Origin of the sequence: Paenibacillus sp. FSL R7-0210 (assembly GCF_038009085.1) — a bacterium.
Lineage (GTDB): Bacteria > Bacillota > Bacilli > Paenibacillales > Paenibacillaceae > Paenibacillus_AQ > Paenibacillus_AQ silagei.
In genome coordinates, this window is the sequence record NZ_JBBPAR010000001.1 from 6,629,519 (window position 1) to 6,687,189 (window position 57,671).

General features: G+C 53.3%; 57 protein-coding genes (2 of these 57 running past the window's edge). 46 read left to right on the forward strand and 11 right to left on the reverse strand.

From position 1 onward, the window contains the following. The 11 genes from MKY64_RS28155 to MKY64_RS28205 all read left to right on the forward strand — a co-directional run. A protein-coding gene (locus tag MKY64_RS28155; RefSeq protein ID WP_340957071.1) for a glycerol dehydrogenase crosses the window boundary here: on the forward strand, nt 1-223 show its end. 920 nt of this gene lie to the left of the window's left edge; only the last 223 of its 1,143 coding nucleotides appear in the window; the start codon falls outside the window, past its left edge; it ends in the stop codon at nt 221-223. Further along, a complete protein-coding gene (gene dhaK / locus MKY64_RS28160) occupies nt 220-1,980 on the forward strand; it encodes a dihydroxyacetone kinase subunit DhaK (protein WP_340957073.1) in 1,761 nt (586 codons plus the stop codon). Before MKY64_RS28155 ends, dhaK begins: the two co-directional genes overlap by 4 nt. 162 nt (nt 1,981-2,142) lie before the next feature. After that, nucleotides 2,143-3,474 carry an SMI1/KNR4 family protein gene (locus MKY64_RS28165; protein ID WP_339312150.1) on the forward strand — a complete coding sequence of 444 codons (1,332 nt, stop codon included), beginning with the start codon at nt 2,143-2,145 and terminating at the stop codon, nt 3,472-3,474. Nucleotides 3,475-3,528: 54 nt separating this feature from the next. Beyond that, nucleotides 3,529-5,073: a class I adenylate-forming enzyme family protein gene (locus tag MKY64_RS28170; protein WP_340957076.1), complete on the forward strand. Its 1,545-nt coding sequence runs from the start codon at nt 3,529-3,531 to the stop codon at nt 5,071-5,073. 12 nt (nt 5,074-5,085) lie between these two features. Further along, the gene (locus MKY64_RS28175; RefSeq protein ID WP_340957079.1) at nt 5,086-5,982 is read left to right on the forward strand and encodes an NAD-dependent epimerase/dehydratase family protein; all 897 of its coding nucleotides are present in this window, start codon (nt 5,086-5,088) and stop codon (nt 5,980-5,982) included. Next, a complete protein-coding gene (locus MKY64_RS28180; protein WP_340957081.1) occupies nt 5,975-6,952 on the forward strand; it encodes a phosphotransferase in 978 nt (325 codons plus the stop codon). Before MKY64_RS28175 ends, MKY64_RS28180 begins: the two co-directional genes overlap by 8 nt. 27 nt (nt 6,953-6,979) lie before the next feature. Beyond that, a complete protein-coding gene (locus MKY64_RS28185; protein ID WP_340957083.1) occupies nt 6,980-7,531 on the forward strand; it encodes a GNAT family N-acetyltransferase in 552 nt (183 codons plus the stop codon). A gap of 126 nt (nt 7,532-7,657) precedes the next feature. Then, nucleotides 7,658-8,059: a collagen-like protein gene (locus MKY64_RS28190; RefSeq protein ID WP_339312143.1), complete on the forward strand. Its 402-nt coding sequence runs from the start codon at nt 7,658-7,660 to the stop codon at nt 8,057-8,059. Between the two features lie 441 nt (nt 8,060-8,500). Next, a complete protein-coding gene (locus MKY64_RS28195; protein ID WP_036722938.1) occupies nt 8,501-8,770 on the forward strand; it encodes a hypothetical protein in 270 nt (89 codons plus the stop codon). Between the two features lie 139 nt (nt 8,771-8,909). Next, on the forward strand, nt 8,910-9,500 hold the full coding sequence (locus MKY64_RS28200; RefSeq protein ID WP_339315016.1) for a TetR/AcrR family transcriptional regulator: 591 nt from the start codon (nt 8,910-8,912) through the stop codon (nt 9,498-9,500). Between the two features lie 76 nt (nt 9,501-9,576). After that, on the forward strand, nt 9,577-10,974 hold the full coding sequence (locus MKY64_RS28205; protein WP_340957087.1) for an MFS transporter: 1,398 nt from the start codon (nt 9,577-9,579) through the stop codon (nt 10,972-10,974). Here MKY64_RS28205 and pdxR read toward each other — a convergent pair. Then, the gene (pdxR, locus tag MKY64_RS28210) at nt 10,969-12,396 is read right to left on the reverse strand and encodes a MocR-like pyridoxine biosynthesis transcription factor PdxR (protein ID WP_340957089.1); all 1,428 of its coding nucleotides are present in this window, start codon (nt 12,394-12,396) and stop codon (nt 10,969-10,971) included. The genes MKY64_RS28205 and pdxR overlap by 6 nt on opposite strands. Nucleotides 12,397-12,549: 153 nt before the next feature. Between pdxR and MKY64_RS28215 the strand changes: the two genes are divergently transcribed. From MKY64_RS28215 to MKY64_RS28230, 4 genes are all read left to right on the forward strand, one after another. Then, a complete protein-coding gene (locus tag MKY64_RS28215) occupies nt 12,550-13,098 on the forward strand; it encodes a pyridoxamine 5'-phosphate oxidase family protein (protein WP_209868961.1) in 549 nt (182 codons plus the stop codon). A 277-nt stretch (nt 13,099-13,375) separates the two neighbouring features. Next, nucleotides 13,376-13,570: a hypothetical protein gene (locus tag MKY64_RS28220; protein ID WP_340957091.1), complete on the forward strand. Its 195-nt coding sequence runs from the start codon at nt 13,376-13,378 to the stop codon at nt 13,568-13,570. A gap of 160 nt (nt 13,571-13,730) precedes the next feature. Beyond that, on the forward strand, nt 13,731-14,939 hold the full coding sequence (locus tag MKY64_RS28225) for a hypothetical protein (RefSeq protein WP_340957093.1): 1,209 nt from the start codon (nt 13,731-13,733) through the stop codon (nt 14,937-14,939). 174 nt (nt 14,940-15,113) lie between these two features. Then, the gene (locus MKY64_RS28230; protein ID WP_036722930.1) at nt 15,114-16,637 is read left to right on the forward strand and encodes a malate:quinone oxidoreductase; all 1,524 of its coding nucleotides are present in this window, start codon (nt 15,114-15,116) and stop codon (nt 16,635-16,637) included. Nucleotides 16,638-16,756: 119 nt separating this feature from the next. On the opposite strand, the gene MKY64_RS28235 is transcribed toward MKY64_RS28230, so the two are convergent. Continuing rightward, nucleotides 16,757-17,905: an MFS transporter gene (locus MKY64_RS28235; protein WP_339312136.1), complete on the reverse strand. Its 1,149-nt coding sequence runs from the start codon at nt 17,903-17,905 to the stop codon at nt 16,757-16,759. Nucleotides 17,906-18,057: 152 nt separating this feature from the next. On the opposite strand from MKY64_RS28235, the gene MKY64_RS28240 reads away from it, so the two are divergent. The 4 genes from MKY64_RS28240 to MKY64_RS28255 all read left to right on the forward strand — a co-directional run bounded on the left by MKY64_RS28240 (nt 18,058) and on the right by MKY64_RS28255 (nt 21,481). After that, nucleotides 18,058-18,948, forward strand: a complete 891-nt coding sequence (locus MKY64_RS28240; protein WP_036722928.1) for a LysR family transcriptional regulator — start codon at nt 18,058-18,060, stop codon at nt 18,946-18,948. 64 nt (nt 18,949-19,012) lie between these two features. Beyond that, nucleotides 19,013-19,798, forward strand: a complete 786-nt coding sequence (locus MKY64_RS28245; RefSeq protein WP_340957098.1) for a MerR family transcriptional regulator — start codon at nt 19,013-19,015, stop codon at nt 19,796-19,798. Next, nucleotides 19,795-20,457, forward strand: coding sequence for a GNAT family N-acetyltransferase (locus MKY64_RS28250; protein ID WP_340957101.1), 663 nt, complete (start codon nt 19,795-19,797; stop codon nt 20,455-20,457). Before MKY64_RS28245 ends, MKY64_RS28250 begins: the two co-directional genes overlap by 4 nt. Before the next feature lie 4 nt (nt 20,458-20,461). After that, the gene (locus MKY64_RS28255; protein WP_340957102.1) at nt 20,462-21,481 is read left to right on the forward strand and encodes an alpha/beta hydrolase family protein; all 1,020 of its coding nucleotides are present in this window, start codon (nt 20,462-20,464) and stop codon (nt 21,479-21,481) included. 27 nt (nt 21,482-21,508) lie between these two features. On the opposite strand, the gene MKY64_RS28260 is transcribed toward MKY64_RS28255, so the two are convergent. Beyond that, nucleotides 21,509-22,420 carry a helix-turn-helix transcriptional regulator gene (locus MKY64_RS28260; RefSeq protein ID WP_340957105.1) on the reverse strand — a complete coding sequence of 304 codons (912 nt, stop codon included), beginning with the start codon at nt 22,418-22,420 and terminating at the stop codon, nt 21,509-21,511. 99 nt (nt 22,421-22,519) lie between these two features. Here MKY64_RS28260 and MKY64_RS28265 point away from each other — a divergent pair, with 99 nt between their 5' ends. The 5 genes from MKY64_RS28265 (at nt 22,520) to MKY64_RS28285 (ending at nt 26,366) form a co-directional block, all read left to right on the forward strand. Continuing rightward, nucleotides 22,520-22,990: a VOC family protein gene (locus MKY64_RS28265; RefSeq protein ID WP_340957108.1), complete on the forward strand. Its 471-nt coding sequence runs from the start codon at nt 22,520-22,522 to the stop codon at nt 22,988-22,990. A 181-nt stretch (nt 22,991-23,171) separates the two neighbouring features. Next, complete coding sequence (locus MKY64_RS28270) at nt 23,172-24,428, forward strand: acyltransferase family protein (protein WP_340957111.1); 1,257 nt, start codon at nt 23,172-23,174, stop codon at nt 24,426-24,428. A gap of 72 nt (nt 24,429-24,500) precedes the next feature. After that, a complete protein-coding gene (locus MKY64_RS28275) occupies nt 24,501-25,355 on the forward strand; it encodes an ABC transporter ATP-binding protein (protein ID WP_340957113.1) in 855 nt (284 codons plus the stop codon). Then, a complete protein-coding gene (locus MKY64_RS28280; RefSeq protein WP_340957116.1) occupies nt 25,348-26,004 on the forward strand; it encodes an ABC-2 transporter permease in 657 nt (218 codons plus the stop codon). Before MKY64_RS28275 ends, MKY64_RS28280 begins: the two co-directional genes overlap by 8 nt. Beyond that, on the forward strand, nt 26,001-26,366 hold the full coding sequence (locus MKY64_RS28285; RefSeq protein ID WP_036722915.1) for a GntR family transcriptional regulator: 366 nt from the start codon (nt 26,001-26,003) through the stop codon (nt 26,364-26,366). The genes MKY64_RS28280 and MKY64_RS28285 overlap by 4 nt, the downstream gene beginning before the upstream one ends. 181 nt (nt 26,367-26,547) lie before the next feature. Here the strand turns inward: MKY64_RS28285 and MKY64_RS28290 are convergent, their stop codons facing one another. Beyond that, on the reverse strand, nt 26,548-27,174 hold the full coding sequence (locus MKY64_RS28290) for a pentapeptide repeat-containing protein (protein ID WP_036722913.1): 627 nt from the start codon (nt 27,172-27,174) through the stop codon (nt 26,548-26,550). Nucleotides 27,175-27,277: 103 nt separating this feature from the next. Between MKY64_RS28290 and MKY64_RS28295 the strand changes: the two genes are divergently transcribed. The 11 genes from MKY64_RS28295 (at nt 27,278) to MKY64_RS28345 (ending at nt 34,302) form a co-directional block, all read left to right on the forward strand. Continuing rightward, a complete protein-coding gene (locus tag MKY64_RS28295) occupies nt 27,278-27,856 on the forward strand; it encodes a hypothetical protein (RefSeq protein ID WP_340957119.1) in 579 nt (192 codons plus the stop codon). A 6-nt stretch (nt 27,857-27,862) separates the two neighbouring features. Further along, nucleotides 27,863-28,486 carry a hypothetical protein gene (locus MKY64_RS28300; protein ID WP_340957120.1) on the forward strand — a complete coding sequence of 208 codons (624 nt, stop codon included), beginning with the start codon at nt 27,863-27,865 and terminating at the stop codon, nt 28,484-28,486. A gap of 34 nt (nt 28,487-28,520) precedes the next feature. Continuing rightward, the gene (locus MKY64_RS28305) at nt 28,521-28,793 is read left to right on the forward strand and encodes a hypothetical protein (RefSeq protein ID WP_036722908.1); all 273 of its coding nucleotides are present in this window, start codon (nt 28,521-28,523) and stop codon (nt 28,791-28,793) included. 35 nt (nt 28,794-28,828) lie between these two features. Beyond that, complete coding sequence (locus tag MKY64_RS28310; protein WP_340957121.1) at nt 28,829-29,365, forward strand: hypothetical protein; 537 nt, start codon at nt 28,829-28,831, stop codon at nt 29,363-29,365. Nucleotides 29,366-29,397: 32 nt separating this feature from the next. Next, the gene (locus tag MKY64_RS28315; RefSeq protein WP_340957122.1) at nt 29,398-29,856 is read left to right on the forward strand and encodes an SMI1/KNR4 family protein; all 459 of its coding nucleotides are present in this window, start codon (nt 29,398-29,400) and stop codon (nt 29,854-29,856) included. Between the two features lie 2 nt (nt 29,857-29,858). Further along, nucleotides 29,859-30,422, forward strand: coding sequence for a DUF4303 domain-containing protein (locus MKY64_RS28320; protein ID WP_036722905.1), 564 nt, complete (start codon nt 29,859-29,861; stop codon nt 30,420-30,422). A 44-nt stretch (nt 30,423-30,466) separates the two neighbouring features. After that, entirely contained in the window at nt 30,467-31,204 is a 738-nt protein-coding gene (locus MKY64_RS28325) for a hypothetical protein (RefSeq protein WP_340957123.1), read from the forward strand. Nucleotides 31,205-31,229: 25 nt separating this feature from the next. Further along, nucleotides 31,230-32,318, forward strand: coding sequence for an ankyrin repeat domain-containing protein (locus tag MKY64_RS28330; protein WP_340957124.1), 1,089 nt, complete (start codon nt 31,230-31,232; stop codon nt 32,316-32,318). Next, nucleotides 32,315-33,295, forward strand: a complete 981-nt coding sequence (locus tag MKY64_RS28335; RefSeq protein WP_340957126.1) for a sigma-70 family RNA polymerase sigma factor — start codon at nt 32,315-32,317, stop codon at nt 33,293-33,295. Before MKY64_RS28330 ends, MKY64_RS28335 begins: the two co-directional genes overlap by 4 nt. A 76-nt stretch (nt 33,296-33,371) precedes the next feature. Beyond that, nucleotides 33,372-33,791: a VOC family protein gene (locus MKY64_RS28340; RefSeq protein ID WP_036722901.1), complete on the forward strand. Its 420-nt coding sequence runs from the start codon at nt 33,372-33,374 to the stop codon at nt 33,789-33,791. Nucleotides 33,792-33,822: 31 nt separating this feature from the next. Next, complete coding sequence (locus MKY64_RS28345) at nt 33,823-34,302, forward strand: NUDIX hydrolase (RefSeq protein WP_340957130.1); 480 nt, start codon at nt 33,823-33,825, stop codon at nt 34,300-34,302. Between the two features lie 536 nt (nt 34,303-34,838). On the opposite strand, the gene MKY64_RS28350 is transcribed toward MKY64_RS28345, so the two are convergent. Next, nucleotides 34,839-35,600, reverse strand: a complete 762-nt coding sequence (locus tag MKY64_RS28350) for a class I SAM-dependent methyltransferase (protein WP_340957131.1) — start codon at nt 35,598-35,600, stop codon at nt 34,839-34,841. A 94-nt stretch (nt 35,601-35,694) separates the two neighbouring features. Further along, entirely contained in the window at nt 35,695-36,600 is a 906-nt protein-coding gene (locus MKY64_RS28355) for an alpha/beta hydrolase (RefSeq protein ID WP_340957133.1), read from the reverse strand. A gap of 552 nt (nt 36,601-37,152) precedes the next feature. On the opposite strand from MKY64_RS28355, the gene MKY64_RS28360 reads away from it, so the two are divergent. The 10 genes from MKY64_RS28360 to MKY64_RS28405 all read left to right on the forward strand — a co-directional run bounded on the left by MKY64_RS28360 (nt 37,153) and on the right by MKY64_RS28405 (nt 51,210). After that, the gene (locus MKY64_RS28360) at nt 37,153-40,695 is read left to right on the forward strand and encodes a family 16 glycoside hydrolase (protein ID WP_340957135.1); all 3,543 of its coding nucleotides are present in this window, start codon (nt 37,153-37,155) and stop codon (nt 40,693-40,695) included. Between the two features lie 151 nt (nt 40,696-40,846). Next, complete coding sequence (locus MKY64_RS28365; protein WP_340957137.1) at nt 40,847-41,404, forward strand: RNA polymerase sigma factor; 558 nt, start codon at nt 40,847-40,849, stop codon at nt 41,402-41,404. Then, a complete protein-coding gene (locus tag MKY64_RS28370; protein ID WP_340957139.1) occupies nt 41,401-42,351 on the forward strand; it encodes a hypothetical protein in 951 nt (316 codons plus the stop codon). The genes MKY64_RS28365 and MKY64_RS28370 overlap by 4 nt, the downstream gene beginning before the upstream one ends. Before the next feature lie 185 nt (nt 42,352-42,536). Beyond that, nucleotides 42,537-43,403, forward strand: a complete 867-nt coding sequence (locus MKY64_RS28375) for a carbohydrate ABC transporter permease (protein ID WP_340957142.1) — start codon at nt 42,537-42,539, stop codon at nt 43,401-43,403. A gap of 59 nt (nt 43,404-43,462) precedes the next feature. After that, nucleotides 43,463-44,293 (forward strand): carbohydrate ABC transporter permease, encoded by an 831-nt coding sequence (locus MKY64_RS28380; protein WP_155991258.1) that lies wholly within the window; start codon nt 43,463-43,465, stop codon nt 44,291-44,293. A gap of 46 nt (nt 44,294-44,339) precedes the next feature. After that, on the forward strand, nt 44,340-45,500 hold the full coding sequence (locus tag MKY64_RS28385; RefSeq protein ID WP_340957144.1) for an efflux RND transporter periplasmic adaptor subunit: 1,161 nt from the start codon (nt 44,340-44,342) through the stop codon (nt 45,498-45,500). A 48-nt stretch (nt 45,501-45,548) separates the two neighbouring features. Beyond that, nucleotides 45,549-46,874: an ABC transporter substrate-binding protein gene (locus tag MKY64_RS28390; protein WP_340957147.1), complete on the forward strand. Its 1,326-nt coding sequence runs from the start codon at nt 45,549-45,551 to the stop codon at nt 46,872-46,874. A gap of 24 nt (nt 46,875-46,898) precedes the next feature. Next, nucleotides 46,899-47,597: a response regulator transcription factor gene (locus MKY64_RS28395; RefSeq protein WP_340957149.1), complete on the forward strand. Its 699-nt coding sequence runs from the start codon at nt 46,899-46,901 to the stop codon at nt 47,595-47,597. Next, the gene (locus tag MKY64_RS28400) at nt 47,590-48,678 is read left to right on the forward strand and encodes a HAMP domain-containing sensor histidine kinase (protein ID WP_036722888.1); all 1,089 of its coding nucleotides are present in this window, start codon (nt 47,590-47,592) and stop codon (nt 48,676-48,678) included. Before MKY64_RS28395 ends, MKY64_RS28400 begins: the two co-directional genes overlap by 8 nt. A 24-nt stretch (nt 48,679-48,702) precedes the next feature. Further along, nucleotides 48,703-51,210 (forward strand): hypothetical protein, encoded by a 2,508-nt coding sequence (locus MKY64_RS28405; protein ID WP_340957151.1) that lies wholly within the window; start codon nt 48,703-48,705, stop codon nt 51,208-51,210. A gap of 55 nt (nt 51,211-51,265) precedes the next feature. Here the strand turns inward: MKY64_RS28405 and MKY64_RS28410 are convergent, their stop codons facing one another. From MKY64_RS28410 to MKY64_RS28420, 3 genes are all read right to left on the reverse strand, one after another. After that, nucleotides 51,266-52,024, reverse strand: a complete 759-nt coding sequence (locus MKY64_RS28410) for a PD-(D/E)XK nuclease domain-containing protein (protein ID WP_051477822.1) — start codon at nt 52,022-52,024, stop codon at nt 51,266-51,268. A 16-nt stretch (nt 52,025-52,040) separates the two neighbouring features. Further along, nucleotides 52,041-53,246: an ATP-binding protein gene (locus MKY64_RS28415; protein WP_340957154.1), complete on the reverse strand. Its 1,206-nt coding sequence runs from the start codon at nt 53,244-53,246 to the stop codon at nt 52,041-52,043. A gap of 260 nt (nt 53,247-53,506) precedes the next feature. Further along, nucleotides 53,507-53,908: a RidA family protein gene (locus MKY64_RS28420; protein WP_340957157.1), complete on the reverse strand. Its 402-nt coding sequence runs from the start codon at nt 53,906-53,908 to the stop codon at nt 53,507-53,509. A gap of 517 nt (nt 53,909-54,425) precedes the next feature. Here MKY64_RS28420 and MKY64_RS28425 point away from each other — a divergent pair. Next, nucleotides 54,426-56,537 (forward strand): TerD family protein, encoded by a 2,112-nt coding sequence (locus MKY64_RS28425; protein WP_445671710.1) that lies wholly within the window; start codon nt 54,426-54,428, stop codon nt 56,535-56,537. Nucleotides 56,538-56,618: 81 nt separating this feature from the next. On the opposite strand, the gene MKY64_RS28430 is transcribed toward MKY64_RS28425, so the two are convergent. Continuing rightward, complete coding sequence (locus MKY64_RS28430) at nt 56,619-57,131, reverse strand: hypothetical protein (protein WP_340957160.1); 513 nt, start codon at nt 57,129-57,131, stop codon at nt 56,619-56,621. 18 nt (nt 57,132-57,149) lie between these two features. Then, nucleotides 57,150-57,671: the 3' portion of a DUF3289 family protein gene (locus tag MKY64_RS28435; protein WP_340957162.1), read on the reverse strand. The gene runs 3,030 nt beyond the window's last position; only the last 522 of its 3,552 coding nucleotides appear in the window; its start codon lies off the right edge, out of view; it ends in the stop codon at nt 57,150-57,152.

The following is a 57,671-nucleotide window of genomic DNA, read 5'->3' on the forward strand; positions in this document are numbered from 1 at the left end:
GTCCTTCTGCCACGCTGTGGGCCTTCCCGTATGCCTGGCCGATATTGGTGTCGCTTCTATCTCCCATGAGGAGCTGCTGGAAGTGGCCCGCAAGGCGTGTATCCCGGAAGAGTCGATTCATTCCATGCCGTTCCCGGTTACCGCTGAAGCGGTTGCCGCTGCCATTGCTGTCGCTGACAAGCTGGGCGAAGCCTTCAAGAAGAGTAAGGAGCAGCGCGTATGAAAAAGATAATCAACGATCCGGCCAATCTCGTCCGTGAGATGTGCAGTGGACTGGTGATGGCTCATCCGCAGCTGACATTCGACAGCAAATACAAAATTGTCTCCAGGTCTGCGCCGAATCCTGACAAGGTAACGCTGATCAGCGGCGGGGGCAGCGGCCATGAGCCGGCGCATGCCGGGCTGGTCGGACCGGGAATGCTGGATGCCGCAGTCTGCGGGGATGTCTTCGCCTCCCCGTCACAGATTCAGGTCTACCAGGCGATCCGCAACCATACCGGCCATAAGGGCGCTCTGCTGATCATCAAGAATTACAGCGGCGATATGATGAACTTCCAGAATGCGGCTTATCTGGCGGCTGAGGACGGCCTCGCTGTGGACTATGTCAAGGTTGATGATGATATTGCAGTAGAAGACAGCCTGTATACGGTGGGACGCCGAGGGGTTGCTGGCACGATTCTGGTGCATAAGGTTGCAGGGGCGGCTGCTGAGGCCGGACTGCCGCTGGCCGAGGTGAAGCAGGCCGCGCAGCATGCGGCAGAGCATGTGCGCAGTCTTGGTTTTGCTTTTACCTCCTGTACCGTTCCTGCCAAGGGTACACCTACCTTCCAGCTTCAGGAGGATGAGATGGAGTATGGGGTCGGCATTCATGGTGAACCGGGCATCCGCAGAGAAAAGCTGCTGACCGCCGATGAGCTGGCGGAACGTATGATCTCTGCCCTGCTGGCCAGTCTGAACCTGGATCAGCCGGACGGCGGAGAGGTAGTGGTGCTCGTCAACGGCTTCGGCGCAACGCCTCTGCAGGAGCTGTACCTGCTCAATCACTCTGTGATCCGTAGTCTGGGAGAACGGGGTATCATCATCCGCCAATCTCTTGTAGGCAACTATATGACCAGCATAGATATGGCCGGCGCTTCCATCAGCCTGATGAAGCTGGATGATGAACTGCGCAGATGGCTTGCTGAGCCTTGCGATACTCCGGCGCTCCGGTTAACGGGTGAGCTTGCGCCGGTGCAATACGTCAGCCCACTTCCACAGCAGGAGGCTCAGGCTGAGGTGAGCCTGACGGCCGAGACCGATCCGGGCTTCGCTGTCCTCCGTGACGAACGGCTGCGGCTTACGAACATCATCTATCTGGTGGATAAGATGAGCGAGATTATTATCGCGAATGAGGCTCCCTTCTGTGAGCTGGATGCTCATGCGGGTGATGGAGACTTCGGGATGAGTGTCGCCAAGGGCTTCAAGCAATTGAAGCGGGAATGGAAGGAGCTTGTGCAGGATCACGCTACGGATATCGGAAGCTTCCTTCAGGCCTGCTCCCTGATCATTATGGAGCATTGCGGCGGAGCTTCTGGTCCAATCTGGGGCTCGGCCTTCCGCTCAGCAGGCAAATATGCTACAGGCCGGACCTCGCTGAATACGCTGGAGATGGCCGGGATGCTGGACGCGGCGGCTCAGGGCATCCAGGCTACCGGTGAACGCTCCTTCGGACGGGGAGCAGTCGTGGGTGATAAGACGCTGATCGATGCGCTGATTCCTTGTGCCGAAGCCTGGAAGAGCAGCTCGCAGCAGCAGCTGTCCTTGAAGGAGGCCTTCGCCAGGGGGGCTGAAGCCGCTGTCACGGGGGCGGAGCGTACGAAATCCATCGTTGCGCGGATGGGCCGGGCCGGGACAGTAGGTGAGCGCAGCATCGGCCACCCGGATGCGGGCGCATTTGCCCTGGGGGTTATTTTCACAGAGCTGTCTAACGCTGTCCAATAAGTGTTGCCTGGGTATAAGCCCGCCTGTCACTTCATCGTGACGGCGGGCTTATTTGTTGTGGAAGTAAACGAGGAGCCTGGGATATATGCTTGGTGTGATATGATGGAAGACAATCGGCCAGGCCATTATGTGACATTCTTTGAATATGCAGGAGGGATCATCATGGAATTAGAGAAGCAGGCTGATCAGCTTGAGCGGATCAGGACGAAGCTGGAGCAGGCCCTGCGCAAGGATGCGGAGTTCGCGGAATTTGGGGCTTCATCGCATCGATATAAGCTGAAAGAGAAGCTTACAGCAGGCGAGCTGGCGGACTGGGAGGCACAATATGGGATCAGGCTTCCTGAACCGTTCGCCCGGTTCTTGACAGAGATCGGGAACGGCGGGGCCGGACCGTATTACGGGATCTATCCGCTTGCACAGGCCACCTCCTATACCGAGCTTCCGGCACTCCAGGGCCGGGCGGCGCTTCATCCCGGAATGACCGCAGAGGAATGGAATCTATTGACGGAGCCTCTGACGGGGGAGCGGGACATCTCGGATGAAGAGTACGAGGAAGCGAGAAACAAGGCGCTTGGCGGAATGCTGTGTATCGGCACCCAGGGCTGCGAATATGAGATGTATCTCGTGCTGGAAGGGGAGCACCGGGGGAGGATTGTGTATACCTCGGAATTTTTCCCTGACCGCCCGTTCTTCTTCGTCTATGAAGATAACTTCCTGGACTGGTACGAGCGCTGGCTGGATGAGATTATTCTGGATTATGACAACGCATGGTTTGGCAGCCGGCTGCCGGGTGACGAGAATACGCTTATTCAGCTGTATCGGAACACTCCTGACGGGAAGCTGCAGGCCAAGGCGCTGGAGGCCATGTTCAAGTTCAAGCGAATCGCCCCGTCGACCCTGGAATTCCTGAAGCATGTGACGGAGCATAGCCCCCGGGATTCCAAAACAGCCATCTCGCTGCTCTGCAAAACGTCCTTTGCGGCGGGCAGGCCCTATCTGCAGAAGCTGCTACAGTCGGATGACGCTGAGGGAGCGCTCCGCGCCTTAACAATTCTGCATACTTACGGCAAGAATGAGGACCGGACCGAATTCATTCCGCTGATCCGGCAGAGGCTTGAGAGGCTTGAAGGGATTAATGATGCGGAAACTCTGCGTTATGCCGGTTATATTCTAAAAGACTGCGATGCTGTGAACCTCCGCGATTTCGCACCCTTCCTGTGCCATACCAGCCTGGTTATGCAGACGGCTGCGATCTATGCCGTGAGAGACTGCGGGAATAAGCAGGAGAGCTGGCAGATCATTGAGCAGATGTTCCGTACCGGAGGTACAGAGGTACTGCGCAGCTCCATTTCACATTGGGACGTTATTCCACATGAGAAGCTTCTGCCTTACTATAAGGCGATATGGCCCGAATACAAAGGAAATCCTAATTTCAGGGAGAAATTCACCGCTTGCTTGCGGGAGCTGCACCTGCCGGATGATTATTTGGGCTGAGCGGATGGGGCGGATCAGCAAATAGCAGGATAAACACTCTTGGAGGGTATACGTATGCTTCTTTCAGAAATATTGCCTCATGTGGCCCGGTTACAGCCCGATCACTATGCTACAAAGTACAGAAATGAGTATCTGACCTATCAACAATTACTGCATCAGGTGAGCTGTGTGGCGGGAGGTCTGAAGGACTTGGGAATAGGACCCGGTGAACGGGTGGCGCTTGCAGGTGATCCTTGTCCATATCTTGTGATTGCAGAATGTGCCGTAATTGCTATAGGTGCCATTCCAGTTACAATCTTTCCAGGTCTGGCCTCTAGAGAGATGAATCAGATCCTTGATGATGCTGCCCCAACAGCTATCGTGTATGATGCGGAGCATCCGAGAATTGCCTCTTCTCTTTCGGCGTCCAATATAGCTTTTGCCATCACGTTCAAGCCTGTCAACGGCGGCCTGTCCTTAGAAGATTTAATCGCGACTTCCTCTCCATTAACAGCATGGTACACAGCACAGCCGGATGATGTCGCTCTTATTATATATACCGGAGGTACGACGGGACGCTCTAAGGGTGTGATGCACTCTCATCGGGCGATCAGAAAGTGGGCTTTCATGAGCCCTGCAAGAGGCGGAGGGCATAATCCGGCCAAAAAATCGCTTGTTCCCAATCAAGCCCATCTTACCGGACAATTTATCCTTTGGACAACTCTTTTTGAAGGAGGCTGTCTCATTTATCCGGACTCCTATCCGCTGCAGGCTAACGAGGTTATAGATATTATTGAGCGTGAGCAAATCAGATTTCTGGGAACAGTCGGACTCCTATTTAGGGATATCACTGCTTTGGCAGGCGCCCGTTCCAGAGAAGTTGGAACTGTGGCAGGCATATCCTGCGGAGGTGCTCCGATCAGTGAGAAGACCTTGCAGCAAGCTCTGGAAGTATTCCCTAACGCGCAGATATCCGAGGTGTATTCACAGACAGAGAGCGGTCAATTTATCAGCTTTTTATTTGTACAAGAGTGCCTTGCAGAGGGGAAGCTGCATCGGCTGCAGTCGGTCGGGAATCCATCCCATATGGAGCGCTGGGGCCAGAAGCCTTTTGAGGTGCGTATAGTCAATGACTCAGGGCAAGAAGTAGAGCAAGGCGAGATTGGCGAAATCATATGCCGAAGTGAACAGATCATGCTTGGTTACTGGAATAATCCGGAAGAGACGGACAAAACCATCCGAAATGGATGGCTCCATACAGGGGATCTCGGCAGACTGGACGAAGACGGTTATTTATACATTGCGGACCGGAAGAAAGACATGATTATAGTAGGGGCTTCTAATGTCTACTGTGCTGAAGTGGAGCAGGCAATAAGCGTACATCCTTCTATTCTTGAGGCTGCTGTTATAGGAACGCCCTTGCCGGATGAAGGTGAAGAAGTCACTGCGGTAGTTGTACTTAAGCAGGGGCAGACACTTGCGCTAGAGAACTTGCAACAATTCTGCAGTCAATACATAGCGGAGTATAAGTTACCCACCCGCTTAGTGATTACTGAGTCACTTGCCAGAACATCTGTAGGCAAAATAGATAAGAAGGCGATAAAAGAAACTATGTACTAGAGGGGGATCTCAATGAGACTTCGAGATAAAGTCGTTCTCGTCACAGGCGTTACGGGCACGGCAGGAGATAAAATTTCCAGAAGGTGTATTAGCGAGGGAGCCGAGGTCAAGGGACTTATCCGAAATGCGGACCAGATTGCGCTATGTGAAGAGCTCGGCGTTACACCCGTCATCGGAGACTTGACAGATAGAGCTTTTATTGTGGAAGCGCTTCGGAATGTGGATATTATTATTCACGCTGCGGCGTATCTGGGGGAGGACCGGGCGATTGCCGAGGCGTCCAATGTTCAGGGGGTTCAGAGTCTGGTTGACGGTGCTGTATCTGCGGGAGTGGAACGCTTCGTGCATATTTCTACAGTATCGGTCTATGGTCATTTTGATGGAGAGGTGGAGCTGGATGAGGCTAGCAGCCTTGCCTTCGGCCACGGGGAGGTATACATTTCAACCAAATGTGAATCGGAACGGATTGTACAAGCTGCAAGGGCTAACGGTTTGACAAGTGTGATCCTGCGTCCTGGAGTGATCTGCTCCGAATCCAACTCGCACTGGGGCGACCGACTGATCACTAAGCTTGCTGATTCCGGGGAAGTGGACTGGATTCATCCGGAGGACTTAACGCCTTGGGTGCATGCGGACAACCTGGCTGAGATGTGTGTACTGGCAGCGACGCAGCCTGCGGCTGTGAACCAGTGCTATAACGCAATTGACGGAAATTATCCGGAAAAAGATTTTACGATGCGTATCGGGCTTGCCCTGAGCAAGAAGTTCATTATACCGGGCGGAGACCCCATAAGAACGGCGTATAGTTGCGACAAAATAAAAAACGAGCTCGGCTACAGTCCGGTCAAAACGTTCGAGGAGACCGTTGTCCGGCTGGAGCAGCAAGCTAGGGGAGAGCTAAATGTATAAAAAACCGACGGCCATGCGTTCCGTTCTAGATCCAAAGTATTTGGAATATTGCCTTAGTCCTCTGTACGACATTGGAGATTGGCGAGATTGCTTGTTCTGGTTACGCGGCTTGAACGATACTTACAGAATCCGTACCGGCAGAGGCACTTATATTCTTCGGATCTACCGCCAATCGATAGCTGAAAGTGATGTTGTCTATGAATTGTCCCTCCTGACTCAGCTGGAACACCAATTAAGCGCAGTAAATACAAAGGTTTCCGTTCCCCTCCCTCAAAAGAACAGCAGCTTATATACGGTCATCGATGCGCCGGAGGGCCCGAGAGTTGCCGTGATTTACAGCTATCTGACAGGCACTGAGAACGTGCTGCATGATGAGGAATCATGTGCTTCCTTCGGAAAATCCGCTGCTGAATTGCATGCTGCCATGGACAGGGTCTCCTTAGATTTGCCTAGACCGGATCTGGATACCCGCGCTCTGATCTCCCAGCCGCTGGACCGTATTGTGGATTATCTCGGTGAGGGACACCGCTCTGCTGCGTACCTGCGCGAGTTCGCCGGTGCATTAACGGAACGGATCAATACTGCTAGTCCGGGCCTGGACTGGGGCATCTGCCACGGAGATTTGCACGGGAATAACAATGCCTTCCAGGAAGGAGATACGTTCACGCATTATGATTTTGAATGGGCGGCACAAGGGTGGCGCGCCTACGACTTGGCCCAGGTCCGGCATAGAAAACGCCTGCCTCAGGAGAAGAAGGAACCGCTGTGGCAGGCGTTAATGTCGGGCTACCGCTCGGTCAGAGACTTCTCCGAACAAGATGAATCAGTAATTGATCTGTTTATGATTGCCCGCCGGTTGTGGGTGATGGGACTTGATGTCGAGTTCATCAGTGATAGCGGGGCGCTGGATTATACGGAAGACTGGCTCGAGGAGTTCATTGATGAGTTCCGCTCTTACGATATAGTCTGATGATCCATGAGGAGGAGGAAGACGGGGATGTACACCATCTTTAAGCATTGTCCGGTATTTAAAAATGAACAGATCACGCTGCGGCCGGTGCAAGAGGAGGATGTTGCAGGTCTGCTTAACTGTTACTCAGATCAGAAGGCGGTGCCCTTGTTCAACGCGGATAATTGCAACGGCGATACGTTCTACTATCCAACAGCGGAGCGGATGAAGCAGGCGCTTGATTTCTGGAAGTACAGCTATGACACAGAGCAGTTTGTCCGCATGACGATCATCTGGAATTCTACTAACGAGATCATCGGAAGTGTGGAGATGTTTAATCGCGGGGAGGCTCCCGGCTATGGGGTGCATGGCGTACTGCGCATAGATGTGATGAGTGCTTATGAGAAAAAAGAGGTCGTGAGTGCTGTCCTGGAGCTGGCGCACGATCATTTCTACCACGAGTTCGGTGTGGAATGGATCATGACTAAAGCCATCCACTCTGCGGTTGAGCGCCGGGCTGCACTATCTGGGCACGGATATATTGCGGTCAAGGATTTTGAGCTGCCGGATTATTATGGCCGGGTGAAAAAGGAGCTGTAACACCGATTGCCCTCCGCTAGGCGGGATGCTGTTAAAAGCCCATTGCACCTGGGCATCCGCCCAGGCATCTTCTCCGCGAATGCATATGATGATTATGCCTAATGAAACGAAAGAGGAGCGATAGATATGGGATTTATACCAGTGCCGGGAGGCGGCGGAGGATTTCCGGGGATACCGGGATTTCCGGGTGGACCAGGCTTGCCGGGAGGGCCGGGGATTCCAGGCGGAGGGCCCGGAGGATTTCCAGGGACGCCCGGGGGTGCGCCGGGAGGAGTAGCCGCACCGACGGCGCCACCGCCGCAATTCGTACCGCAAGCACCAGCGGTCACGGCTTATGCGGTTGACCCCGGGGGCATCAGAGGATGCCTGTTCCGCAACACTTATATCTGGCTGAATAATGGTGAGCAGTTCTGGTTCTACCCGGTATTCGTGGGCAGAAGTTCGGTCGCAGGCTTCAGATGGAATGGCTTCTTCTGGGGATACTACGGCGTTGATTTGAACCGGGTTAGCTCGTTCACCTGCTTCTAGTTGAATTCTGGAAGGAAGCCACCTTTAGCAAGTAAAGAACCCCATGGAGTAAAGGATGCATTCAGTTCGTAGCGAACCATGAGAGATAAATGTATTCGGTGCAACTAAAAACAGTGAAATGGAAGGCTTTCCTCTTCTAACTGTAGTTTGTACAACTACATTTGCCCGAATGGGCGAAAATCCAGGTATAGAGGCATTTTAATTGCACGAAATACAGCTAAACAGAGATTTGGCGACATATCCGGCGATTTAGTTGTACAGATTGCAATTAAGCCTCTCCCTTTACCTTAATCGCGGCGCGGTAAACCCTCAGCAAGCGATTAGTTAAAGTAATTTTCAAAAGCTGAACTTTGATGGGCTTCTAGCCTGGCGGCATCTCCCTGTTTGGCGTACCGTGACTTGGTTAAGTATAGATCAAGATCACGGACAGGGAGGTGTACTATGGACAACCTGTGGATGGCATTCGTCTACCCTGGCAGCTTCTTGAGTCTGCTGGGGATTGTATTACTCATTATTGGCTATCAACGGCGGCGCACGGGCAGGCGTACCCGTCTGGAAGGCGCGGTAGCCCAGCCCGGCCCGCCGGCACCTGGAGGCCCAGGCACCGCATCGTTTCAGCGGGAGGTACGGTATTCGCTGATGGGAGGCATTCTGCTGGGGCTGGGCTTGCTCCTATTTGCTGCATTGGGCGTTACCTCGCTGTTAGAATAGGACAAGCGTATTGAGCTGGAAACGGCTTAAGCGGGTAGCGGGCAGTACGATACACCTTGCTAAATTCGGGAGCAGGGTGTATTCTTAGTCTAATATGTCAGTTAGTACTGACAGTCAACTTTTTGAAATGAGGAATATGATGATGGAGAGCAAATCGCTAAGTACCAGTGATAAACTCCTGACCGCTGCCATTGATCTGTTCGCAGAGAAGGGCTACAAGAGTGTGACCACCCAGGAGATTGCGGCGGCGGCAGGCTTAAGCGAGAAGACGCTGTTCCGCCAGTTCGGAACCAAGCTGAACCTGCTGGAGCGGGCCTTCGACCGGTTTCATTATACCGAAGATATGGCCAGGCTGTTCAAGGAGAGCATTGTATGGGATCTTCATACCGATCTGCTGCTGGTCAGCCGGACGTATCATGAGATTATGAACCGCAACCGGAAGATGAACATGATATTTATCAAGGAAGGGGATCAACTCCCCGGTCTTAAGGAGTATAGCAGAACCGCCCCGGAGCAGTTGATGCGGAATCTGACGGATTATTTCAAGGCCATGACCGAGCGGGGGAAGCTGATTCCCGGGAATCCCAGAGTGCAGGCTGTGCAATTTATGGTGATGAATTATGGCGCATTCCTGAACAATCTGGACGATGAGGGGAATTTCACTTCGGTGTCGCTGGAGGAATTCATCACGGCAAGTGTCCAGACCTTTACTAGGGCTTTAACACCCTAGTTGTTTTTTTGAATGAAATGACAGTAAGTACTGACTTACCTTATCGAATAGATATATGGAGAGAGGAGCACCACCTATGAAGAACCATGTTGTAGCCCCTGATATCAAAGGGAATGTGTTAATGCGCGCGCTCGTTTTTATCCTGGTGATTTCATCAATGAATGCGAATATGTTCAATATTGTGCTGCCGACGATCAGTAAGCAATTTGAATTATCTCCATCTCAGGTAAGCTGGGTCATTACCAGTTATATGATTGTATATGCTGTTGGTGCCGTTACCTTCGGCAAATTGACGGAGAAGTACCGGCTGAAGAACCTGTTGACCTATGGATTACTGCTCTTTGTCCTGGGGTCTATGGCTGGCGTTGCCGCCACCGAATACTGGATGATTATTGCGGGTCGTGTAATTCAGGCAGCCGGGGCTTCCGTGATCCCTGCTATGGCTATGATCATCCCGATCCGTTACTTTTCTCCCGAGAAAAGAGGCCGTGCGCTGGGTACGTCTGCCATTGGGATAGCCTTGGGTACCGCGCTGGGGCCGATTATTGCCGGTATGGTCATCAGCGCCTGGAGCTGGCGGATTCTGTTCCTCATTCCGTTGCTGTCGCTGCTGACACTGCCGGTCTACCGCAAATATCTGCAGGATGATGAATCAGGAAAGGCGGGTCCGATGGACTGGCTTGGCGGCATATTGCTGGCTGGGGCGGTAACGGCAACCTTATTGGCATTAACGAGCGGGAGCTTCCCGTTTGCGCTGGCAGCGGTTCTGATGCTCCTCCTGTTTATTCTGCGTATCCGCTCCGCTGCGGCTCCGTTTATCCATCCCGATATTTTCCGCAACAGGCAGTATTCGATCATCCTGATGATTACCTTCTGCATTACAGGAATCAGCTTCAGCTCTCCATATCTCATCCCGCAGCTGCTGACACTTGTAAACGGTCTGTCTCCCGCCTATGTCGGGATCATCATGCTGCCGGCAGCTATCGTTACCACGGTTCTGGGCCGTAAGGGCGGCAAGCTGGCAGATGAGCACGGGAATCCTCGGCTCGTGTATACGGCGGCCTCGCTTCTGGGGATAGGCTTCCTGTGCTTGTCTTCCGTAGCTGGAGGATCAGCGGTCCTGGTCTCGATCTCGCTGGTGTTCTGTGTGCTGGGCCAGTCGTTCATGCAGATTGCTATGTCAAATACGGTTTCGCGGACGTTGACCCCAGAGCAGACAGGAGTGGGGATGGGGCTGTTCTCCATGCTCACCTTCATCTCAGCCGCTACATCGACGGCGGTCCTGGGCAAGGTGCTCGACTCCGGTGCCCCGGCAGCGGCGTTCAATCCTATACCTGGAAATGAGGCTTCCTTTGTGTTTAGTAATATTTTCGCGGTGCTTGCTGTTCTGGTTATTGCGGTGAGCATGGTTTATTATGTGCAGTTTGGGCGCAAGGAGAGCAGATCATCCGGGACCATAAGCAGGGGCTTATAATAACAGCCCGGCCAGCCGGTGAATCCCCTGCTCAATCAAGGTCTCATCCACCTTGGCGAACCCCAGCACCCAACCCTTCCTGCGGCTCTCCAGACAGTAGTGTGCAAGCGGATATACCCGGATTCCCTGCTCCAGGGCTAACCGGGTCACGGCTTCCTCATCGTAGTCTGATTCTGCCTCAAGGAAGACATGCAGTCCCGTCTCTGCTCCGCTCAGGGTGAACCGCTCGGCTAGACCGCTTGCGGTAATCGCCTTGGTGATGGTCTCATGTCTGCGGCGGTACACATTGCGGACTCTGCGCATATGGCGCATGAAGTGCCCTTTTTGAATAAAATGGGTCAAGGTGAGCTGGTCCATCACCGGAAGGTGGCGGTAGGTCAGCTCCTGTACGCGGGCCAGCTGGGCAATGGCCCGCGCCGGGCCGACAATCGCCGAGATACGGATGGCCGGGGCGATCATTTTAGAGAAGCTCATCATATACAGGGTATTATTCGGCGCCTGGCTATAGAGCGTGGGCAGCGGGTCGCCACGGTAGCGGAATTCACTGTCATAGCCGTCTTCTATAATCCATAGCTGCTCCTGCACGGCCTGATGCAGCAACTGCTGCCTGCGCGGCTCTGACATCACGGAGCCTATGGCGCACTGATGCGATGGAGTTACGAAGACCAGACGCGATTCCGGGTGAAGCTGGTCAACCACAAGGCCATGTCCGTCTACCGGGACAGGGGCTACGTGCATCCGCCGGTAATTCATCGCCATCCAGGCCGCAGGGAAGCCGGGATCTTCCACAGAGACGGTATCTCCTTCCGTGAGCAGGGATTGGGCAATCAGGTCAAGGCTGTGCTGCGCTCCTGAGGTCAACAGAATCTGATTGAGCTCAATCCGTATGCCCCGCTCAAGCAGCAAGTAACGCTGAATCTGTTCCCTGAGCGGCAGGAGACCATAGGGATTGCCGTAGGACCAATCGGATACGTCCATTGCGGCAGAGGCGTGAAGCAGAGATTGCCGCCAGTGGTTCTGGAAGGCCCTATCCACATAAGGCTCGTGGGGGGTGAAATCGATCTTCACCTCCTGAGGCTGATGGCCTCCGAACCAGTCTTGCAGCTGATCTACCGCTGAGTTCAGCAGGGGAAGCGAGGGAGGAACGGGGCCTTCCGGTATGGTCTCCCGGGTTGTCTGGGTGACAGGGTTCCATTGGCTTACCCGTGTTCCGCCCCGCCGGGAGGTTATGGTATACCCTCTGCTCAGCAGTTCCTCATAGACGAGCTGCACCGTGGAGCGGGAGACTCCAAGCTGCTCGGCGAGTTCACGGGAAGGGAGCAGCAGCTCACCCGGGGTCCAGATGCCTTGTGTAATATTGTGAATGGCCTGATTCAGCAGTTGCTGCCAGATCGGACTTGGGTCGTTGCGGTTGACGAACATTGTGAGAAGTCCCCTCCCGTTTGTTGTTTCGGTGCAGTGCCTAAATTATGGATTGGTCGAAACTATGTTCTTTGGATATTTTAGCACAATCCAATAGCTGATATACTACCGAATAACGTATACGCGGAGGACGCGGGAAGGAGAGGGTTCGATATGAATCCGGTTCGTTACAAGGTCAGGGAATGTAAGGATGAGGCGAGGATTGAACAGTTTTTGAAGCAGGCGAGAATTGGGTTTCTGGGATTAGCGGATGGTAATCTCCCGTATGTTGTGCCGCTTAACTATGTATGGATGGACGGGAAGCTGTATATCCACGGGGCCGGGGATGGAAGACGCAATCAGGTGATGAGTGAGAACTCAGAGGTATGCTTCACAGTCTGTGAGGAGTATGGGACAATCACGAACCCCGTGCCCGCCAAGACGGATACTGCCTATATGAGCGTGATGGTCTTCGGGCAGGCAGAGCCAGTGACGGATCTGGATGAGGCTACGCAGGTCCTGCAGGAGATGATGAACAAGTATGTGCCCGGATACTATAACCGGCCTCTGTCCAAGCAGCATGTCGAGAAATATCGGTCTGCTGTGTACGGCGGGCCCGTACAAGTGTACCGGATCACTCCGCAGCATCTGACAGCCAAAGAGAATCCGGTTGAAGCAGAGAGTATGTACAAGGCAGGGACGAATGAAGGGCAGAGCGTGTAATAGCTGGACTCCAAACTAAATAGAGATGAGCGCTTGGGCCGGTAACGGCCCGGGCTTGTTCGCGTTATGGCATGGGCGGAGTGTATGCGAAAAACCGAACACCATTGCGCGGGGCGGGCGATGTGCTGGGGCGGATGTAATCAAAAAACCGATTACAATGCGCCGCGAGAGGGGGATGGACGGAAATGTAAGTGGAAAACCGATTACAATGGGCCGGGTGGGGGCGCGTGGGCCAAATGTAATCGAAAAACCGATTACAATGCGCCGCGAGGGGGGCATGGACGGAAATGTAATCGAAAAACCGATTACAATGCGCCGCGAGGGGGGCATGGACGGAAATGTAATCGAAAAACCGATTACAATGCGCCGCGAGAGGGGCATGGACGGAAATGTAAGTGGAAAACCGATTACAATGGGCCTGGTGGGGGCGCATGGGCCAAATGTAATCGAAAAATCGATTACAATTGGATGAGACTGCAGGTGGCATAGGATATGTACAGGATAGAGGGCCGCAAAGTTGCTGTGAACCCCAGGATATCGTATGGTTGAGTTAGTATAGCAAACAAAAGTAGTATGGAGAATATTAGCAGTATCGAGAATACAGGTAGGATCAAGCAGAAAGGATGAAGCAAATGTCCACAGATAACCAAGCTCTTCCCCCGGCTCCGATTACAGAACCAGGGAACTACGTCATTGACCTCACAGGCCCTGGCAGCCACACACTGGTCCGTAAGGCTGGGGTTGGCAGCTTATCGATCGGCCCCAGGGAATCGAAGCAACCAGCGGAGTTGCTGGTCGCTGCGGATGAGCGCATCAACTGGTCTGTCTTCGAGCCCTTCGCCACCCCGGCCGGCTCCCCTTGGCCGCGTTATCTGAGCTATACCGGCGTTGACACGGGCTTCCTGGAGTGGGCGGAGCGGCGGCCTATTGAGAGTATAAGCTGGACCCCGGTGCTGCCGGAGGCTGCGGAGATGGATGCCAGCCGGGCAGATATCTACGGCTTGAATATTACAATGAGCCAGCAGTCCGGCGGATTACTCCGCATGAAGCTGCCGGACAAGCTGTACAACCTGAGCCTGTCCGGCGATCTGACCCGCATCTCGGCCTCCGGCCATCTGCCGACTACGTTGGCCTTAGTACCGGATATGAGCCGGCGCAGGAGCGATGCGCCGTACCGGCTGCCGGATCTGGGTGAGCTGCAGGGTGTGACCAACCTGACGCTGAATAGCCCGCCGCTGGGCCAGCCCATCTCGCTGGCGGGTCTGGGGCAGTTTCCGAACCTGGAATCCCTGAGCTTATGGGGCAGCTTCTGTGATCTTGACGCACTTGCCCGCCTTACCGGGCTGACCAGCCTGGAGCTGCGCTTCATGCCGGAGCTTGACGGTCTGCCTTCGCTGGATACGTGGCCGCTGCTGAACCGGTTCATTGCCTTCAATGTGGAAGAGGCCGGCGGCAAGCGTCTAAGACAACAGATGAAGGCGCGGGCCAAGGTGCGTCCTTGGGATGAGTATGCCTCGGTGAGCCAGCTGAGAAAGCCCGAGTGGTGGATAATCGAGTACGGCCGCCCGTTCTCCGCCTGGCCGAAGCGTCTGGCCAAGCTGGCGAACGAAGCCTACGATGCTGCACAAGCAGCTATGGCGGAGGCCCGCAATCTTGAAGAGGCGGAAGCAGCCATTACCGCCTTCACCCTGCGCTTCAATTCACTGAAGGGTATCGAGACTACCGAGAGGGAAGACCTTGGCGAAGCCGTATGGCAGCTCAGCCAGTCAGAGCACCAGATCGGGCAGCCTATAACAGAGGAAGCGGCGCAGGGCTGGTTCGATGCGGCCCGTGATTATTAATTAAAAAGTTTATAAAAATTAAGATAAATCTTAAAATTTAGTTTCATTAGTGATAAACTAGGATCAGGATTGATCCAAACGGTGTGTGACTTGGTCCGCGCTGGCTTGCTATGGCGCCTAAGCAGGAGTGCCTGCATCCTTCCTGCAAATCGTAGGGTAGAAGGACGGTATAATATGAGCAACCAACAAACAAAAACAGACGTTATTTTAATTGGTGCTGGAATCATGAGTGCAACACTTGGTTCACTGTTAAAGGAATTAGTACCGGATTGGCAAATAACCGTGTTTGAGCGGCGTGCGGGTGCCGGGGAGGAAAGTTCGGGGGAATGGAACAATGCGGGAACGGGGCATTCCTCACTCTGCGAGCTTAACTATACTACAGAGCAGCCGGACGGATCGATTGACATCAGCAAGGCGATTAAGGTGAACGAGGAATTTCAGTTCTCCAAGCAATTCTGGTCCTATCTGGTGAGCCAGAAACGAATACACAATCCGCAGGATTTCATTGTACCTGTGCCACATATGAGCTTTGTGGAAGGACAGAAGGACGTTGCATTTTTACAAAAACGATATGAAGCGCTTTCAAATAGTCCGCTATTTCAAGGCATGGAATTCTCCGATGACCCAAGGCAGCTGATGGAATGGATTCCGCTGATGATGAAGAACCGGAAGCTGGACCAGCCGATAGCGGCTACCAAAATCGATTCGGGAACGGATGTGAACTTCGGCGCCCTGACCCGTATGCTGTTCAACCACTTGCAGAGCAATAACACCGATATTAGGTATAATCATCAGGTGGATGACCTGAAGCGCGCGAAGGACGGCTCCTGGGAGCTGAAGGTGAAGAATCTCGCCAGCGGCGTAACAGAGCGTCATAACGCCAAGTTCGTCTTCATCGGCGGCGGGGGAGGAAGCCTGCATCTGCTGCAGAAATCCGGCATCCCGGAAGGTAAGAAGATTGGCGGATTCCCGGTAAGCGGACTGTTCATGGTCTGCAAGAAGCCGGAGATTGTAGCCCAGCATCATGCCAAGGTGTACGGTAAGGCTGCTGTAGGTGCGCCTCCGATGTCTGTTCCGCATCTGGATACCCGGGTGATCGATAAGCAGGAATCCCTGTTCTTCGGGCCGTTTGCCGGCTTCTCGCCCAAGTTCCTGAAATACGGCTCCATGTTCGATCTGATTACCTCGGTCAAGCCGGATAATCTGGTTACGATGCTTGCAGCAGGAGCGAAGAACCTGTCATTGACCAAGTATCTGATCGGGCAGGTCATGCTGTCCAAAGAACAGCGCATGGAAGCGCTGCGGGAGTTCATCCCGGATGCCAGCAGCGAGGATTGGGAGCTGGTGGTGGCGGGCCAGCGGGTGCAGATTATTAAGGATACAGCAGCCGGTAAAGGCATGCTTCAATTCGGAACGGAAGTGATCAGCAGCGCGGACGGCTCCATCGCCGCATTGCTGGGAGCCTCTCCAGGGGCGTCAACGGCCGTCTCTGTCATGCTGGAGGTAATCACCAAGTGCTTCCCGCAGCAGATCAAGGCCTGGGAGCCGAAGATCAAGCAGATGATTCCTGCCTACGGCATGTCCCTGTCGGCTAACCCGAAGCTATTGAACGACATTCATGCTTCCGCAGCGCACACGCTGGGCCTGACGAATGGAACAGATGGGCATGAGCCGCCAGCCGCGGTCAACCATCTGTAGGCAATAGAGAGCGTACGGCTGACCACCAGCCTGTCAGCTCTTATATACATGCAAAGAGGCCATCCCTTGGGATAGCCTCTTTGTCTTCCTGTGTCCATCTCTGAGTACTTCAAGGGCGATCAAGCCTTATGAGTCTTGAACAGCCGGATGGCCAGAATCAGAGCTACCGCTACAGCCGCGAGACCCGCCCAGTTCAGGTGGAGCACAGAGGTACGGCTGATCACATAGCCGCCTAGGCCCGATCCCAGCGCGAAGCCGAACTGGATGAAGGAAGTATTGACGCTCAGGGCCATATCCGGGTTCCGGGGAACCAGGGTGACCAGCAGGAGCTGTTGCGCGGGGGAGATGCTCCAGGTCCCCAGCATGAAGATCATCAGGATCAGGAGGAGGACGATCACATGAACGCCTGCCATTGCGAACAGGAGGAGCGTGGCTGCCTGTAACAGAAGTCCCGTAATTATGGTGAACTTCGATCCTTTGGAATCAGCCAATTGCCCGCCTAACTTGGAGCCCATGAAGCTGCAGACTCCCGCCAGGAAGAGCACCCCGCTGATTTCGGTCACAGACAGTGAGGATGCGGCCTGCAGGTAAGGGGTAATATAAGTGAAGAGTGTAGCGTAACCCCCTACATATAGTAAGGTGATCACCAGAGCAGTAACAATTCTGGAATCCTTCAGCACAGACAGCTGCATCCTGAGGGTGACGGCTTCTTTTTCTTTGATGGCAGGGACCTTGGCAGAGATGATGAACAGCGGAACAAGGCTCAGCCCCCCGACGATGATGAACAGAGCCCTCCACCCAAAGTGTTCACTGAAAAAAGTACCAGCCGGAACGCCCAGAACCAGCGAGCTGCTCAGTCCCATCAGAATAATGCCAATCGCATTGCCTCTGCGCTCCTTCTCCACGAGCCGTGTAGCTACAGCCATAGCGACTACGGTAGCTATGCCCCCGCTTGCCCCTTGGATAACCCGTACCCCCAGCATAGCTTCATAAGGCAGGTTCAGAAGCATCAGCCCGTTGCTGGCAATGAACACGCCGAGGGCGGTCATCAGCAGCTTTTTGCGGTCCATATTGAGGGTGAGTGCAATGAGAACCGGTGCAATAATCGCTGCGGACAGCGCGAATACAGTCACCATTAGCCCCACTTCGGAGGTGGATACGCTAAGATCTATCGCCATCATCTCAATGACGCCGGTAATAATATATTCAATCGTCCCGATCAGAAAAACGGCAAGTGCCAGAATATATATCGTCAATCGGTTATTCAAGTTCATTCGCTCCTTGTGGTTTCATATCCTTGTACATTCATAACGGAATCGGCCGCCGTTCTTGTCATCACTCTACGATGCTGCTAAGGTTAAGTCAAAGAAACGTTTCTGAATGGAACGTTCATTTTTTTTGAACAAAGGAGTGACAACAGATGGAATTGCGCCAACTTAAAACCTTTTATACGCTGGCTTCCACGCTCAATTTCGCCCGCGCCGCCGAAGCGCAGAACTACGTTCCCTCAACGGTTACGATGCAAATGAAGGCCCTGGAGGAAGAATTAGGAGTGAAGCTGGTGGACCGGCTCGGCAAAAATGTGACGTTAACCGATACCGGAAAAACGTTCCTGCGTTATGCGGATAACATCCTGTGTATGGTGGAGGAGGCGCAGCACGCGCTCAAGCAGCCCGGCGAGCTGACAGGGACCATCGTGATTAGCGCAGATGAGACATTATGCACCTACCGGCTCCCCGCTGTGTTGCAGAAGTTCCGGCAGCTTCATCCCGGAGTCCGCTTGATCTTCCTGCCGCTCGTGAGTCCAAGCCTCAGACAGAGTCTGCGGGACGGGGATGTTGATGTTATCTTCATGCTGGATGAAGTGAAGGGAGAGAGCGGATTTTGCGGAGAAAAAATAAGGGAGGAACGCTTCTGTCTCCTGGCTGCTCCCGATCATCCGCTGGCGTCGCGTCCGGCGCTGGCTATCGAGGATTTCCACGGTGAAACGTTCTTACTGACGGAGCAAGGGTGCTCCTACCGCAGCTTCTTCGAGCGCAGCCTGTCGCAGAAGGGGATGGCGGGCATTACGGAACTTGAGTTTCACAGCGCAGAAGCCATCAAACAATGTGCGAAGCTGGGCATGGGTATCGCCATCCTACCTGAAATGGCTGTAAGCGAAGAATTGAAGCGGGGGGAGCTGATCTCCCTGCCGTGGGATTTGACCGCAGTATCTTTTGCCACCCAAATGTTCTGGCATGAGGAGAAGTGGCTCTCCCCGGCAATTGAGGCTTTTCTCCGTCTGGCCCGGGATCTCGAATCCTCCCCTTGACCTTAGGTCTGACCCAGGGTGTATCGTAGAGATATTCCAAGCCGCAGTCCGGGGAGTGATTAGGATGAGAAATGAAATAACAATTAGTGAACTGGCCAAGCTGATGAATGTATCGGTTCACCAGATCCGGTATTTTGAAGAGAAGGGTGTTCTGCAGCCTGCTTATACCGGTGAGAATCAGTACAGAATGTACAGTATGGATCAAGTGTATCAGCTCGCGCATATCCTGCTGCTCCGCAAGCTTGAAGTGCCTGTTCAGTCGATTAATGAATGTATGGGCTATAGTCCGGAGCAGCATCGCGGGCTGCTGGAGCATTCTCTGGAGGGGATTGAGCAAGAGCTGCGCCGCCTCCGGGAGCTTCGGCAGTTCATCCGTAAAATGCTGGAGGAACAGCAGAGCTACAGCACCTCACCTGAGACCTTTCAGATCAAGAAGTGTAAGGCTACAAGACTTATGCAGGTGATGAAGCTGGATTCACACAGGAAGCTGAGTGCAGCGCTGCTTGCGGAGCAGGCGGCAGGGATACCGGATCTGTTCGAATCGGATATGTATTATGTGCTGGAGGAGCCGGGCGCTTTGACCTTGTGTCTGGAACAGCCGGAGGCGGGCGGAGTTATTTTACCGGAAGGGGAGTATCTGACTCTGCAATGTGTGGCCCGCGAGGAGGAGCTGGAGCAATGGACCGGCTGGCTGCTGGAGCATGCTGCTGCACAAGCGATTCCTCTCGCGGGACCGCTGGTGGTCATTGAACGTTCTTATCTCTCCCTGTTCGTTCAAGACAAGCTGCATTATGAGCTGAGGGCCTGCATCGACCCGGCTGCACCCGTGGAAGGGAGAGGTTCCGTATGAGAACGATGCCAACAGGTACAACGTCAATAAGCACAGCGCCAGTAACTATCGAACCTATGGAGGCGAGGTATAATCGTGCGGTGGGGGGGCTGCTGGCTCAAGCTTTTCAGGGGAAATTCCAGAACCGGATCAGGCTGAAGGAGGGAGAGCTGGCAGGGTGCTTCGAAATGCTGCTTCAGTATGCTCCGGGTGATCCCTATACACACAGAATGGTAGCTGTGCAGCAGGGCGAGGTGATTGGCAGCATCGCGATTAAGTGTACACCTGAAGCCCGCCTTTTGGGGAAAAGGCAGACGCCTCCGTTACCGCGAACCTCACAGCTATTAGGCAAACGGGGCATGATCAGAATGCTGATCGGCCTCTATGTACTAGACCATACCCCGGCAGCAGGCGAGTGTTATATTACCGACCTTGCGGTCCACCCGGAGCATCAGAACAAGGGGGTAGGAAGGCTGCTTGTAGAGTGGGCGCAGAAGCTTGTAGATACCGACCCGGGACTGAATCGTCTCAGCCTGCATGTATCAGCCGGTAATCCGCATGCCCGTCAGCTATACGGGAAGTGGTCTTTCCACACGGAAGCCTGGGAGTCACGTTATACCCTGTACTTATTGTTCAATGAATTGCGCTGGGAATACATGGTTCAGAAGAGAGGCAGATGAAGAAATGAAGACAACGAAGAAACTATGGATTTCTCTGCTAATTATAGTGCTACTCCTTGGCGGTGCGGGGATATACATTGTGCAGCAGAACCGCTTTGAGATGACTGAGCAGGCCATCCGGATTGCGTCGCCTGAGGGCGAGCTGACGGGTACGCTGGTGCTGCCCAAGGGGTCTTCAGCAGCTTCCGGCAAGCTGGGATTAGTCCTCTTCATTCATGGAGACGGGCCGATTAATGCCTCGCATGATGACGGATATAAGCCGCTATGGGAGCGGTTGGCCAGTCTGGGGTATGCCTCCTTGTCTCTTGATAAAAGAGGGATCGGCGGTTCGGCGGGAAATTGGCTGGATCAGAGTATAGATGACCGGGTGGAAGAAGCCCGCGAGGCTATTGCATGGGCCCGGAAGCAGCCGGATATCGCTCCGGACCGGATCGGGGTGTGGGGCGCCAGTCAGGCAGGCTGGGTGATTCCCAAGCTGGCGGGCAAGGAGCCGCTCGCCTTCAGCATCCTGGTCTCCCCGGCTATTAACTGGCTGCGCCAGGGTGCCTATCATACCCGGCAGCAAATGCTGCAGGAAGGGAAATCGGAAGCGGAGATTCAAGCGGAAGTGGCATCTAACAACGAGGTTCTGGAGCTTTTGGCGCGGAAGGCGCGCTATGAAGACTATCTGGCTGTAGTGAAGGAAGATAACCCGATGACGCGGGAGCGGTGGACCTTTGTCAGCAAGAATTACCTGTCGGATGCAGGGGAGGATCTTAAGCAATTCCATTCCCCGGTGCTGTTGCTGCTGGGCCAGCAGGATATGCATGTAGACTGGCAGGAGACAGAGCAGGTGTACCGCAAGCTCGTCCGGCCGGAGCTGCTGAGCGTGGCGGTCTTCCCGGAGGCTGAGCATTCGATGCTGAGCAAGAAGACGGCGGATTCCAGCTTCAGAGCGCTCATGATCAGCCTCTTCGCCCCACGCCACATTACAGTTCCGGGCTATATGGATCGGATTGGGGAATTTCTTAAGGAGCTGGAGTAGCAGCCCGCTCCCTTAGCACCGTAATTACTACGTATACCGGCTCATCATTTCAAGCAGGTACTTACGGAATTCTTCACGGTAGTCCTTCGGCTCCATAATCTCCAGATGGGTGCCGAAGCCTGCCAGGAATTGATATCCGATCGGGTGATGCGGAATATAGAACGTAGCCAGCAGTTGTTCCGCGTTATAGGCTTCGATGCTCTTGCGGCCATAACGTTCAATGAATTGATCCTTAATCCCCGGCGAGATCAGCGCCTTCACTTCGGTTAACTGCGGCGGAACTTCAGCCTCCCGTGCCTGATTCAGCATATCCGCTCTGGGGCTGAAGGTCTGTTTCTTCCGCTCCAGCTGCTCCATCCGGGAGAGCTTGAACATCCGCGCGCCCATCCGCTCCAGGCAGAAGCCCTTCAGATACCAGCTCGATTCACTGAAATGAAGTTGATAAGGCTCCACTGTCCGTGTCGTGGGAGTACCTGTTCTATCGGTATAGTCAAAAGAGAGCAGCCCGCTCCCGGCGATGGCCTCCTGACAGAGCTTCATGGCTCCGGCAAGCTCCGCGCGTCCCTCCCAGCAATAGAAGGACAGCTGAACCGACCCTTTAGAAGCGAGCGGGCTAACCATCGCTTCTATTTTTCGTAGCGTCATGGCAACGTCTTCGCTGATCAGAATTTGCTCCAGCCCGCCGAGCGCAGCCAGTATATTCTCCAGATCGGAGCTGCTCAGCAGCCGCTTGTCCATCTTGTATTCTTCCATAATGCCGTAGCCGCCCTGCACGCCGGGTGTGGCGTATATAGGAATGTGCGCCAGGCTGAGCGCTTCCATATCGCGGAGAATCGTCCGTTTGGACACGCCGAATAATTGTGCGAACTCTGAGCTGGGCACAATATCTTTTTTGAGCAGAATCATGATGATGGTAATCAGCCGCTCCACCTTGTCCATCCGGTTACCTCTTTCTTGAGTTGAGTACGAAACGGTGACATACAGCCGTCACCTATCGTGTATTATACTACATTTATCTTAAGGAGGAGGTTATGTTTTATGTCAGCTATTGCTTATATTAATTTCGATGGTGTTGCCGGAGAAGCGATTGAATTCTATGCGGAGGCTTTGCAGGCCACTACAGTGAAGAAGGTTACATTCGGAGATATTCCGCAGGACCCGAACTATCCCCTGCCGGCCAATGAGTTAGCGATGATTATGGAGTCTTCTCTAGCATTCGAGGGCGGGACAATTATGATGTCCGACCTGTTACCCTCTATGCAGCAGGTTACAGGTGAACTGCTGAAGGGGAACAACCTCATGATCAGCCTGGTCATTGAGGACAAGCAGAAGCTCGAAGAGTATTATAATCAGCTGTCCCAGGGAGGAACAGTTATCATGCCGCTCTCCAGCACACCATGGTCTTCATGCTTCGGGATGATCGTGGATAAGTTCGGCATTGGGTGGAAGTTCAACAGTGATGCCGTGCAATTCCTTGATAATGTGCTGGCCAGCCGGGGCAAGCTCTGAAATATTTTGGCAGAATGCGGAAGAGTGGAAGGATTTATCCATCATGTATTGAAAGATAGGAGTACCTGATACCGGTGTATATCGCCTAAGCGAATAAGAGTAGTGATTTTACAGCTGTGGTGGTTGTGTTGCTGGCGGCCATCCGTTCAGGAATCATTGGTGAAAAGAGGAAGTTGAGCTGATGTCAAACCTTCGTCTGAGCAATACCCGGTTATCTGGAGCGGATGGCGTTCGTGCGATCGCCTGCCTGTCAGTCATCCTGCATCACTTGTCGCAAAAGCTGATCATGCCCGCACAAAAACCCTGGCTCCAGGAGCTGCAATCCGTGCTGCTTCTGGGGAACAGCGGGGTCAGCTTGTTTTTTCTGCTAAGCGGCTTCCTGCTGTCGTTCCCCTTCTGGAGTGCGTATCTGAATAACGGTCCATATCCAAGCCTGCGGACGTACACCCTACGCCGTGCCGCGAGAATCATGCCCGGCTTCTATGTGTCCCTGCTGGTGTGTCTGTTCCTGACCTGGAGGCTGGATATTCCGATGGAGTACTTAGGGCGGCGTATTGTCACAGCCTTCACCTTCACATCGGGCTTCCACTACACCACGTTCTTCCCCTCCGACTTGAACGGGCCGCTCTGGTCGATCAGCTTCGAGGTATTCTGCTACCTGCTGATGCCACTCTTCATGGCGGTGTTATTCCTGCTCGGCAAGCGGCATTCCTTCGGTAAGGCGATCCTGTTCTGGGTCGCCGTATTTGGGTTGGTGCTTGCCGCCAATGCCCTCATTCATCATTGGTTCACACCCGGCGAGCAGGGAAGGGGCTGGGACTATGGCCAGGTCGGCGGCGCGAAATTCTGGATGCCGAGATACAATCCGGTCGGCTTCTTCGGCCACTTCACCATCGGGATTCTGGCGGCGGGCATAACGAATGCTCTGCAGCAGCGCCGCTCCAGAGTGGAACGGCTCAGCAGGCTGGGCGTGTTCGATGCCGCCGCAGTACTTGCTCTGGGTCTTGCCGGTCTCCTGATCTGGCGGATGCGCCACGCGGGCGAATTCGACTTCAGTCTCCAGCAGCAGCCGTATCTATTCCCGGTCTATGCCATATTGTTCGGAATCGTGCTGTTCTCGGCACCGTTCAGCCGGTACGCCGGGCGTGTGCTGGATAACCGCTTGTTCCGGTATACGGCCAAAGTGTCCTTCGGCCTGTACATATGGCACTATCTGTTCATTACCTTAATCGAGAAGTACGGCATTCAGGATTTCCATTACTCCGGGGTTAGGGATGTGTGGCGCTGGCTGGGCATCAGTATGTCTGTTGTGGTCATCTCTTACGCAGCGGCTACTATTTCGTATTACACCATAGAACAGCCGTTCATCAACTGGTCCAAAGGCAAGCCGTTCTTCCGGCGCAAGCCGAAGGAGTCCTCACCCTCTACAGCAGCATAGGATTGACTTTTTCATAACCCCCATGATACATTGTGTATACACGGAATACACAATTTGTTGAGGGGGTTAGTTATGCTGGCTTTAGATATCCGGAATTTAAATAAAAAATATCCTAATTTTCAGATCAAAGACGTCTCTTTTCAATTGGAGCAGGGTTATATCATGGGCTTCATCGGGGTCAATGGTGCGGGCAAGACCACCACGATCAAATCGATCCTGAATATGGTTCAGGCCGACAGCGGCGAGATCAGCATTCTGGGCAAGAACATCGCTGAACATGAAACAGAATTGAAGCAGGACATCGGCTGCGCCTTCGGCGATATCGATTTCTATACACGCAGCAGGCTTAAGACGCTGACGGGTATTACGAAGAAGTTCTATAAGAACTGGAGTGACGAGACGTATTACAGCTATCTGAACCGGTTCAAGCTGGATGAGAATAAAAAAATAGCGGAGCTGTCCACCGGGATGAAGGTGAAGTACAGCCTGACTCTGGCCTTATCGCATGGCGCCAGGCTGCTGATTCTGGATGAGCCGACCAGCGGACTCGATCCGGTCTCCAGAGACGATCTGCTGGATATTTTCCAGGAGCTTATCATGGGCGGCGAGATCAGCATTCTGTTCTCCACGCATATTACCTCTGACCTCGAGCGCTGTGCGGATTATATCACCTTCATTGAGCAAGGGCAGATTGTGGCAAGTAGCGAGAAGAACGAGTTCAAGGAGTCATACCGGTTACTTAGCGGCAGCGAGTCGCAGCTTAACGAAGTGAAGGGGAAGCTGATCTCCTGCAAAATCAACTCCTTCGGCTTCACCGGATTGATTCATGCCCAAGATATCGATCCCGCTTGGGCGCTTAACACGGCCATCCCGACTCTCGACGACATCATGATCTACTTTGCGAAAAAGGAGGGTGTATATGTATAATTTGGTGCTGAAGGATTTGAAGCTAGGCGTTAACCCCTGGTTCTTCATATTACCTTTAATTTTAGGCGGTCTGATGCTCATTCCGGGGTGGGTCTACTTCCTGGTTCCGCTGTATTTCTGCTTCATCACCGTACCGAACATGTTCGGCGGATTTAAGAGTCAGAATGATCTCATATTCAGCACGATGATGCCTGTGACCAAACCGGACATCGTGAAGTCCAGAATAGCTGTGATTGTTATTCTTGAGCTTATGCATCTGCTCATTGCCATGATCTTCAGTATCTTTACTTTCCGCCTGTATCCGCAGATGACTTACATTTTCTTTCCGCCTTATATGGGCTTCTGGGGCTTGTGCTTCATTATGCTGGCGGTGTTCAATCTTATATTTATCACTATGTACTACAAGACGGCATATAAGTATGGCGCGGCTACGACTGCATCGACGGCTGCGGCGATCCTGTTCGCGGGCCTGGTCCAATGGGCCGGAATTCAGAATAGCTGGATGCACGGCATTTTCTACGGCTCCGGGACCGGCAATGCGGCGCTTCAGTTCTCGATTCTGATCGGGGGCATCCTCATTTTCGCAGCCTTCACCCTACTTGCCTACCGGATTGCGGTACGGAGATTCCTGAAAGTGGAGATCTTATGAACGTAACGATCTCCAGCACCTCCGACAAGCCGATCTACCAGCAGCTGCACGAACAGATCAGCGCACAGATTCTTGGTGGCGAGCTGGAAAGCGGCTATTGTCTGCCCCCCATCCGGCAGGCTGCCCTGGAGCTGCATGTCAGTGTCATCACGGTGAAGAAGGCCTGGGAGGAGCTGGAGCGGAGCGGCTTGATCCACACGGTAACCGGCAAAGGCTGCTTTGTCGCCGAATTCTCACCGGATGAGATGCTGCGGATTCGTAACGAGATGGTCTTGAAGCAGATGGAGGGCGACATTGCGTATTACAAGTCCTTCGGCCTTACGCTTGATGAAGTGATCGCACTGCTGGGGAAGATCTACTAAAGCGCGCAGAGATTAAATGCAGGAACAGGCTTTTCACGATCCCTTGGGGAAGGTGAAAAGCCTGTTTTGTTGTGTTGTTACGGATCACGTATCCTATTTCCTCTGGAATTTCTCCGGGAACTGTTTCACAATGCCTTCAGCAGTCCGGCCATGATCCGGGTTATTGTTGAGGGCGCTCACATCACTCCTGAAACTTGACATGATCCAATATCGTATTCCCCCACTCAGGGAGCAAGCGGGCCTCTCCCGCAAAGCGGCTTCCAGCTATGGAGCCATCTTGAAACAGCGCACCCTCAAAGCTGCATTCCTCGAACCGGCAATACAAGAGTAAGGCGCCCCGAAAGTTGGCCCCATCAAAGCGGCAGCGGGTGAAAGACACATCATTTGCAATCACTTTGCTTAAGTTGCAGCCGGTGAAATCACAATCATGGAACGCCTTGCTCATTCTGGCACCATTCAGCTTCGCTCCCCGGAAGGAACAGTGATTAAAGGTATGGGTCACGAATCTCTTGTCCAGTCTGACCCCGTCCAGGAAACAATTGGTAAATGTAGAGGTGTTCAAGCTTGCCGAATCCTCGAAGCGTGAATAAGAGAAATCAATATCCTGCAGAGTGAGGTACTGTATGCTCTCAGTCAGGGTAACTCCCCGGTAATCCTTCAGTCCTGCCTCCGTCTGTCCATAAGGGGAGATGGGAAAGGAGCGGTCCTTTTGATGGAGATTATGTTTGCCTGAAATAGCGGCCAGACGCCGGTTCACTTCAGAGAGCTGGTCGTCCTGCCATCTGGCCAAGAGGAATTTCTTATTCAAGGTAGCCCCTCCTTACATTAATTTGGTAAAATGAATGGAATCTAGTTTATATGTTAGTATGCCAAGTAACTATAGACAAGCCATTAAAGGAGGCCATCCACCCGTGGGAAGATCGTTTGCAAATCTGCATATCAAGTCAGGTGACCTGGATAAGACCCTTCAAGCCTTGAAAGAGCTGAGCGCCAAGCATGGCAAGGTTCTGGGTTATCCTGATTCTGAGGCGCCGGAGCGTAAGGCCGTTATCTATGTAAGCCAAAGCAATGAGGGTTGGATCAGCGTGCTTCACGATTATTTCGTATGGGGTACGGTGAAAAAGGTTGGCAGGACGTTGTCCGGGCTGCTGGAGGAGCCGGTGATGACGGTGGGATACATGAATGAGGAGATCTTCGAGCTGTCTTTCTTTGAACAGGGGGAGATCCAGGCCGAACGAATCTTCTGTGAGCCGTGGACCCGGGAGGAATACGAACACCTGCGGGAAGAGCGTATAGCTGACGAATATATGCAGCGGGTGCTCGGGATGCAAGCTGAGGAGGAGAACTTCGGCGCATTCATCAGCCTTACCAGCCCCGGGCAAGCGGTGGAGCGGCTGTCCGAAATTACTGGAATGTCTCTATGGAGCGATGCGGAATGGCTGCCGTATGAAGAGACGCTCAGAGCACGTTTTGTTACCTATGAGTGGTAGAAGAAGATGCTAAAAAACAGCGGATTCTACAAGCTGCGCTTCTTCATCACACCCGAGGAGCTTAAGAGAGTCGTAGAGCTTCTGGAGCCAACGCAAGTGCGGTACTATTTAACCAATTATACCCATACAGAGCATGATCAGAATCAGGTGGTGGAGGCGTATCGCGCCTTCTATCAATATTATACAGCCACGGAAAAAGAGAGCGGGGTGCGCCCCTTCTTCATCTATTCGATGTCGGTTCTGCCGGATACGGAGAGCTTTGGTTTTTTTGCGAGAAATGAGGGGGTTTCTATTCCCTATCACGGGCAATGGGCAGAGAATGAGCTGCCCTGTATCCTGATCTCCTGCCCCAAGGGGCATCGTGTCAATGCTCAGGATGAGCAAGGAGAATATTATCTCTATGAGGATGTCCGGGAGCACAAGCCGCTGAGCTATGCCCTGTACAAGGAAATTACAGGTTCTATTCAAAAAATGACCAAGCCTCTCCGCTTCTCGGCGCAAGACCCGGAGGCGATGGAGGAACAGAAGCCTTCTGTACGTATAAGCAATGCTGCGGCTGAAGATTTAAGCAACTCGTGGATGGTCAGACAATATGGACTCGTGATTCATGGGCAATCAGGGCCTAGCTGATGTATTGGTTTATCCATGAAAGGGAGGGGAGCCGATGGCGCTGAAGTTGATCTGTACCTGGGGAGTGCTAGCTCTATCATGCTGTGCGGTATGGTGGAGCTTCAAGACCGAAAAGCTGATCACCGTCTCCTGGCTGATATTCCTGCTCCCTGCGATTCTCCAGCTTGTTGCTGCTGTGCGGATCGGGCCGGGCAAAGCCAAGTTATTTCTTGTATTCGGCTGTATTAATCTGCTGTTCGCGGCCTTGACCGGTGCGGCTGTCTGGTATCTGGTCCAGCTGGCAGATGCCTATAGAAGGGGGAAATAGTTCAAGCGTGTCTTAAGCGGGGGAGGGGTGCTAATATGCAACTGGGTTTTACGCTGGATACCCATGGAACATGTGTGGGTGTACTCAGAGATGAATTGCTGCCGTTAGAGGAGCTGGCGAATACATTGGAGTTCCCCTACGATATCTTCGTTGTGTTCCGGGTGTTACCTGATAGCTACGGGCGGAGAACGTTCAGACGCTTTGACAGCGGGGATCATACCCTCTATTTGGATATCAGCCTCAGCTATGAGCAGTACCAGCGTATGTCCAAGAATGAGCAGCGCGAGGCTCTGGGCATTCACCTGTACAGCTATCTGGCAGAATCTATTGCCAAGTATACCAAGCATGCCGGTAAGACTGCCCAAGCAGAGCTGCTGAAACGGGTGAAATGCTGGATGCTGGCCAATAACTGGCTGGAAGGGAAAATCCATCAGGCACGCCTCCTCCTCTCCCGGGAGATGGGACTCTATGAGGTTAGCCGGACCTTGAAGCTGCCGCTGGAAGAGATTGAGTATATCCTGCTGCGCATGAATAATGATGCGCCAGCTGCTGTTCATCCTGACAATCTATAATCAACCCTTAGCAGGGAAAGGGGAGTACAACTATGTATGAGCGTCTGACAGAGTTATTAAGCAAGCCTTCCCCGGTCCGGTGGTTTCCGGGCCATGGGGCCGAGGAGAGCTGGATTGCCGAAGCCGAGGAGGAATTAGGCTTCAAGCTGCCGCCGTCCTACCGCTGGTGGCTGGCCCGTTATGGGGGTGGGAGCCTGGGGGATGGGCAAATTCTGACGCTGGTTGCTCCCGAGGATAGGGTGTATACTGACTGGGATCTGCTGTATATTCACAGGCTGAATCTGGCGGAGGATTGGTGGGTAGCCCGGTTTCCACATCGAATGGACCTGTTCGTGCCGGACAGCGATGAGTTGTATTACTTTGACACCTCTGCCCCCGATGAACGGGGGGAGTTCCCGGTCATGCGTTATGACCTCATGAATGATCTGATTGAGGAGTATGCCCCAACGTTCGCCGGATTCCTGGAACAGCTGATCGACGAGAGGAAGTAGCCATGAATGCGGCACAGAAGGAAGTGGAGCGGCTGGCGGCGGAGATTGCGGAGGCGGCCCGGAGGTCGTTCCGCGCGCTTTTTGCGAATGGGGAGCATTATTATTACTGTACGTTATATACAACGGGCGAGGGACATGCACCAAGCCTCTCCGCCTGGTCACGGGAGGCCCTGGAGCAGGAGGCGGCCAGACAGGCAGAGGGCGGCAGCACACCGGCAGCAGAGATCGCCGAGCTGATTAAATGGTCTTATGCCGATTCGCCGTATTGCTGCTTCGGAGATGAGTATTTCGATGAGGTCAAGCGGTTATTCCAGGCACGTCCGTCTATTACGGAGCTTGAGGATGAGGCATGGAACGATGAGTTCATTATGAGACTGGGGGCCATGGAGCTGGCGATGCGGATGATGGATGCTGAGGGTCTGTTCGCGCTCAATCAGCCCAGGGAGGACGTATGTGTGCTTGCCGAAGTGATGCCGCCGGATGAGGGGAATACGGACATTGCCCTGCGGCTGAACCGGGCGGAAGCTCCGGCGATGCGGGCCTGGCTTGAGGAAGCGGCAGAATAAGGTTATTGATGAATAACTCACGCAGGAAACCGGGGGAATGATGAATGTATATCGTATCTGAGCCCAAGGGGCTGTCAGAGCATCACAGGCACATGCTTGAAGCGGAGAGTTCAGGTCTGTATCCTCCAGCCTATATCCGGTTCTTGCAGCAGTACGGCGAAGGAACGTATCGGGGCTGGATGAATGTGCAGCTGCCTGACCCGGAGGTGCTGCGGCCGTTTGCCGAATACGGATTATGGGAGCATGATGAAGACAGTCCTATCACGGAGCAGCAGATCGGCGAGTGTACCGCTATCGGAACCACTGTTGATGGTGATTTCCTGGCGGTCCATCCCGGGGTGAACGGGCTGCTGTGGCTGCCCCGCCATGCAGAGCAGATTCAAGCGATCCCGCTGCCAGCCGGGGAAGAGGAAGAGGCTGTTGGCTATACCCTGATCCTGGATGGCATCTACCGCCGGATGTATGGGCGGAGCCAGGAGGAAAGTGTCTATTATGAGCCGTGGACCGGGACGCGCCAGCATCTCTTCCTGCGGATGCCGCCGGGAGCGGGCCAGCTGGCGCTCACGGAGCTGGCTGACCTGTGCCGGGCGGACCATCCGCCGGATCTCGTCATCGAGAATCCTTACGTCTGCTACCTGTTCTACCGGGAGCTGGGGGGCTATATCCGCCTGAATCTGGCGGGTGGGCAGGAGGTAGCCGTCTTCTATGAGCAGGCTGCCGGGCAGGTATCGGCCAAGATGAAAGAGTGGCTTCTGTCTAAGGGATGCGTGTTGTATTCATAGGAGTGAAGAATAAGGAGGAGTGCGGATGATTGTCCTGAAGGACATAGGGAAATTCGAGGTGCTGCCGGAGCGGGCGATGCAGATCTACCAGGGGGATGTTCCGGCCCAGCAGGCTGCCATTGCTGCGGGCTGGGATATTGAAGCGGGGCTAGAGCTTAGCAAGCATACCACAGTCAGCCCGCTCGACCTGGCAATTATCACGCAGCAGAACGAGGTGGTGAAGCTGCTGGTGGAGCATGGCGCGAACCTTAATGTACCTCAGAATCCGGCCTTCCTGAGGGCGGTCCGTTATGGCAAGGAGGACATCATATGCTACCTTGCTGCACACGGCGCGAAGCTGGACCTGCTCAGCCGGACGGGATCGGGTGCTTATTCACAAGCCTACTATGGCAACAAAAAGAATATCCCGCTGATCCATGAGCTGGGTCTGGACATCCGGCAACATGCCGGTGCCGTGCTGCGGCAAGCCGCCTCGGACCATGATCTGAAGACGCTTACCTATCTGCTGGATCAGGGAGTGGATATCAACTACAACAAGCCGGATATGGTCTATCCTTACGGGGCGACGCCGCTGACAGTCGCTGCCCGGCTGGGCAATCTGAACATGGTCCGCTTCCTGGTGGAACGCGGTGCGGACCTTATGATGACGGAGAAGGACGGCGAGCGGCCGTATACGATTGCGGTCAGCAGCAAGCATACCGCTATGGCGGAATACCTGAAGGCGTTGGAACCGCCGGATGTTCATGATTTGGAGAACAAGAAATACGAGCTGGCCAAATATAAACTGCCGGATGAACTGGTCCGCTTCCTTATAGGGGACGAGCTGCGCCTGACGCTTGCCCCGAATGAGTATAAGATCGGGTACATCGACTTCTTCAGCTTCACTGACACGATAGAGATGAAGGCCGGGAGGCGCAAGCTGCTGCGGCTGTCTGCCGATATCGATAATTACTCCGGTCTGGTGCTGGTCTGGAATCCGCAGAAGAAGGGGCAGCTCGGCTGTTACGATGTGGAGCATCAGACGTATGCAGATTTGTGCAGCTTCCCGGAATTTGTTGCGAAGCCTGAACACTACCTCATACAGTTCATGGAGGGAGAGCTGGACGGGTCATGAAGGAGAGACTGGCTGAAGTGAATCATAACCATGAGACCTACGAGACCCTGGACGGGCTGGAGGACATGCGCTCCGAGCTGACCGGGTACTGTTACCGGATGATGGGCTCCATCTTCGAGGCGGAGGATGCCGTCCAGGATACCATGATCCGGGCTTGGAAGCATCAGGAGCAGATGAGGCAGCAGGCCTCCCTCAGGGCCTGGGTGTACCGGATTGCTACCAATGTCTGTCTTGACCGGCTGAGGAGCGCCAAACGGCGGGCGCTGCCGATGGACCTCTCTGAACCGGCTGCTGTGGTTGTAGAGCCCAAGGAGAGTCTGCCTCAGCATTCCTGGATCTGGCCCGCTCCGGGCTATGTGGATGATCCTGGTAATATTCTAGTCAGCAGAGAGACCCTCCGGCTGTCCTTCATTGCGCTGCTGCAGCTGCTGCCGCCCCGGCAGCGTGCCGTGCTGATTCTGCAGGAGGTGTTCCGGTGGTCGGCAGCCGAGACCGCCGGGGCACTGGAGATGACCGTGGCCGCGGTGAACAGCGCGATGCAGCGGGCACGGGCAACCATGGCCAAGGCACAGCTCCGGTCCGAGGCACTGCAGGCTGACGATGACGAAGTGGACGAAGGGCTGATTACCCGGTACGTGGAGGCTTTTGAACAATACAATATTAATGCGTTGTTGGCCTTATTCCAGGAGAATGGCAGCCTGTCGATGCCGCCATTTACAATGTGGGTGCAAGGCGGCGCGGATCTCGCGGCCTTCTACCAGATCACAAGCAGTCACTGTATGGGCTCGCGGTTGCTGCCGGTCCGGGTGAACGGGAACCGGCCCGCATTTGCCCAGTATGTTCCCTCTGGAGAAGACGGATTGCTTGTCCCGTGGGCGATTCATGTGCTTGAGCTGAGCGGGGGGAAGATCGCGCATGTTCATCATTTTATAGATGCTGAATTATTTATTCGCTTCGGATTGCCGGAACACCGATGATTCTGCCGCGGCCGGAACGTCTATACTAATGAATCACACAAGCGAGACCATTCCGAATTCAAGGAGGAACACACAGGTGACAATCAAACTTACTCCCTACATCACCCTGGAGGGGCGCACGCAGGAGGCTATTCAGTTCTATGGACAGGTTATGGGAGCTGAGGTCCTTTCCATCCTGACGTATGGTGATATGCCGGATCTCCCGGACACGTTCCCGGATGAGGTACGGAGTCTGGTGGCCCATGCCAAGGTACAGGTGGGCGGCACGGAGCTGATGTTCTCAGATGCTCCCGGCGGTACGCCGATTGAGAGTGGGAAGCGGGTAACGGTCTGCGTTACTACGGACAGCGTGGAGGAGTCACGGAGAATTTTTGATGCGCTGCAGGAGGGCGGGGAGGTTAATATGCCGTTTCGGGAGGAGCCGTTCAGCCCGGGCTTCGGCGATCTGACGGACAAGTTCGGGGTGACATTCCAGATCTATACGGAGCTTGGATAGAGTGGAGATCGAATAGGAGAGAGTATCGGGCATGATGAAGACGAACGTTGAAGTACCCATACGTTGTACAGGTGTTGCTGTAGTATTGCTGAAGAATACACCCTCTGGTCATCATGTCCTGTTACTGAAGCGGGCCGGTTCGGTACTGAGGGATGCCTGGTGCTACATCGGTGGAGGGATTGAAGAAGGAGAGCAAGCGTGGGAGGCTGCGCTAAGAGAGATTCGGGAAGAGACCGGGATTACCCGGGTCGCTCTCTACACCTCCAATACCTTCGACCAGATCTATTCGGCAAAAGAAAACTATATCTACGTCGCCCCAGTGTTCGTGGGATACGTGGATGAGACCCAGGATGTCATTCTTAATCATGAGCATAGTGATTATGAATGGCTGCCGGTGAATGAAGCCATCGAACGGGCCGCATTACCGGGAAATGATGCCGTGCTTGCTTCGATCGAGAAGCATTTCATCAGGAAAACTCCGGCAGAGTGGTTGCGTGTTGGCACATCATAAGAGGGCTGGAGAAGGGCTGCACGCGATGAGCGTGCAGCTTTCTTTTGCTTTCTGGGAGAATACATCTGCCAAATATAATCGAAAAACCGATCACATTTGGCGTTGCATGGGCGCGTGAGCCGAATGTAATCGAAAAACCGATCACATTCGGCGCTGCGTGGGCGTACGGACCAAATGTAATCGAAAAACCGATCACATTTGGCATTGCGTGGGCGCGTGGGCCCAATGTAGGCGAAAAACCGATCACATTGGGCGTTGCGTGGGCGCGTGAGCTCAATGTAGGCGGAAAACCGAACACATTGGGCGTTACGTGGGCGCGTGAGCCCAATGTAGGCGAAAAACCGATCACATTCGGCATTGCATGGGCACGTGGGCCAGATGTAATCGAAAAACCGAATACATTGGGCGTTGCGTGGGCGCACGGACCAATTGTAATCGAAAAACCGAATACAATCTGCCGGCACTGGAAGTTGATCGGATGTGCCCATGTGCGTCGTGAATGGTAGCGTAAATCGACAGCTGGGCGGGTACGTTTTTTATCCTTTGCGCAGAATGGCCAGTGCATGCAAACTATACCCAAGCAGACTCTTATCCTCACAGGTCTGCAGATGAAACTGAAGCCAGCGTTCAAAATCTTCTTGCTGTGCCTCATTGATTTGCTTAGCAAACAAATAACCGACCCCGTCTGTTCCAATATGGGTCACGATCTCTGTGTGATAGGCAGCTGCCATGTGTTCCATTTCAGAGGGAGACATATGTAGGAATAGACCATCTTTCGTCTGGTTGGCATGCCAGGTAAGTACATCTTCCATATTTCCTAGTCTATCGCCTACGCCTAATAACGAAACTGCTGCATTGTTAATATAGGAGACCGCAAGCAGCCCTCCTGGTTTCAGCACACGAAGGCATTCGGTCATGGCCAGCTGTCTGTCTTCATTGCCGATATGATAAAAGGCTCCCATGTTCAAAACAACATCAAAAATTTCACTGTCAAAACGGGATAAATCCGTGATGCTTCCTGTATACATATCAGCCAACAACGGGCGTATGCGCTGCTTCTCTCTGATGATGTCTACATTATGAGGAACGAGATCTCCGGCTACAACCTTATGCCCCAATTCTGCCAGCTGAAAAGAGTAATTCCCTGTCCCTGCGCAGCCGTCAAGAATGTAAGATTCCTGCTTAAACAGCTTCTTGAAGTAGGCCATCGTTGTGATCCATTCGATCTGATGACCGTTATCCCTGGACAGCCTTCCCTCCTCATCATAGGAATCATAGTAATCCGTTATCGCACTCACCATATTGCCCTCCTTATCGTTGGCCGGGCCTTATTAAGCACAACTGCCCTCCCCCTACCTTAACGGATCGGGGGAGGGCAGGCTATGACGGGAGTTACTTGAAGATCCGCTGCGAGAACTGATACAGTCCGCTGCTCCAGACCTTGCCTTCATGTCCGCCTACATCCAGATACCACAGATGCGGAACATTCATGCTGGTCAGGCTGTTATGGAAATTCTGGCTGACATAGAGCAGGCCGTCCGAAGCGCCGCAGGAGATCCAGAGCAGCTTCAGCTGGCTGGCCGTCTGCGCCGGATTTGTGATCAGCTGTGAGGCCGGCTTCGTATTCGGAGCAGAGGAGAACGCGCCGATCCACGAGAACTTGTCCAGATGCTTCAGGCCGAAGTTCAGGGTCTGTCCGCCGCCCATGGATAAGCCGGCGAGGGCGCGGTTCTGCTTGTTTTTGTATACCGGGAAGTGGGAATCTACATAAGGAATGAGATCATTAATCAGGTCAAATTCAAACCGCTCGAAGGCGGCTACCTTGTCCGGTGCATAAATATCGCCGATCGGACGGTCATCCGCCATGGCGCGGCCATTCGGGAATACGACAATCATCGGCTCCAGCTTGTTCTGGGAGTACAGGTTGTCCAGAATGTTCCGCGGATTCATCCCGTTCAGCCATTCGTTCTGATCCCCGCCGATGCCGTGCAGCAGGTAGAGCACGTTGTAGGTCTTGGAAGGGGTATAACCCGGAGGGGTGTACACCATCGCGTTTCTTGACTTGCCTACGGTAGTCGAATAATAAGAAATCTGTTGTACGTTGCCGTGCGGAATATTATTGCGGTATCCGTCATAGCCTTGCGGAGCGGGAGTGATGGTGCTGGTTACAGCCGCAGTGGCATCCGCAGAGAGGCTCATATCCTGCTCTTCGGCTACAGGTGAGGCATAGGACATAGCCGGCAGCATCAGCGCTGCCGTCAGAGCCAAAGCGGCAATACGGGTCATAATCTTCTTCATTTCACATATCCTCCTTAGTTTAAATAGATTAGGTCAAACCTGATTCATCCGTCCTCTTAGGTCCCTCTATGAAGCAAAGGCCTCCTTTCCCGGCACATAATGTAAGCGCATCCATTATGAGGATACCATATTTAGCATATTATGTAAATTGTATTTTGGGATTTTTTGATAGATTTTGAATATGCGGCGGCTATACCTGTAGTCAGCTCGCGCACAAAGCCGGAAGCAGCGCGGTCACGGATGTGAGCGCTGCCGCCCAGAATGTTCAGGATCGGCCTTGGCGGATGGAGTGGAAGGGCGGTCTTAAGGGTATCGGCCAGACGGATCCCCGGACAGCGACAGTGAATGCAGAGGGGCGTTTCGAAGCATTCATCTGATGCATTACATCTAAGGTTAACAGATGGTGCAGAACAGTATAATTGTGTCCCTGGAGAGTGGGTTTGCCACCCTCCTTTCTTTTTGGCCCGGGATTATAGTAAGGAATGACTCTATGTATCCTGCCGGCAATTGAAAGCGGTTGCCTGGAGCCAAATTGATCTGGAGGAGGTATTTATGCTTACTCGCAAAGTAATGAGATTGCTGCTGGTGCTTGCCGTCGCATTCACGGGATTCATCCCGCCACAGACCGCTGGTGCGGCTGAACCGGAACCGGGAACGGAACCGGTTCAGCAGGTGGCCGCCGCTGGTCCTGCAACCATCCAGAATTACCCGATGCCGTCTATCTATACTCCGTCTTCTGTCTATTCGTTGAAGGTGAACAATGAGAACGTCCCTGTCGTCAAGTATTTACCCGATTATGACTACGCCCAGTTCTCCTTTGACGGAACGGTCACCCTTGAGGTGACGGCAGACAAGCCGATTACCTCGTATTCGATCAGCCCGCTGGCCAAGAACATCACAGGAACGGTCAACGGCAACAAGCTGACCTTCACCCTGTCGGCCTCTACCTATGTGATCGTGGATATTAATGCACCTGCGAACGAAGACCCGAATGAGAAGGACCCGGACAAGCGCCGCAAAAGACTCGTGATCGCCGCCGATCCGCTGGAGACAGACATCCCCGCGTCCTCCGGCCCGGGAATCTACAATGTGACCGCTGCACCATACAACGCTGACAAGACGGGCGCAACGATCACCTCGGGTGCCATCCAGCAGGCGATTGATGCTGCCAATCAGGCCGGAGGCGGTATCGTGTATATTCCGGCGGGCGTATATAAGAGCAGCAACCTGACCCTGAAAAGCAATGTTACGTTCTACCTGGCCGGGGGTGCAGTCATCGTCGGCACAGGCCGGGGCGAGGACTACCGGAATGACTTCCGTAAGGATTCGATCTCGGATGGAACCTATTTTATCCGCACCGCTACTAATTCCGTGAATATCACCATGCGGGGGCGCGGAACCATCGACGGCAAAGGGATAGAAATGCGCAAACGCAAGATGACCAACCCGCCTGCAACCCACAAGCAGGGAGAGGGGTTCATCAATAACCTGGTGGTGCCGATGGCAACCAGCAACTTCAAGTTTGACGGGTTAACCCTGCGGGACGGTGGCTTCTGGGCGTTCCTGGTGGTCCGCTCCGATAACGTGACCATCACCAACTATAAGGGATACCAGGATTTATTTACGCTTGAGGATGATGCCATCGATATTAATGAGAGCCAGAACGTGCTGGTGAAGCATGCCCTTGCCATCTCGGACGATGATACCTTCTCCACCAAGACCTGGCCGCAAAAAGGAATGTCCAAGGACTGGCCGGGAGCCATCGAGCATCTGGAGAATGTGGTGTTCGAGGACTGCTTCGCCTGGACCCGCTGCGCTGCCTTCAAGCTGGGCATGGGCATATGCACGCCGCAGATTGGCGTCACCATCCGCAATTCGTATGTCTATCAGAGCGCGCGGGCGCTGCTGGTGGATCATGCTTATACAGAGAATCCGCTCCCGGTCGAAGGCTGGGCCCAGGATGTGACCTTCGAGAATATTGATATTGAACGGGTAGGCATCAACCAGTTCGGAAATTACTGGCTGCGCGTCTCCACCAGCACATCCGGCGATGTAAGCAATGTCATTCTCCGGAACATCAATGTCCGCGAGACGGGAGGAGATTCCCCCATCCAGGGTAATCCTACCAGAGGCGGGATGGTGAACGGGGTGACTTTTGAAAATGTGGTGGTCAAAGGAACGCTGGCGAAGAATCTCAGTGACCTGAAGGTGAGCATCAAGAACGAGAATGTAAGCGGAGTCGTCTTCGCGAATACGGATCAGGCCTGGTTCAGCGATCACTTCACCTCCGGGCTGCTCCCGGATTGGACCGTAGCTTCAGGTGCAGCCAGTTGGGCGGTAACCGATCGGACGGGGAACCGGGTGCTGTCCACCAGCCAGACCACGACGGCGCTGATCACCGCCAAGGCCGGTGCAGCCTGGACGGATTACACGTATGAAGCCAGAGCCAGACTGCCTCTCATTAATGGAAGCGAGAATGCAGGCATTGTCTTCCGGGTACAGGATCAGAACAACTTCTATATGTACCGGATCGATGCCAGCACAAGCCAGCTGCAGCTCTACAAGGCTGTGGCCGGAACGTTGACACAGGTCGCGAACACTTCGTTTGTGCCTGTCAAAAACCAATGGTATACCCTTAAGGCGACGGTTCAAGGCAATACCATTAAAGGGTATGTGGATGGAGTGCTGAAGACCACATGGACCAACCCAGTCAATGAATTAACCTCGGGCGGAATCGGCTTCCGCACCACCTCAGCCGGGGTCTGGTATGACGATGCCAAGGTGACCGCCATTCACAATCCGCCCACGGATATCACTCTCAGCGCTACCCAGGTGCCGGAGCTGACTACTCCAGGCGGTCTAGTGGGTACCTTCACTACAGCCCATCCGGATGCGGGCCAGACCTTTACTTACGCGTTGGTTTCCGGGCAAGGCGACGCCGATAACAGCAGCTTCTCCATTGCCCCGCAGGGAGACAGGCTGATTCTCCGCACTACGCCGGATTATGAAGCGAAGAGCAGCTACAGCATCCGGGTGAAGAGCATAGATGCGAACGGCTTGTCTTTGGAGAAAAGCTTCACGATTCAGGTTACCGATGTGGACGAGACTCCGATTGATGCCAATCCTAATTCTGTCCGGTTCACGGATAACTTTGAGGATGGCGATACGGCAGGCTGGACGGCTGCCAGCGGAACCTGGAGTGTAACTACAGACGGCAGCACCAAAGCCCTGATCCAGACGAGGGGGAATTCTACAGGGCTCATTACAGCCGGGGATTCATGGCAAGATATTGCTATGGAAGCCAAGGTGAAGGTTCCCATCGCGAACGCCAATGCCGGCATTCTTTTCCGGGTGCAGGACGCTAATAACTATTACATGTACCGGATCAATGTCAACGACAAGAAGCTTGAGCTGTTCAAGGCAGTAAACGGAACGCTGACCCCCGTGTCCAGCACCCTTTTCGCCGATGCGGCTGCGGGCCAGTGGTATACCCTGAAGGCGGTCATCAAAGGGAATAGAATTCTAGGCTTTGTGGACGGCCAGTTGAAGCTCGAATGGACGAACCCGCAAACGGAATTAACCGCAGGGAAGATCGGCTTCCGAACAACCTCCCAGAATGCGGTGTTCGATAATGCCCGCGTTACAGGGATACACAAGGTGACGGCCAATGCGCTTAAGACGGTAACCCAAGATGTGTATGAAGCGGTTACGCCTGAAGGCAATCGGCTCAGCCTTAGCCCGGGCAGCCCGCTTGCAGGAGAGACACTTACTCTGACGGCTGAAGGCCATAACCAGAGCCTGGCACCTGTTGCCCCCGGAGATGAGCGTTATTATCCGGAAGCCTGGAGCTCCACAGAGGATGGTATGGCAGGCGTCTTCACCGTAACGGATGAGGTCTATCAGGCTGCCTATGTTCCAACTGCTGTAGGTGATTACAAGATAACCGTCATCTACCGCAAGCAGGTATGGGACGGCACCGCCTGGGCCGATACGGAGCTGACGGATTCCCTGATTGTGGACATTAAGGTCATCCCGAAACCGGCAGATGCGGAGGGTGACAGCACCACTGAGCAGGACCCGCCGGTCCTCGGTTAACAAGAGATTTATATCCCCATCCTGGTGTGTAAGCAGTGATGCTTATGTGCCAGGATTTTTTTTGTGCTAAAAATAATTAGCGTATAAGTGCAACCGTTACCCGGAATTCTCTACTATATAGATAAGAGGATGCCAAAGGAGAAACTAGCAGATGGAAGATCAGGGAATCATTCAGCTATACTTGCAGCGCTCACAGCAGGCCATTGCCGAGACCCGGAGCAAATACGGGGCATATTGCCGGGCAATCGCCAGGAATATTGTCGCGAACCCTTCCGATACCGAAGAGTGTGAGAACGATACATACCTCGCTGCATGGAACGCTATACCGCCTAACCAGCCGAGAAGGCTGCCGGTATTCCTGGGGCGGATCACCCGCAATATCGCGCTCGATAAGTATGGGTATAATACGGCCAAGAAGCGGAGCCGCCAGCTTGAGGTGATTCTGGAGGAGCTGGAGGACTGCCTTCCCGCAGCAGAGACGGTGGAGACCGAGTATGCCGCCGGTGAAACCGCGCGGTTGATCAATGAATTCCTGTATGGGCTGGAGGAGGAGGCGCGGCAGCTTTTTATAAGGCGGTATTGGTATTCGGATTCGGTGGAGGCGCTGGCCGGGCGGTTCAAGCTGAGCAGCAGCCAGGTGAAGTCCCGTTTATTCCGGGTCAGACAGAAGCTTAGAGTACATCTGGAGCAGGGGGGAGTGCGTCTATGAGACGGGAAGAGCTATACCGGGAGATCGGGCAGATCGACGATGCGCTGATTGAAGCGGCTGAACACAGTGGAGCAAAGGGAAGAGTCAGAAGAAGCCGGTTCTCCAAAAGGTGGATCGCACTGGTCGCGTGCCTGATCGTCTACAGTTCTACGGCTACGGCGCTGCTCGCCACGGAATACACGAAGAATAAAGCAGCAGAGCCTTACATCCGTTACCTGACAGCAGAGGACATGGAGCTGGCCCCTCCCGTGAAGTATGAGGCCGACAAATTCCTGCAGGCGTTAGCCAGCGGCAACGATGACAAGGTATATATTGCGGTGAACCGGCTGGTGGAGAGCTTCAATGATCCGCAGGCGCGTGAGCTGGCGCTGCAGAAGCTGCAGCCCTTCCTGACCAGTGATTCCGCGAAGATCGCGGAGTCGGCTGCTTTTGCCACAGATATTCTGTCGAAAAGCTACCAGAGTCCATATCTCTACAAAATGGCTGACGGGAGCATCATATTCGCCTTATTCAACAATTACTCGGATTATGGCACCCAGAATGTGCTGTGGCGGATTAAGGACGATGTGCTGGAACCGTATTTCAGCTTCGCTGCCCCTTCGATGTACATTAAGGAGCTTCTCCCGTCCCCGGACCGGAAGCTCCTTGCGGTGGTCACCAGCTCTAACAAGAGTGAATTTGTGCAAATCCTGGATGTGGAGAAGGGAACCATTAGCCCGGAGCTGGTTGAATCGGCCAGAATCAAGTATGGTGCGCAGCAGAAGCTGGAGCTCTGGGCCCGCGCGGATCATGAGAATTACAGTTATGCGAACCATCTTGTGTGGCAGGATAACGAGATGTTAGCATTCGAGGGCTCCCTGGCCTACCGGGACACGGAGATCATAGAGAATGTTGCCGTAACGTATCGGTTCAAGGATAAGGTCATGGAGGTACAGCCGGTGAAGTAGTGAGTTTGCGCTACACGAATATAGCTGCGAATGGATGAAGCATCCGTTTGCGGCTTTTTTTGCTGCTGGCGGGAGGGCAATCAGGCCGAATGTGCTGCTGCGCTGAGAATTTAAGAAACTTTTAATCTTTACCCGACTTCTTCTTAAACAGTTGTGCCTATTCTTGATTACAGGGAGGGAGCGACTTGAAGAATTGGGCCCGTAAAGATTCAACAATTGCATGGTTATTTCTGGCGCCCAGTGCGGCGGGATTTGCCCTGTTTTATCTGATTCCGTTCGGCATGGGCTTGTTCTACTCCTTCATGGACCGCACGGTGGGGGGCCACTATGTGGGACTGGATAATTACCGGGAGGTCATTGCGGGCGAATCCTTCCGGAAGGCGGCCTCTAATACCTTCTACTTCAGTATGGTGAGTGTTCCCCTGCTGATTGTGCTGTCGCTGGGACTAGCGCTGTTGCTGCACAGGAAATTGTATTTTCAGAAATGGCTGAGAACTGCGTACGTACTCCCGCTGGTCGTGCCTGTAGCCTCGATTATCTTGGTCTGGCAGATCCTGTTCGACTGGAACGGGGTGCTTAATGCCTGGCTGAGCGGCTTCGGCCGGACGCGGGTGGACTGGATGAAGACGGAGGCTGCGCGGAATGTAATCATGCTGATGTATGTCTGGAAAAACATCGGGTATAACGTGATCCTGTTCCTGGCCGGCTTGCAGCAGATTCCGAAGGATTATTACGAGACCGCCCAGATTGAGGGGGCCGGCCGTCTAAGGCAGTTCCGGAGCATTACGCTGGTCTATTTAACCTCTACGATGTTTTTTGTCGTCATTATGTCGGTCATTAATTCCTTCAAGGTCTTCCGGGAGACGTATCTGATTGCCGGAGCTTACCCGCATGACAGTATCTATATGCTTCAGCATTATATGAACAACATGTTCCTGTCGCTCGACCTCCAGAAGATGACGGCTGCATCCACCCTGATGGTCGGCGGCATTCTGATCATCGTGCTGGGATTGTTCGCTATGGAACGCCGCTACCGGCGGTATATGGAATAGAGGTGAAAGAGGTCTTGGCAGTTGGTAAAGTCATACAAAAGCTGACGTTAACCGTCCTGATGGGGGCGGTTGCCCTCCTGATGCTGTTCCCGATCGGGGTGACCCTCATCAATTCGTTCATGAGCAGCCGCGAAATCGGGATCAATTACGGCCCCATCGGACAGATGAATCCTGTCATTCAAGGCAGGAGCGATCCGTTCGCCAATCTGAAATGGCTGCCGGATCAGGTCTCCCTGGAGCAGTATGGCAAGGTGCTGATGGACAGCCCGATGTACCTGTCGATGTTCTGGAATTCAGTATTCCTGGTGGTGCCGATCATTGCCGGACAGACGGTGATCGCCGCGCTCGCGGCCTATGCGTTCTCCAAGCTGAGATTCCGGGGCCGGGAATTCCTGTTCCTGGTCTATGTTCTGACGATGCTGATGCCGTTTCAGGTCACGCTGGTGCCCAATTATATTATGGCTGACCGGCTGGGGTTATTAAATAGCCCGGGGGCCATTATCTTGCCCGGAATTTTTGCCGCCTTCGGAGTATTCATGCTCAGGCAGTTCATGCTGGATATCCCGTATGCCTATATTGAAGCGGCTAAGATGGATGGGGCCGGACACTTACGGATTTTCTATACGATTATTGTTCCGATGGTCCAGCCGGGCCTGGCCGCTCTGACGATTCTGTTATTCGTCGATTATTGGAATATGGTGGAACAGCCGCTTATTTTCCTGGACGACCCGCTCAGACAGCCCTTATCCGTCTACTTATCGAATGTCAGCAGCGAGAAGGGCCTGGCGTTCGCCGCATCTATGATCTACATGGCACCGATGGTTCTGCTGTTTCTGTATGCGGAGACGTACTTCATCGAAGGGATTCAACTGTCAGGAATTAAGGGCTGATGTTCGTGTGTGAGGGATTTCAATGGCAGGAGGAGATAGACGGAATATGGAGACTACAGGAGTGCCTGCAGACCGCAGGCGCAAAAAAAACATCAGAACAGCCTTCCTTCTGCTCTTGGGCGTGTTACTCTTCTTCACCTTCTTCAGCAATACGCTGCAGTCGTTGACCTTGCCCAAGGTGACCACGGTCAAGCCGCAGACCAAGAGCCTCGAATTCACGCTGGAGGGCAGCGGAAAGCTTACGCCCGTGAGTGAAGCGAAGCTCCTGAATGCCAGCGGCTGGAAGGTCCGGCAGGTTCTTGTGAAGGAGGGGGACCGGGTCACGAAGGGGCAAACACTGATCCGCTATGACAGCCAGGCCGCCGAAGCGGAGCTGAAGGATGAAGTCGCGGTGCTCGATAAGCAAAAGATCGCGCAGCAGACGCTGCAGGATCAATTCATTCAGACGTACGCGGAAGGCGATGAGCTTCAGATTCGCAAGGCCCGGCGCGAGATTGAAGCGGGCAAGGTCGATCAGGTCACCCAGGCGCGGAAAATTGCCGGATTGAGAGAGCGGTTAACGGCGCAGCAGCAGCTTACGGCACCCTTCGACGGGGTGGTCACCCGGGTGAATGCCATTGCAGGAATGTTGTCCTCGGGGGAAGCGGATCTGGTCCTGTCGAGCAGCAGCAAGGGGTATCAGTTCGGCTTCACGGCGGACGCGGAGCTGTTATCCAGCCTCGGGGTTACCTTGGGGGAGCAGCTTGAGGTGCAGGTTCATCCGGCACAGGGCCAGCAGGCCCGTTCCTTGCAGGGTAAGGTTGCAGAGATCAAGGACGCTCAGGCGCGTACCGACAGCGCATCCGCTGAGGAGGACGGCAGGGTGGAGCAAATTGCGCAGAAGAATGTCTTCATTGTGCTGAATGAAGAGTCGCTTAAGGGGGGTGAGCAGGTTCAGATTAAGCTGAAGAAGCCTTCCCGGGAGGAGGGACTCCTCGTATCCAATAAGGTTATCCACCAATTGGGTGAGCGAAGCTATATCTATAAGATCGAGGAGCAGAGGGGGGCGCTGGGCAATACCTTTATCGCCCGCGAGGTTACGATCCGCTCCAGTACAACCAATGGCATAGACAGCATCATCCAGACGGACAACCTGTATGAGGATGAGCTGATTATTCTGGAGAGCAGCGAGCCCCTGCAGGACGGGAACCGTGTACGTCTGCAGTAGCCATAGGAGTAAGGCATTTTCTACGAATAATTAATAGGAGGTATTTAGATGAGAATGAAGATGAAGAAGAAGATGGGCTGGTTGGGGATGGGGCTTGCTTTTACAACGATGATGACCGCATGCAGCTCGGGGAGCAGCGCGGAAGCTCCAAGCACAGACGGCAAGACCGTTCTGACGTTATCGGTTAGGCAGGACAGTGAATTCTACCGTGCGCTGGAGAAGAAGTTTGAACAGGCCTACCCTGATATTGACTTGCAGCTGCAGGCTTACAAGGCGATCGGTGAGAAAGCGCAGGATTATGAGAAATACATCAAAAGCACCGGAACGGCACTGCTCTCGGGCAAAGGCGCCGATATTTACGAGACCAGCACTCTGCCGGTCAGTGATTACGTAAACAAGCAGCTGTTCCTGAATATGGACGATTACCTGAAGCAGTCACAAACGCTGAAGCAGGAGAATCTGGAGCTTAATGTGCTGAACGCCCTGAAGCTGAACGGGGGCACCTATCTCATCCCTTCCGGGTACAATCTGAGAGCTTTCATTGGAGACGGGGATGCGCTTAAGAATGCGAATGTGGACGATAAGAGCTGGACCTGGCAGCAATTCAGCGGGATTGCCAAACCGATGATTGAAGCCGGGCAGAAGGCAGGGTCCGGGCACCGCTTCGCGCTCCAGGAGTATCCGCCGGAGATGCTGCTTCAGGAGATGGTCGTGGACGGCTATAACCAGTTCGTAGACGCTGCGGCGCGCAAAGCCAAATTCGATTCCCCTGCCTTCATATTTATGATGCGGCAGATTAAAGAGATGTATGACGATGGAGTGATGAGCGCCGGCTCGGGGGAAGCCGATAATCAATTGTTCTATTCGGCCGTTCTGCAAACCCCGGCTGATTTCGTCAATGTTCCGTATGCTTACTTCACCAATCCGCAGCTGCTGGATAAGCCGCATAGCGGAAATTCCGGCACCATGCGGATTATTCCGGTCTCCACCTTCTCGATCCAGGCCAAATCGCCGGTGGCAGAACAGGCTTGGAAGTTCATGGAATTCCTGCTGTCAGAGGAAGTGCAGAACCTGCAGCGTGAAGAAGGCTTCTCCCTGCTGAAGTCGGTAAACGACAAGCAGCTTGGCGAGCTTCAGCAGGAAGTGAAGGGCGGGACGTATAAGCTTCCAGACGGCAAGTCTGCAAGTGTGCCTGACGAGCAATTCAAGGTATTCAGAGAGATGATGAATACTGCGGATAACTTCGCCATGCTGGATGTCAAAATTCTTTCGATTGTCGGAGAAGAGGCGGGAGGCTTCTTCAGCGGACAGAAGACCGCGGAGGAAGTGGCGAAGCTGATTCAGAACAAGGCGACTACCTACCTGAACGAATAGATTCAGGCCTAGGAGGGTTCCGGTATGAAGCGAGTTACTATTCTGATCGCAGAGGACGAGAAAGAGATTGCCGGCCTGATTGCCCTGCACCTGGAGAAGGAAGGGTATCACTGCATTCAGGTATTCGACGGCCAAGCGGCCGTGCAGGCTATTCAGTCCCAATCCATTGATCTGGCCATCCTGGATATTATGATGCCGAAGCTGGACGGATACGAGGTCACCCGCCAGGTGCGGGTGAAGCATAATCTGCCGATTATTTTCCTCAGTGCCAAGACCTCTGACTTCGATAAGATTACCGGTCTTGTCATGGGCGCGGACGATTATATGATCAAGCCCTTCAATCCGATGGAGCTGCTGGCCCGGGTCAATTCCCAGCTACGGCGCTCCCTGCAGTTCAGCCAGCCTCAGGGTGCCCATCTGACTTCGGTTCTGGAGCTGGGCGGGCTGATCATCTCCCCTGACCAGCACACCGTTACACTGTATGGAGAAGAGATTGACCTTACGCCGAAGGAATTCGACATCCTCCATCTGCTGGCGAGCCACCCGAAGCAGGTGTTCAGTGCAGAGAGCATATTTCAGCAGGTGTGGGGCGAGGCGTACTATGAGAGCGGGAATACAGTGATGGTACATATCCGCACCCTGCGCAGGAAGCTGGGGGAGGATCAGAACAAGGAACGGTTCATCAAGACCATCTGGGGTGTCGGGTACACGTTCAATGCCTAAGAGAAGCCGGGGCTTCAGAACCAGACTGGTTCAGTTACTGGGCGTAAGCATGCTGCTCTCCGCCGGGATCACCTACGGGATCTTCAAGCTGCTTCAGCTCTATTACGCCGGGGTGAAGTGGGAGGACCCGGAGGCGGAAATCCGCCGGTTCATCTACAGGATCGGAGACTTCAATGTGTCTCTGATGCTGTTCATTCCAATCATGCTGATCTTATTCTTCATGTTCACCAAGCCGTACATCCGCTACCTTAACGAGATTTCCAAGGGGATTCATCATCTGGCGGGCGGAGATTTCCAGAATCAGGTGCGGATTGCCTCCAGGGATGAGTTCAGCGCAATCGCAGAGGATCTGAATGTGGCCGGAGCCAAGCTGCAGGAGGCCGTACAAAGAGGTGATTTCGCCGAGAGCAGCAAGGACCAGCTAGTCGTCAATCTGGCGCATGATCTGCGTACACCGCTGACGTCTGTTCTCGGATATTTGGATCTGATTCTGAGGGATGAGCAATTACCAGTGGAGACGATCAGACATTATGCGACGATTGCCTTCACCAAGTCCCAGCGGCTGGAGAAGCTGATTGACGGGCTGTTCGAGATCACCAGGATGAACCATGGCACACTGCCTGTGGTGAAGACATATCTGGATATTACCGAATTGCTGCGGCAATTGAACGAGGAGATGTACCCGTTATTCGAGCATAATGGCCTGACCTCCCGGCTGAATGTGACTCCTGGCCTAATGATCTACGGGGACGGGGATCTGCTGGTACGGGTCTTAGGCAATCTGCTGACCAATGCCGCCCGTTACGGACAGGAAGGCGGTTATGTGGATATTAACAGCCGCCCTGATTCAGGTTCAGTAGCGGTTGAGATCATCAATTACGGAAATCCCATTCCGCCGGAGGAGCAGCCGCATATCTTCGAGATGTATTACTCGGGGGACCGGGCACGGACACATCAGGAGGGCGGGACCGGCCTGGGACTGTTCATTGCACGCAATATTGTAGAGCAGCATGACGGGAGCCTATCTGTAGAGAGCAATGAGCTGCGGACGAGGTTCGAGGTCCGGCTGCCGCAAGCTTAAGCGAAGTTAAGGGAGGAGAGAATTATGAATCATACCACTAGAAAATATGCTGTCGCCATGCTAAGCCTGGCGGTTCTCAGCCAGTCCATCGCCTTCGGAGCCTATGCGGCGGCCGGGCCTTCAGCGGGAAAGGCGGCTACAGCCGCCGTGTCCACGCTGGAGGGACTGGGGGCGGTCTCCTTGAAAAGCGGCGTGAGTGTGAAGCTGCTGAACGCTGCGCTACAGCCTCAGGAGAGCGGGAATATACTCACGTACACCTTGAATTACTACAACGGAACGGGCAGCAACGTAAGCCTGATCGATTATTTCGCCAAGGTCACCACTTCAAGCGGCGCTGTGATTCAAGGCAAGCCAGTGACAGACAGTGCTGCCGTCAAATCCATTCCGGCTAATAGCAGCCAGTCGGTCACGTATTATGTCAATGCGGGTAAGGCTGCCAAAATAACCGGAGTCCGAATCGCCCTGTTCGGCTGGGACTTCAGCCAGGTGAATTACCAGAAGAAGCTGGGGACGTTCACGATTCCGGGTTCCTACTCGGTAGCCACCGCCAGAGGGCAGAGCAAAAAGCTGGTCCTGGCGGGTGTGCCGGTGATCAGTAAGGCCGAGAGCCTGCAGATCGTTAAGGCTAACGGAAAAGTGTATGCCAGGGTGGGCATCAGCTTCGCCAATTCGGGTACCAAGGTGCTTAAGGAAACGGGCCTGAAGGGATATCTGATATCCTCGGGAGGCTCCAGATTTGAACTGAATGCCGCCCCTGCCGATTACCAGATTCAGCCCAAGGAGAAACGGACCGTGCAATATCTGGCGGACATTCCCTCCTATACGAAGACGGATAATATGTCCTTGCAGTTCGTCCAGGAAGACAGCGCGCTGCAGCTGAACCTGCCTGTGGCCGAGTATAAGCTGCCTGCTGCACAGTCGCCCAACTTCACCGTACCCGCTAATGCCGTCGCGAAGCTTAAGGTTGCTAACAATACAATTGAGACGCAGCTCGCAAGCGCGGCGGTGTATTCGGAGGATCACCTGGCGAAATGGAGCCTGAAATTCCGGGTGCGCAACACAGGCAACCAAGCGGTGACGATTCCGGCCTACCCCTTCAGCCTGACGACTGCCGAAGGGTACAGCTATCCGGTCAGCAATAAGGCACTGGCCGGTCTGAGTCTGAAGCCGCTGGAGGAGCGGGTAGTCGAACTCAGTGCAGAGCTGCCCCTGAAGCTTAATCAGGGAGTGCTCCAGCTGCAGATGAACGAGCCGGCCGAAGAGGGCCGGATCGCCTTCCCGGCGGCTTACTATCAGATTCCTTACTCCTTGCAGCCGAATCATCTGCTGGCGACTGAGTACCCCGTGCAGAACAGTCTGGGTACCTTCGTGGTGAAGCTGGAATCGGTGGAACGCCTGCCGTGGTCGGACCGCGATCAGGTCGTGACCAAGATCAGCCTCCGCAACTCAGGCATGGCGAATGTTCAGCTTCCGGCCCTTACAGCGCTTCTGAAGGCGGGGGATCTCGATATCAGCGGCAGTTCGCAGATGGTGATCGAAGGCTCCAAGAGCCAATTGGCCCCGCAGGAGACAGCGGTTCTGTATATTACGGGGAACCTTCCCTATTCTTATAATCTGACGAAGCTGAAGGTGATCCTCCAGTATCCTTCGGAAGAGACCCAGGCGAATTTCCTCACGCTGTTCACCAGCCAGGTGGAGAATACCTTAAGAACCGTAGCGGCCGGTGAACCCTTCCGTCTGGAGCTGGCCGGGAAGAAGGCAGAGATTCTGGAGCGGCAGAGCCGGATCTATCCGGGCACGGATTCCAAGCTGATCTATACCGAGCTGGTGATGACCAACGAGGAACTACGCAAGACCCAGCCGGCGCAGCTGGTGGGGTATTACCGGACCCCGGATCGACAGTATTTCGAGGCGGTAATCTCGCAGTCCGCCGCGGCCCTGAACCCCAAAGAGAAGAGTCTCGTAACCGTCTGGAGCAAGCTTCCGCCGGAGATCAATGCTTCAGAGCTGACTCTCTTTCTCGGGGAAGGGATTGCTGAAGGCAAGCTGACCGCGCCGGGGGCAGTGCCGACCGCTTACATCCAGACCGTGGGCCTGGGGCTGAGTCCGGCCAATCCTGCTCCGCAGCCGTCCCTTCAGAAGCTGGACCTGTTCCCGTACTCCCTGTCCGTGAACCAGGTGACCGCCACGATGCCTGAAGACCGGGAGTCCATAGAGGTACAGATGAACTACCGGTTAACCCGAAGTGAGCAGTATGTTGCTGAGGCGAATGAGCATAAGCTGGTGGCCGAGCTGATTGATCCGTTCGGGCAGCCGTCGGAGCAGCTTCTGCCTCTGGGAGACGGACCGGCTGGTGCGGGAGCCACGGGCAGCTTGTCCTTCCCGCTGAACAACAAAGCGTACAAGTCCCTTACCGGCGCAACGGTGCGGGTGAATATTTACGATGAGTTCCAGGGCAAACGGATACTACTGGGCAGCCAGAATTATGCTGTGGTGTATGAGCGGCCTGCGGCGAAGAAGGAGGAGGAGTGATATTGCAGATTAAAAAAACAGGCTGCTTTCCAATGATGGAGAGCAGCCTGTTTTTTCATATCATTTTAACTGGTTGGATTATTATTGTTTTTATCTGCTTGGAATCATGAGTCCTGTTATAGTTCTTACAGAATGCATCAACATTTGTAATGATTCTAGCTTTATCATAGATGAAGAAATAGATGTGCTTTTTGGGATAATGAAATGCATCTGACCCGATCTCTTCGGTGAGCTTCCTCTCAGTCATATTTGGACGCGAGCATTTAACTTCAATTACAGTTTCGTAGGAATCTATAAATATATCAAAGCGATAACCCTTGTATCCTCCGTCAGTGGGCACCTCGACCCTTGCTTCAGGGAAAATGGGACGGAGCAGTGAATATAGCAACCGCTGCACATCATATTCGTTACCCAGTGAAATGTCAGCAAGGCTCTCTAGCTTCAGTGTTCCATTTCCATGGACTGGCTTCTGATACATTTCGTAAATATGCTTATCGAAATTATGAAGAACTCTGCTTATGATAAGATGAAAATGTGCTTCATCTATTTCATTAAGTGGTTTGGCATCATCGAAAAGCCCAGCGTTAATATCTGTAATTAAATTCTCCAGGTATAATTGTGCCTGGAGTATACCTGCTCTGGTGAGCAAGACAAATTTCTGTGCTATGGACTGATCGGAGAAGAGACGCTCTAACATGCGGCTGGTAGTATCTACCCATCTGCTGAAGTCAGCCGATTGTCCCTGTGGGAAAGATTGAATTTGCACTTGAAGCGCACTTATAACTTGTAGTCTATCCTCATTAATCGTAGTCAAAATAATCCCCCTTCGATTAGTTGAGATTACCCCAGCGCAAAAAGAACAGGAATAACGGTTCTAAAATGTAAACTTCATCGTCCTTATATTCAAAAACCTGATACATCGGTTCGCTGCTCTGCATAATAGCCTGCATCTGATCAATAGCTGCTTTGATTTTCACCCGATCCGGTTTGTCAGCATGATTACCTAGCAACACATCAATTCTTCCCTTGATGCTGTCGATAGAAAGGCTCACAATGGGCGGATCATCAGCAATTGCCTTTAGAAGTAACTCATAGATATCGGTTTGTTCACCTTTTATAGTCGAATAGGTTTTTCTTTTTTGTCCCCGGGGATTTGGACCTGTTTTCAACTTCCTGGCAACCTCTTGGTAAGCAAGAAGGTTTAATGAGGTCATTCTGTAGGCCTGGTTGAGGGTCTCCTGATCAGGCATTGCCGGATAATCTGTATTGTCGATATCGAGTATCATACTAAGGTTATAACAGATAGATTGCATGAGTTGGGGAGAAGATAGACTCTCCTGCGCAATGTTATCGGCGATCCGCAGATCAATCTGCATATTTAGTTTGTTGAATCCTCCGACAGCAATTTCACGCAGTTCATCTGGATTCCAAGGCTCGATATTAATCAGGTTCAGTCTCCCGCTTAAATCGGCATTCTTTCGAATGGCATCATCCGAACGGTGAGGTAAGGATATGATGATGGCTCGAAGCCCTTTGCGGATCGCATCTTTGAGCTGATAGGCAATCTCAAACTGTTTGCTGGGTGAAGCGTAATGGAAGTCATCTAGTAATAGAACTAAGTTGTTTGCTATAAAATATTTAATGACTTTATCTTTGCCGGAACGGAAAGACTCTGTGATGGAGGTGGTGATTCCTTCTGTTGTTCCGGCGAGCCCCTGACCTTCAAGCGTGCGTATTTCTGTATGGTCTCGTTCGAGGGGAATACCAATTTTATTTGCAACCGTCTCCCAGAAATCTACGGTATCCTTAAAGTCGCTTCCTATAAAATCGACGTATCCGTCCAAGCCGATTACCTTGTCACACAGTACGGTTTTTCCTGTTTTCGATGGACCTATAATTGAAGTTAAAAATCCGACCATATCGATCACATTATGAAGACGGAATTCATAGGTCAGCCCAAATTCCGATTTGCGCGAAATATAGGTGTGAATCGGAAGGGCACCAGCAATAAAAACATCTCTAACTCTGAGCTTCAAACAATCACTCCTCAGCAGCATTAAATGGTTGTAGATATCTTAGTTCCGTATTCTGTTCTAGTATATCCCTAAGTGGAATGATTTAACAACGACATCTAACCTTTTAAGAAAAACGACATTAAAATCCTCTTAAATTATCTGATGCACATCAATAATACACCTTTATCTCTTAATTACCCGCAGCGCAGAAAAAAACACCCAAAACAAGCCTCTAGAATACTTCTAGGGCTTGTTTTGGGTGTATTAATTTACGCTACGCTCTAACCAGCGGCCCAAACATCCAGCTCGATTTTGAGTTCAGGCAAACCTAATCCTTGAATGTAGGCAACCGTCATGGAGGGAGGCGTAGGGCCGAACACTTCATTCCAGATGGAATAGAAATGATCCCAATCGATTTCCTCCGTGGCCCAGATGTTGATTTTGATGACATGATCGGGGGTCAGCCCTTGAGAGGACAAGATGTCTACAATATTGCTCATCGTATTGGTTACTTGCTGATTGAAATCGGCAGGGATATTGTTGTTCTGATCGATCCCGATTTGACCGGAAAAGACATACATTTCAGCGTCTCTGCTGATCTTAGTGATATGGCTGTAGCTTCCAACCGGTTTTGCTATATTTTCCGGATTATATCTTTGAATGACATTGTTATTTAGGCTCATTGCTTATAAGTCTCCTTTTAAATGGGCTGTTTTTTGTAGTATTACTTCATATTGGACAGACCTATCCCGTCAACATGAATTCTAGAAAAAAACAGCAGTCGAATACCCGATTCCAGCAGACAGATGTTGAATAGATCTCTTTTTCATCAGGTATCCCTCCTAAACATTTAAAATTTAACTTACTTTATAAATGATAACATACCCTCAAGAAAAACAAAAATACAAGGTGCGATAAGGTGCGGGACGAGCTATAAGTTAAAATTTCCCTCTGTCGTAATACTTCCGCCCTGTTGGCCTGCTGGACCGTGTGCGATGATGGATTCATCAAACGGCGGCAAGATCGCCGGGAGATCTTCAGGCTATTGCGGTCCTTCCTTCTACTCAATTGGATGAATTAGGGCCGCAGCTCTCCTGAAGGATGCTTACTCAGAGAGGAGGCGTCCAGGCTATTGTATTCCTTCCTTCTACCCATGGACTGAAACCAAGTAGGGATACGGCTCTCCTGGACACTTTTACTATGCAAATAAACCGAATCTACCTGCGTAGAGCAGGCAAAATGATGCTGAAACACACACCTGACGCTGCTGGCACGAAGAAGCTCCCGAAGGGGTACTTGGCCGCAGCTCTCCGCAATCTGCAGGGGCTTGGGTATACCCTGTCGCCTGCCTTGTTCCGGGCGGTCCAGAAGCTGTCCCGCGAAGCCTTTGAGCAACTGTACTATCCGCTGATTGCAGATGTAAGACGGATGGTTGGCGCGCATGTGCATTACGCACCGATGTATCCGGGGTTCCCGGAGCAGGTCATGCAGGAGGATGAAGCGGAGCTGTATTTCAATGCGATGTTCCATTATTACACCTGGGAGCTTCCATACGCTGATTCCGTGCAGCGAACACCCCTTGAGGATCATGTGAAGCTGAAGGTCATTGACCTGGGCAGCATCACGGAGTTCCGGACCCTAATCCGCCAGCTGATGGAGGCCAGAGGCTCGATCTCGGCAGAGGATCAGAAGGATATCGATACTGTGATTGCGAATACAGCCAACGAAGAGCTGGATGAACTCCTGCCGCAGGAGATCCCGTTCAAGGAGAATGCCGGATTCGTAGCAGCGTCGCTGCTTAAGCATGGTAAGGCGGATGCAGCCAGAATAAGTCCCTATTTCATGACAGCAACCGATGTGCTGCGGCTGGCGGTGGCCTGGTCGGAAGGCGATGTTAGTCTGGCCTTGCCCACCCGCTTCCGCAAGTTCAAGCGTAGTGAACGCCGGCTGTTGCTGGGGCTCTTGGAACGGTGTCAGACGATCACCGAGGATATGCTGCGATACAGGGAGCGCTGGATTCGTCTCGGCGAGATCCTGCATCCATCTGAATACAAGCAGCGGTATAAACGCTGTGAGGAAGCTTTTGATATCCTGCGCAACAACAAAGCCTTCACGACCTTTAACGGAAGTGTGGAGCTTGCCCTTCAGTATCACCAGATGTGGACGGCGCTGGATCTGCTGGCGCAGCGTCCGGGTGAATTCGCCCGAAGATTGGCGAAGTTGCTGCGGATGACCCGGGAGCCTGAGTATGTCGTGATGGCCTTCGGCGAAGTGGCCGATCAGGTATCGACCCCGGTGCTGCTACAGGTGAAGAACTACTTCGAACGCCAGCGGGAGCTGCCGGAGCTGAGGGTGTTTTTCCCTAAGGGAAATGTCGCCAAAGCCTGGGCCACCCCTAATACCCTGCCGGAGATCAGTGAAGAAGCCTGCCGGGATATTGTGGATCTCTGCGAGCAGACGCTGGTGGCACGGTTCGCTGTCCGGCCTTCCTTGGGAAAGGTATATGTGGATGAGCGTCTGAAGGACTATCTTGTGCCGTTCTCCCAGCGGTCGGCCAGCAAAGCGCTGCATACGCTGGTACGGGGAAGCCGGATTCCGATGGGCGAAGGGAACACGATCCGTTTCTTCTGCTGGTGGAAGGAAGGGAAGGTGGACGGTACACCTACAGGCCGCGTTGATATTGATCTGTCAGCAGTGATGTATGATAAGAATTGGAATTATGTGGAACATATCTCTTATACGAATCTGCGCTCGGCACAATATCATGCAGCCCATAGCGGGGATATTGTAACGGCGCCCTACGGGGCCAGTGAGTTCATTGATCTGCATATTCCTTCTATTGTTGAGTATGGCGGAAGGTATGTAGTGGCGACTCTCCATTCCTTCACAGGACAGCCGTACTGCAATCTGCCGGAGTGCTTTACGGGCTGGATGATGCGGAAGAAGCCAGGGTCCGGTGAAATCTATGAGCCAGCCACGGTGTCGAACAAGATTGATGTCACGGCGGATACCCAACTCGCCATTCCTGTGATACTCGATCTGGTGGAGCGGACCGTGATCTGGACAGACCTGTCCCTGACCAGAGATCCGTTCCATGTGAATAACGTGGAGGGGAACCAGAAGGGGATGGTGATCATCGGCAAGGCGATGACCTCCTTGAAGAAGCCCGATCTGTATGATCTGTTCACGCTGCACGCCAAGGCCCGCGGTCAGCTGGCCGTGTCACCACAGCAGGCGGATACCGTATTCTCGGTAGACCAGGGAGTGACTCCGTACCATATTGAGCAGATTATGGCCGAATATGTGGTGTGAGCAGAGCGGGTAACCGGTTTGTTCAAAAGAAAGGGTGTCTCAGCCATTACACATGGCGTGGGACACCCCTTCTTCTAAAAACTATTCTATCTCGATCCCGTACCAGCCGTCTGCAAGTGGAGTCAGCTTATACTTAACCGGCTCTGCTGCATAGGCCTGCTCCACCATGCTCTGACTTGCGCAATACACGATGTGATAGGTCGCGCCATGCTCCCTTTCCCAGTCGAATATGAACCTGAGGAGCGGCTTTCCGTCCTGCCTGCTGTAACGCACGAAGTCCAGGCTGTCCCCAGACCATGCAGCGATCTGCCGGATCTTGTCTTGCAATTCTGTATTCACACTGTCATGGAACGGAGAGGTGGTATTACGATTATTGGAATAGATGAAGGTATTCCCGATATCGCTCTGCTCATCCAGGCTGTCCATCAGCAGCAGGGTCTCCGACTTCACAGCATCAAACTGCGCGCGGTGCTCCCGGAAAATATTATATTTCGCCATGGAGGGGTCGTACATGATGATGAAGCCCGCCGCTGCAAGCAACAGTATAATGGTAATGCCAAGTAAGATTCGTGTCCTGCGACTCAATAGCTTCACCTGCCTGCTCCATTGAAATTAGTTAACGGAGCCGCTAAAAGGCAGCTCGTAGTCAATCGTTGTAATGAACGGTACATATTTGCCGTTGAACCGTTCGTAGTGCTGCAAAGTGAACCAGTCCACAAATCCCGGATTATTAATCTCATCATCAGCATCCAGGCCGAAATGATCGTAGAAATGGAACACCAGCTTGCCGCTGAATTGACCTCCGTTGCTGTTGAAGTCCTTAATGGTAATATTATGACCATGGAAGGCATGGATAGCCAGAGATAACGCCAGATTGGTCTTCTCCGTAAATACCGGATACGGGCTGGTCGAGAATTGATTCACGTAACTATACACCACATTCCGGTTGCTGTTCGGATCAAATTTTAGTCTGGACAGATCACCGTTATTACTGCGCAGCTCCTGCACAACAAAATTCTTGATTAATTGTACATAGTTCTGGGTACTGGCGTCCGTGATGACGGCATTATCCAGCTGGCTGTTATGATACTTGATATATTTGCTGGTATCGAAGGTGTCGCCAAGGGTTACCGA

Excerpts from the sequence above, each read along its gene's own strand:
- dhaK (WP_340957073.1), top strand. The coding sequence starts at position 220 with ATGAAAAAGATAATCAACGATCCGGCCAATCTCGTCCGTGAGATGTGC.
- MKY64_RS28165 (WP_339312150.1), top strand. The coding sequence starts at position 2,143 with ATGGAATTAGAGAAGCAGGCTGATCAGCTTGAGCGGATCAGGACGAAG.
- MKY64_RS28170 (WP_340957076.1), top strand. The coding sequence starts at position 3,529 with ATGCTTCTTTCAGAAATATTGCCTCATGTGGCCCGGTTACAGCCCGAT.
- MKY64_RS28175 (WP_340957079.1), top strand. The coding sequence starts at position 5,086 with ATGAGACTTCGAGATAAAGTCGTTCTCGTCACAGGCGTTACGGGCACG.
- MKY64_RS28180 (WP_340957081.1), top strand. The coding sequence starts at position 5,975 with ATGTATAAAAAACCGACGGCCATGCGTTCCGTTCTAGATCCAAAGTAT.
- MKY64_RS28185 (WP_340957083.1), top strand. The coding sequence starts at position 6,980 with ATGTACACCATCTTTAAGCATTGTCCGGTATTTAAAAATGAACAGATC.
- MKY64_RS28190 (WP_339312143.1), top strand. The coding sequence starts at position 7,658 with ATGGGATTTATACCAGTGCCGGGAGGCGGCGGAGGATTTCCGGGGATA.
- MKY64_RS28195 (WP_036722938.1), top strand. The coding sequence starts at position 8,501 with ATGGACAACCTGTGGATGGCATTCGTCTACCCTGGCAGCTTCTTGAGT.
- MKY64_RS28200 (WP_339315016.1), top strand. The coding sequence starts at position 8,910 with ATGATGGAGAGCAAATCGCTAAGTACCAGTGATAAACTCCTGACCGCT.
- MKY64_RS28205 (WP_340957087.1), top strand. The coding sequence starts at position 9,577 with ATGAAGAACCATGTTGTAGCCCCTGATATCAAAGGGAATGTGTTAATG.
- pdxR (WP_340957089.1), bottom strand. The coding sequence starts at position 12,396 with ATGTTCGTCAACCGCAACGACCCAAGTCCGATCTGGCAGCAACTGCTG.
- MKY64_RS28215 (WP_209868961.1), top strand. The coding sequence starts at position 12,550 with ATGAATCCGGTTCGTTACAAGGTCAGGGAATGTAAGGATGAGGCGAGG.
- MKY64_RS28220 (WP_340957091.1), top strand. The coding sequence starts at position 13,376 with ATGGACGGAAATGTAATCGAAAAACCGATTACAATGCGCCGCGAGGGG.
- MKY64_RS28225 (WP_340957093.1), top strand. The coding sequence starts at position 13,731 with ATGTCCACAGATAACCAAGCTCTTCCCCCGGCTCCGATTACAGAACCA.
- MKY64_RS28230 (WP_036722930.1), top strand. The coding sequence starts at position 15,114 with ATGAGCAACCAACAAACAAAAACAGACGTTATTTTAATTGGTGCTGGA.
- MKY64_RS28240 (WP_036722928.1), top strand. The coding sequence starts at position 18,058 with ATGGAATTGCGCCAACTTAAAACCTTTTATACGCTGGCTTCCACGCTC.
- MKY64_RS28245 (WP_340957098.1), top strand. The coding sequence starts at position 19,013 with ATGAGAAATGAAATAACAATTAGTGAACTGGCCAAGCTGATGAATGTA.
- MKY64_RS28250 (WP_340957101.1), top strand. The coding sequence starts at position 19,795 with ATGAGAACGATGCCAACAGGTACAACGTCAATAAGCACAGCGCCAGTA.
- MKY64_RS28255 (WP_340957102.1), top strand. The coding sequence starts at position 20,462 with ATGAAGACAACGAAGAAACTATGGATTTCTCTGCTAATTATAGTGCTA.
- MKY64_RS28260 (WP_340957105.1), bottom strand. The coding sequence starts at position 22,420 with ATGGACAAGGTGGAGCGGCTGATTACCATCATCATGATTCTGCTCAAA.
- MKY64_RS28265 (WP_340957108.1), top strand. The coding sequence starts at position 22,520 with ATGTCAGCTATTGCTTATATTAATTTCGATGGTGTTGCCGGAGAAGCG.
- MKY64_RS28270 (WP_340957111.1), top strand. The coding sequence starts at position 23,172 with ATGTCAAACCTTCGTCTGAGCAATACCCGGTTATCTGGAGCGGATGGC.
- MKY64_RS28275 (WP_340957113.1), top strand. The coding sequence starts at position 24,501 with ATGCTGGCTTTAGATATCCGGAATTTAAATAAAAAATATCCTAATTTT.
- MKY64_RS28280 (WP_340957116.1), top strand. The coding sequence starts at position 25,348 with ATGTATAATTTGGTGCTGAAGGATTTGAAGCTAGGCGTTAACCCCTGG.
- MKY64_RS28285 (WP_036722915.1), top strand. The coding sequence starts at position 26,001 with ATGAACGTAACGATCTCCAGCACCTCCGACAAGCCGATCTACCAGCAG.
- MKY64_RS28300 (WP_340957120.1), top strand. The coding sequence starts at position 27,863 with ATGCTAAAAAACAGCGGATTCTACAAGCTGCGCTTCTTCATCACACCC.
- MKY64_RS28305 (WP_036722908.1), top strand. The coding sequence starts at position 28,521 with ATGGCGCTGAAGTTGATCTGTACCTGGGGAGTGCTAGCTCTATCATGC.
- MKY64_RS28310 (WP_340957121.1), top strand. The coding sequence starts at position 28,829 with ATGCAACTGGGTTTTACGCTGGATACCCATGGAACATGTGTGGGTGTA.
- MKY64_RS28315 (WP_340957122.1), top strand. The coding sequence starts at position 29,398 with ATGTATGAGCGTCTGACAGAGTTATTAAGCAAGCCTTCCCCGGTCCGG.
- MKY64_RS28320 (WP_036722905.1), top strand. The coding sequence starts at position 29,859 with ATGAATGCGGCACAGAAGGAAGTGGAGCGGCTGGCGGCGGAGATTGCG.
- MKY64_RS28325 (WP_340957123.1), top strand. The coding sequence starts at position 30,467 with ATGTATATCGTATCTGAGCCCAAGGGGCTGTCAGAGCATCACAGGCAC.
- MKY64_RS28330 (WP_340957124.1), top strand. The coding sequence starts at position 31,230 with ATGATTGTCCTGAAGGACATAGGGAAATTCGAGGTGCTGCCGGAGCGG.
- MKY64_RS28335 (WP_340957126.1), top strand. The coding sequence starts at position 32,315 with ATGAAGGAGAGACTGGCTGAAGTGAATCATAACCATGAGACCTACGAG.
- MKY64_RS28345 (WP_340957130.1), top strand. The coding sequence starts at position 33,823 with ATGATGAAGACGAACGTTGAAGTACCCATACGTTGTACAGGTGTTGCT.
- MKY64_RS28355 (WP_340957133.1), bottom strand. The coding sequence starts at position 36,600 with ATGAAGAAGATTATGACCCGTATTGCCGCTTTGGCTCTGACGGCAGCG.
- MKY64_RS28360 (WP_340957135.1), top strand. The coding sequence starts at position 37,153 with ATGCTTACTCGCAAAGTAATGAGATTGCTGCTGGTGCTTGCCGTCGCA.
- MKY64_RS28365 (WP_340957137.1), top strand. The coding sequence starts at position 40,847 with ATGGAAGATCAGGGAATCATTCAGCTATACTTGCAGCGCTCACAGCAG.
- MKY64_RS28370 (WP_340957139.1), top strand. The coding sequence starts at position 41,401 with ATGAGACGGGAAGAGCTATACCGGGAGATCGGGCAGATCGACGATGCG.
- MKY64_RS28380 (WP_155991258.1), top strand. The coding sequence starts at position 43,463 with ATGGGGGCGGTTGCCCTCCTGATGCTGTTCCCGATCGGGGTGACCCTC.
- MKY64_RS28385 (WP_340957144.1), top strand. The coding sequence starts at position 44,340 with ATGGAGACTACAGGAGTGCCTGCAGACCGCAGGCGCAAAAAAAACATC.
- MKY64_RS28390 (WP_340957147.1), top strand. The coding sequence starts at position 45,549 with ATGAGAATGAAGATGAAGAAGAAGATGGGCTGGTTGGGGATGGGGCTT.
- MKY64_RS28395 (WP_340957149.1), top strand. The coding sequence starts at position 46,899 with ATGAAGCGAGTTACTATTCTGATCGCAGAGGACGAGAAAGAGATTGCC.
- MKY64_RS28400 (WP_036722888.1), top strand. The coding sequence starts at position 47,590 with ATGCCTAAGAGAAGCCGGGGCTTCAGAACCAGACTGGTTCAGTTACTG.
- MKY64_RS28405 (WP_340957151.1), top strand. The coding sequence starts at position 48,703 with ATGAATCATACCACTAGAAAATATGCTGTCGCCATGCTAAGCCTGGCG.
- MKY64_RS28420 (WP_340957157.1), bottom strand. The coding sequence starts at position 53,908 with ATGAGCCTAAATAACAATGTCATTCAAAGATATAATCCGGAAAATATA.
- MKY64_RS28425 (WP_445671710.1), top strand. The coding sequence starts at position 54,426 with ATGCAAATAAACCGAATCTACCTGCGTAGAGCAGGCAAAATGATGCTG.